General features: G+C 44.2%; 52 protein-coding genes (1 of these 52 running past the window's edge). 17 read left to right on the top strand and 35 right to left on the bottom strand.

Features of this window, described 5'->3' with window-relative positions:
* The 3 genes from dapF to lptM form a co-directional block, all read right to left on the bottom strand.
* A protein-coding gene (gene dapF, locus RTS09_RS09585) for a diaminopimelate epimerase (protein ID WP_282841307.1) crosses the window boundary here: on the bottom strand, positions 1–68 show its 5' end (the start). It extends 865 nt beyond the left edge of the window; 68 of the gene's 933 nt are visible here — the first part of the coding sequence; it begins with the start codon at positions 66–68; its stop codon lies beyond the left edge, outside the window.
* Positions 69–273: 205 nt separating this feature from the next.
* Positions 274–1,581 carry a diaminopimelate decarboxylase gene (gene lysA, locus RTS09_RS09580; RefSeq protein ID WP_312536497.1) on the bottom strand — a complete coding sequence of 436 codons (1,308 nt, stop codon included), beginning with the start codon at positions 1,579–1,581 and terminating at the stop codon, positions 274–276.
* On the bottom strand, positions 1,571–1,873 hold the full coding sequence (gene lptM / locus RTS09_RS09575) for an LPS translocon maturation chaperone LptM (protein WP_312536495.1): 303 nt from the start codon (positions 1,871–1,873) through the stop codon (positions 1,571–1,573). Before lptM ends, lysA begins: the two co-directional genes overlap by 11 nt.
* Positions 1,874–2,209: 336 nt before the next feature.
* On the opposite strand from lptM, the gene RTS09_RS09570 reads away from it, so the two are divergent.
* The 4 genes from RTS09_RS09570 (at position 2,210) to rsfS (ending at position 7,185) form a co-directional block, all read left to right on the top strand.
* On the top strand, positions 2,210–3,385 hold the full coding sequence (locus RTS09_RS09570; protein ID WP_312536492.1) for an acetate kinase: 1,176 nt from the start codon (positions 2,210–2,212) through the stop codon (positions 3,383–3,385).
* Between the two features lie 64 nt (positions 3,386–3,449).
* Positions 3,450–5,594, top strand: a complete 2,145-nt coding sequence (gene pta, locus RTS09_RS09565) for a phosphate acetyltransferase (RefSeq protein ID WP_312536490.1) — start codon at positions 3,450–3,452, stop codon at positions 5,592–5,594.
* 292 nt (positions 5,595–5,886) lie between these two features.
* Positions 5,887–6,639, top strand: coding sequence for a nicotinate (nicotinamide) nucleotide adenylyltransferase (nadD, locus tag RTS09_RS09560; protein WP_312536487.1), 753 nt, complete (start codon positions 5,887–5,889; stop codon positions 6,637–6,639).
* Positions 6,640–6,783: 144 nt separating this feature from the next.
* Positions 6,784–7,185 (top strand): ribosome silencing factor, encoded by a 402-nt coding sequence (rsfS, locus tag RTS09_RS09555; protein ID WP_050324756.1) that lies wholly within the window; start codon positions 6,784–6,786, stop codon positions 7,183–7,185.
* A 141-nt stretch (positions 7,186–7,326) separates the two neighbouring features.
* Here the strand turns inward: rsfS and RTS09_RS09550 are convergent, their stop codons facing one another.
* The 16 genes from RTS09_RS09550 to RTS09_RS09475 all read right to left on the bottom strand — a co-directional run bounded on the left by RTS09_RS09550 (position 7,327) and on the right by RTS09_RS09475 (position 23,568).
* Complete coding sequence (locus tag RTS09_RS09550) at positions 7,327–9,123, bottom strand: FTR1 family iron permease (protein ID WP_312536483.1); 1,797 nt, start codon at positions 9,121–9,123, stop codon at positions 7,327–7,329.
* 62 nt (positions 9,124–9,185) lie between these two features.
* The gene (efeB, locus tag RTS09_RS09545; RefSeq protein ID WP_312536482.1) at positions 9,186–10,526 is read right to left on the bottom strand and encodes an iron uptake transporter deferrochelatase/peroxidase subunit; all 1,341 of its coding nucleotides are present in this window, start codon (positions 10,524–10,526) and stop codon (positions 9,186–9,188) included.
* Positions 10,527–10,605: 79 nt separating this feature from the next.
* The gene (gene efeO, locus RTS09_RS09540; protein WP_312536480.1) at positions 10,606–11,490 is read right to left on the bottom strand and encodes an iron uptake system protein EfeO; all 885 of its coding nucleotides are present in this window, start codon (positions 11,488–11,490) and stop codon (positions 10,606–10,608) included.
* Positions 11,491–11,688: 198 nt separating this feature from the next.
* Entirely contained in the window at positions 11,689–12,444 is a 756-nt protein-coding gene (pstB, locus tag RTS09_RS09535) for a phosphate ABC transporter ATP-binding protein PstB (protein WP_219299031.1), read from the bottom strand.
* Positions 12,445–12,505: 61 nt separating this feature from the next.
* The gene (gene pstA, locus RTS09_RS09530; RefSeq protein WP_007117173.1) at positions 12,506–13,375 is read right to left on the bottom strand and encodes a phosphate ABC transporter permease PstA; all 870 of its coding nucleotides are present in this window, start codon (positions 13,373–13,375) and stop codon (positions 12,506–12,508) included.
* A gap of 17 nt (positions 13,376–13,392) precedes the next feature.
* The gene (pstC, locus tag RTS09_RS09525) at positions 13,393–14,343 is read right to left on the bottom strand and encodes a phosphate ABC transporter permease subunit PstC (protein WP_312276829.1); all 951 of its coding nucleotides are present in this window, start codon (positions 14,341–14,343) and stop codon (positions 13,393–13,395) included.
* A gap of 137 nt (positions 14,344–14,480) precedes the next feature.
* A complete protein-coding gene (gene pstS / locus RTS09_RS09520; protein WP_312536471.1) occupies positions 14,481–15,641 on the bottom strand; it encodes a phosphate ABC transporter substrate-binding protein PstS in 1,161 nt (386 codons plus the stop codon).
* Positions 15,642–16,013: 372 nt separating this feature from the next.
* A complete protein-coding gene (gene crcB, locus RTS09_RS09515) occupies positions 16,014–16,379 on the bottom strand; it encodes a fluoride efflux transporter CrcB (protein WP_312536466.1) in 366 nt (121 codons plus the stop codon).
* A gap of 20 nt (positions 16,380–16,399) precedes the next feature.
* Complete coding sequence (gene tsaD / locus RTS09_RS09510) at positions 16,400–17,461, bottom strand: tRNA (adenosine(37)-N6)-threonylcarbamoyltransferase complex transferase subunit TsaD (protein WP_312536464.1); 1,062 nt, start codon at positions 17,459–17,461, stop codon at positions 16,400–16,402.
* Positions 17,462–17,511: 50 nt separating this feature from the next.
* Positions 17,512–18,084 carry a hypothetical protein gene (locus tag RTS09_RS09505; RefSeq protein WP_312536461.1) on the bottom strand — a complete coding sequence of 191 codons (573 nt, stop codon included), beginning with the start codon at positions 18,082–18,084 and terminating at the stop codon, positions 17,512–17,514.
* Positions 18,085–18,141: 57 nt separating this feature from the next.
* Positions 18,142–18,867, bottom strand: a complete 726-nt coding sequence (locus RTS09_RS09500; RefSeq protein ID WP_159771482.1) for an ABC transporter permease — start codon at positions 18,865–18,867, stop codon at positions 18,142–18,144.
* Between the two features lie 11 nt (positions 18,868–18,878).
* A complete protein-coding gene (locus RTS09_RS09495; RefSeq protein ID WP_007117180.1) occupies positions 18,879–19,598 on the bottom strand; it encodes an ABC transporter permease in 720 nt (239 codons plus the stop codon).
* 230 nt (positions 19,599–19,828) lie between these two features.
* Positions 19,829–20,749, bottom strand: coding sequence for a transporter substrate-binding domain-containing protein (locus RTS09_RS09490; RefSeq protein ID WP_312536459.1), 921 nt, complete (start codon positions 20,747–20,749; stop codon positions 19,829–19,831).
* 90 nt (positions 20,750–20,839) lie between these two features.
* Complete coding sequence (locus RTS09_RS09485) at positions 20,840–21,646, bottom strand: ABC transporter substrate-binding protein (RefSeq protein WP_312536456.1); 807 nt, start codon at positions 21,644–21,646, stop codon at positions 20,840–20,842.
* Between the two features lie 77 nt (positions 21,647–21,723).
* A complete protein-coding gene (locus tag RTS09_RS09480) occupies positions 21,724–22,530 on the bottom strand; it encodes a transporter substrate-binding domain-containing protein (RefSeq protein ID WP_312536453.1) in 807 nt (268 codons plus the stop codon).
* A 255-nt stretch (positions 22,531–22,785) separates the two neighbouring features.
* On the bottom strand, positions 22,786–23,568 hold the full coding sequence (locus RTS09_RS09475; RefSeq protein ID WP_472796478.1) for an ABC transporter ATP-binding protein: 783 nt from the start codon (positions 23,566–23,568) through the stop codon (positions 22,786–22,788).
* 258 nt (positions 23,569–23,826) lie between these two features.
* Between RTS09_RS09475 and RTS09_RS09470 the strand changes: the two genes are divergently transcribed.
* Positions 23,827–25,122, top strand: coding sequence for a glutamate-5-semialdehyde dehydrogenase (locus tag RTS09_RS09470; protein WP_409418387.1), 1,296 nt, complete (start codon positions 23,827–23,829; stop codon positions 25,120–25,122).
* 204 nt (positions 25,123–25,326) lie between these two features.
* Here the strand turns inward: RTS09_RS09470 and RTS09_RS09465 are convergent, their stop codons facing one another.
* Complete coding sequence (locus RTS09_RS09465) at positions 25,327–26,034, bottom strand: GNAT family N-acetyltransferase (protein ID WP_312536447.1); 708 nt, start codon at positions 26,032–26,034, stop codon at positions 25,327–25,329.
* A gap of 209 nt (positions 26,035–26,243) precedes the next feature.
* On the opposite strand from RTS09_RS09465, the gene truD reads away from it, so the two are divergent.
* The gene (gene truD / locus RTS09_RS09460; protein WP_312536444.1) at positions 26,244–27,332 is read left to right on the top strand and encodes a tRNA pseudouridine(13) synthase TruD; all 1,089 of its coding nucleotides are present in this window, start codon (positions 26,244–26,246) and stop codon (positions 27,330–27,332) included.
* Positions 27,333–27,368: 36 nt separating this feature from the next.
* On the opposite strand, the gene RTS09_RS09455 is transcribed toward truD, so the two are convergent.
* The 3 genes from RTS09_RS09455 to RTS09_RS09445 form a co-directional block, all read right to left on the bottom strand.
* Positions 27,369–28,718 (bottom strand): GGDEF domain-containing protein, encoded by a 1,350-nt coding sequence (locus tag RTS09_RS09455; RefSeq protein ID WP_312536441.1) that lies wholly within the window; start codon positions 28,716–28,718, stop codon positions 27,369–27,371.
* Between the two features lie 345 nt (positions 28,719–29,063).
* Positions 29,064–29,588: a C40 family peptidase gene (locus RTS09_RS09450; protein WP_312536438.1), complete on the bottom strand. Its 525-nt coding sequence runs from the start codon at positions 29,586–29,588 to the stop codon at positions 29,064–29,066.
* 425 nt (positions 29,589–30,013) lie between these two features.
* A complete protein-coding gene (locus tag RTS09_RS09445) occupies positions 30,014–30,739 on the bottom strand; it encodes a YggS family pyridoxal phosphate-dependent enzyme (protein WP_312536435.1) in 726 nt (241 codons plus the stop codon).
* A 260-nt stretch (positions 30,740–30,999) separates the two neighbouring features.
* On the opposite strand from RTS09_RS09445, the gene RTS09_RS09440 reads away from it, so the two are divergent.
* Together RTS09_RS09440 and RTS09_RS09435 are read left to right on the top strand one after the other, a co-directional pair.
* On the top strand, positions 31,000–32,049 hold the full coding sequence (locus RTS09_RS09440) for a type IV pilus twitching motility protein PilT (RefSeq protein ID WP_219299044.1): 1,050 nt from the start codon (positions 31,000–31,002) through the stop codon (positions 32,047–32,049).
* Positions 32,050–32,098: 49 nt separating this feature from the next.
* A complete protein-coding gene (locus RTS09_RS09435; RefSeq protein ID WP_312536432.1) occupies positions 32,099–33,250 on the top strand; it encodes a PilT/PilU family type 4a pilus ATPase in 1,152 nt (383 codons plus the stop codon).
* A 70-nt stretch (positions 33,251–33,320) separates the two neighbouring features.
* Here RTS09_RS09435 and RTS09_RS09430 read toward each other — a convergent pair whose 3' ends face one another.
* Complete coding sequence (locus tag RTS09_RS09430; protein ID WP_312536429.1) at positions 33,321–33,845, bottom strand: GNAT family N-acetyltransferase; 525 nt, start codon at positions 33,843–33,845, stop codon at positions 33,321–33,323.
* A gap of 125 nt (positions 33,846–33,970) precedes the next feature.
* Between RTS09_RS09430 and ribF the strand changes: the two genes are divergently transcribed.
* The 4 genes from ribF (at position 33,971) to fkpB (ending at position 39,668) form a co-directional block, all read left to right on the top strand.
* Positions 33,971–34,984 carry a riboflavin biosynthesis protein RibF gene (ribF, locus tag RTS09_RS09425; RefSeq protein WP_312536427.1) on the top strand — a complete coding sequence of 338 codons (1,014 nt, stop codon included), beginning with the start codon at positions 33,971–33,973 and terminating at the stop codon, positions 34,982–34,984.
* Positions 34,985–35,204: 220 nt separating this feature from the next.
* Entirely contained in the window at positions 35,205–38,609 is a 3,405-nt protein-coding gene (ileS, locus tag RTS09_RS09420) for an isoleucine--tRNA ligase, N-acetyltransferase domain-containing (protein ID WP_312536424.1), read from the top strand.
* Entirely contained in the window at positions 38,602–39,150 is a 549-nt protein-coding gene (lspA, locus tag RTS09_RS09415) for a signal peptidase II (RefSeq protein ID WP_312536421.1), read from the top strand. Before ileS ends, lspA begins: the two co-directional genes overlap by 8 nt.
* 23 nt (positions 39,151–39,173) lie before the next feature.
* The gene (fkpB, locus tag RTS09_RS09410) at positions 39,174–39,668 is read left to right on the top strand and encodes an FKBP-type peptidyl-prolyl cis-trans isomerase (RefSeq protein ID WP_050324732.1); all 495 of its coding nucleotides are present in this window, start codon (positions 39,174–39,176) and stop codon (positions 39,666–39,668) included.
* Between the two features lie 105 nt (positions 39,669–39,773).
* On the opposite strand, the gene RTS09_RS09405 is transcribed toward fkpB, so the two are convergent.
* The 7 genes from RTS09_RS09405 to RTS09_RS09375 all read right to left on the bottom strand — a co-directional run bounded on the left by RTS09_RS09405 (position 39,774) and on the right by RTS09_RS09375 (position 45,593).
* Entirely contained in the window at positions 39,774–40,451 is a 678-nt protein-coding gene (locus RTS09_RS09405; protein ID WP_239743000.1) for a hypothetical protein, read from the bottom strand.
* A gap of 95 nt (positions 40,452–40,546) precedes the next feature.
* Positions 40,547–41,179: a hypothetical protein gene (locus RTS09_RS09400; RefSeq protein ID WP_188874772.1), complete on the bottom strand. Its 633-nt coding sequence runs from the start codon at positions 41,177–41,179 to the stop codon at positions 40,547–40,549.
* Between the two features lie 206 nt (positions 41,180–41,385).
* Entirely contained in the window at positions 41,386–42,132 is a 747-nt protein-coding gene (locus RTS09_RS09395; RefSeq protein ID WP_239743002.1) for a phosphate/phosphite/phosphonate ABC transporter substrate-binding protein, read from the bottom strand.
* Positions 42,132–42,626 (bottom strand): PAS domain-containing protein, encoded by a 495-nt coding sequence (locus RTS09_RS09390; RefSeq protein WP_076776317.1) that lies wholly within the window; start codon positions 42,624–42,626, stop codon positions 42,132–42,134. The genes RTS09_RS09395 and RTS09_RS09390 overlap by 1 nt, the downstream gene beginning before the upstream one ends.
* Before the next feature lie 96 nt (positions 42,627–42,722).
* Entirely contained in the window at positions 42,723–43,085 is a 363-nt protein-coding gene (locus tag RTS09_RS09385) for a roadblock/LC7 domain-containing protein (RefSeq protein WP_007117205.1), read from the bottom strand.
* Between the two features lie 428 nt (positions 43,086–43,513).
* A complete protein-coding gene (locus RTS09_RS09380; RefSeq protein WP_312536413.1) occupies positions 43,514–44,392 on the bottom strand; it encodes a lysophospholipid acyltransferase family protein in 879 nt (292 codons plus the stop codon).
* Positions 44,393–44,594: 202 nt separating this feature from the next.
* Positions 44,595–45,593 carry a GNAT family N-acetyltransferase gene (locus tag RTS09_RS09375; protein WP_312536411.1) on the bottom strand — a complete coding sequence of 333 codons (999 nt, stop codon included), beginning with the start codon at positions 45,591–45,593 and terminating at the stop codon, positions 44,595–44,597.
* Positions 45,594–46,006: 413 nt separating this feature from the next.
* Between RTS09_RS09375 and hflX the strand changes: the two genes are divergently transcribed.
* The 3 genes from hflX to htpX all read left to right on the top strand — a co-directional run bounded on the left by hflX (position 46,007) and on the right by htpX (position 49,958).
* Positions 46,007–47,377: a ribosome rescue GTPase HflX gene (gene hflX, locus RTS09_RS09370; RefSeq protein ID WP_312536408.1), complete on the top strand. Its 1,371-nt coding sequence runs from the start codon at positions 46,007–46,009 to the stop codon at positions 47,375–47,377.
* Positions 47,378–48,132: 755 nt separating this feature from the next.
* Positions 48,133–48,897, top strand: coding sequence for a lytic transglycosylase domain-containing protein (locus tag RTS09_RS09365; protein WP_282841338.1), 765 nt, complete (start codon positions 48,133–48,135; stop codon positions 48,895–48,897).
* Between the two features lie 170 nt (positions 48,898–49,067).
* Positions 49,068–49,958 (top strand): protease HtpX, encoded by an 891-nt coding sequence (htpX, locus tag RTS09_RS09360; protein ID WP_312536405.1) that lies wholly within the window; start codon positions 49,068–49,070, stop codon positions 49,956–49,958.
* A 107-nt stretch (positions 49,959–50,065) separates the two neighbouring features.
* Here the strand turns inward: htpX and RTS09_RS09355 are convergent, their stop codons facing one another.
* The 4 genes from RTS09_RS09355 to RTS09_RS09340 all read right to left on the bottom strand — a co-directional run bounded on the left by RTS09_RS09355 (position 50,066) and on the right by RTS09_RS09340 (position 54,920).
* Positions 50,066–50,329, bottom strand: coding sequence for a DUF2789 family protein (locus tag RTS09_RS09355; RefSeq protein WP_050324722.1), 264 nt, complete (start codon positions 50,327–50,329; stop codon positions 50,066–50,068).
* 309 nt (positions 50,330–50,638) lie between these two features.
* Positions 50,639–51,625, bottom strand: coding sequence for a malate dehydrogenase (locus RTS09_RS09350; RefSeq protein WP_007116966.1), 987 nt, complete (start codon positions 51,623–51,625; stop codon positions 50,639–50,641).
* Positions 51,626–51,852: 227 nt separating this feature from the next.
* Entirely contained in the window at positions 51,853–52,629 is a 777-nt protein-coding gene (locus tag RTS09_RS09345; RefSeq protein WP_312536402.1) for a T2 family ribonuclease, read from the bottom strand.
* A gap of 305 nt (positions 52,630–52,934) precedes the next feature.
* Positions 52,935–54,920, bottom strand: coding sequence for a lytic transglycosylase domain-containing protein (locus RTS09_RS09340; RefSeq protein WP_312536399.1), 1,986 nt, complete (start codon positions 54,918–54,920; stop codon positions 52,935–52,937).
* Between the two features lie 257 nt (positions 54,921–55,177).
* Here RTS09_RS09340 and RTS09_RS09335 point away from each other — a divergent pair, with 257 nt between their 5' ends.
* Positions 55,178–55,939, top strand: a complete 762-nt coding sequence (locus RTS09_RS09335) for a class I SAM-dependent methyltransferase (protein ID WP_095355888.1) — start codon at positions 55,178–55,180, stop codon at positions 55,937–55,939.
* Positions 55,940–56,012: 73 nt separating this feature from the next.
* A complete protein-coding gene (gene miaB / locus RTS09_RS09330; protein WP_312536396.1) occupies positions 56,013–57,479 on the top strand; it encodes a tRNA (N6-isopentenyl adenosine(37)-C2)-methylthiotransferase MiaB in 1,467 nt (488 codons plus the stop codon).
* The last annotated feature ends 192 nt before the right edge of the window (positions 57,480–57,671 follow it).

The following is a 57,671-nucleotide window of genomic DNA, read 5'->3' as shown; positions in this document are numbered from 1 at the left end:
TGTGTGACTAGGTCAATGACCATAAAGTCATTCCCCAGTCCATGCATTTTGGTAAATTCAATTAACATTGTTATTCCTTAAAATTATTTTGATTTATGCACGCTATCTTATCATGATAGCTGATTTTTTATAAGGTAATTGGGGAACAAAAAAACCTTAGCAAGTCAAGCAAATTTGGGCTCGGTTACTAAGGTTTTGGTTTCAGTTTCTAAGGTTTTGGGCTCAGCGGGACAAATAAGGCTTAGCGTTGCCAGCAAACCTTACAGGATAGATTTAATCTACCAATTTTTCTTTTTGCCAAAGGCTCTCAACCGTTTCACGCTCGCGAATGACATGGGCGTGACCCTCTTTGACTAAAATTTCACAAGCACGAGGGCGGCTATTGTAATTGCTCGACATGACAAACCCATACGCCCCTGCCCCTGTGATGGCTAGAACATCATTGTCAGCCAATGCTAACACACGGTTTTTTGCCAAAAAATCGCCCGTCTCACAAATCGCCCCGACCATATCCCATACTTTGGGTTCAACCGGTGAGTTCAACTGTGTGGGGATGACCGCCATCTCTGACTGATAAAGTGCCGGACGAATTAAATCATTCATCGCGGCATCGACAATGGCAAAATTTTTGTGTTCGGTAGGTTTTAAAATATCCACGCGGGTCAATAATACGCCTGCATTGGCAACGATACTACGGCCTGGCTCTAGATACAGTGTTAAGCCTAAAGTTTTCAGTTTTGGTAAGAGTAACTGCGCAAATTGTTGAATACTTGCAACGTCTTCGTCAATATACTGCACACCCAAGCCACCACCCAAATCAATATGCTCAAGCGCAATACCTTGCTTGGCAAGTGCGTGAATCATCTCAATGACTTTATCCAATGCATCCATAAAAGGCTGAACTTGGGTCAACTGCGAGCCAATATGGCAATCAATACCGACGACTTTTAGGTGCGGTAGGTCATGGGCAATTTGGTAGATACGGGGCGTATCTTCATGGGTGATGCCGAATTTATTTTCTTTGAGCCCTGTAGAGATATACGGATGGGTTTGCGCGTCGACATTGGGGTTGACGCGTAGCGAAATTGGCGCTTGCTGCTGTAGTTTGCCTGCCACTGCGTTAATGCGGTACAGCTCGGCTTCTGACTCGACATTAAAGCAAGCAATCCCTACTTCAAGGGCAGTGCGAATATCTTCGGCGGTTTTGCCAAGTCCTGAAAATACGATTTTTTTGGGGTCACCGCCTGCAGCCAAAACCCGCGCAAGCTCGCCCCCTGTGACAATATCAAACCCTGACCCTGCTTTGGCAAGTGCGTTTAATACAGCAAGGTTACTATTGGCTTTTACCGCATAACAAATCTGATGCTCAATCTCAGCAAAACTATCATCATAAGCTTTATAGGCTGCCAAAATCGCCTGCTGACTATACACATAGGTCGGTGTGCCGAAGGTCTTTGCGATATCTGCAAGACTGAAGCCATCCATCATCAGGGCATTGTCATCATAACTCAGACAGTTGCTTGACTTGACGTGTTCGGTCGGGTTGATCGCTAAACTTGCAGCTGCATCATCAGTAATCATTTTTACCTCCAACCGACGGCACCGATGGTGTGGTCGCTGAGTGAGGCGCTGATTGCGGCGCTTGGGTTGCGTTATTGTCGATCATGACGTTGGGATCTTGGGTGTTGACATCGACTTTGGTATCAGAGGCATTGGCAGTGATGCTAGTCGGTTTGGCGGCAGCATCGACTACTTGTTGGCTATTGTTGCTGGGTAGGTACAATGCCCCTTTTTGCCCACATCCTGTCAGCACATGGGTTGCCAACATCACCGTCAGCACGGCGATTGTTGGAGATAATTTTGAAATTTGCATGAATGCCCTTAATTTTAAGAATAAAATAAGTATAAAAATAAAATTTGCGATGGGGTTATTGTAGCTGTTTTTGCATTTTATAAGCAATTATCTCACCTTACTAAAGATGAGCATTAAATCGATGATTTTTGTTAATTTTCATTTTGTTGACACCCTCATTGTTGTGGTATGCTTTTTCGCTATAATGATGACAACAAAAATTTGGCAAAAAATTACCACAATATAATTTTTTTAATCTACAATAAATTACTGAAGGCAAGGATAGCTTAAAATTTAATCCAGTTAGGAAGGGGCTTGTTGCAAGGAATGCACAAGATCTTGTCTAAAGGAACAGCCATGCAAAATCCGATCTTAGTACTTAATTGTGGGTCTTCGTCAATCAAATACGCGTTATTAAGCAATGACAGCAGCGAGCGCGTTGCCGGTCTTGCGGAAAACTTGGGCTTAGATACGGCACGTATCAAACACACCGACCTCAATGGGGAAAAAGTCGAAATCTCTTTGGCAGGCGCTAATCACCAATGGGCGCTGCAAAAAATATTAGGTTTATTAGCCGCTTACAAACCCGTTGCCGTGGGTCACCGTGTGGTGCATGGCGGACGTGAGTTTTCTCATGCCGAAAAAGTCAACGACCATGTCTTGGCGGAAGTCAAACGGCTAAAAGTATTGGCGCCCCTGCACAACCCTGCCCATGCCTTAGGTATTGAGGCGGTGGAAAAAATCTACCCAGATTTGCCGCAAGTGGTCGTGTTTGATACCGCCTTTCACCAAACCATGCCCGCCAAAGCCTACCGCTATGCCATTCCAAAAGATTTGTACAATGAGCATTATATCCGTCGCTATGGTTTTCATGGTAGCTCGCACGCCTATGTTAGCCACCGCGCTGATAGCCTAGCCCCTCATCACCAAGCCAATGGTTGGATTACGGTGCATTTAGGTAATGGTTGCTCGTTAACCGCCGTGTATGATGGCAAAAGCTTGGACACCAGCATGGGTCTGACCCCGCTAGAAGGCGTGGTCATGGGTACGCGCAGTGGTGATGTTGACCCAAGTTTGCATATTCACTTACACCGTATTTTGGGCTATAGCCTTGACCAAATTGATACAATTTTAAATAAACAAAGCGGGTTGTTGGGCATTTCAGGTATCTCAAGCGACATGCGCACGGTGGAGCAAGCCGCCAATGAAGGCAACGAAGATGCCAAACTTGCCATCGAAATTTTCTGTTATAAAGCAGCCCGTTATATCGCTTCACTCAGCTGTGCATTACCGACTTTTACTGGCTTGGTCTTTACCGGTGGTATCGGTGAAAACAGCGCCTCAATTCGCCAAAAAATCTTACAAAACTTGCCGCATTTTGGCATCAAAGCGAATCTTGAAAAAAATGCTGAACTCTCTCGCGGCGTAGAAGGTAGCTTCCACCAAGCCGACAGCCTACTGCAATTGTGGGTGATTCCGACCGATGAAGAATACCAAATCGCCAAAGAAACCAAAGAAGTCTTAGGTTTATAAACCCTCTCACCCTGATGACCCATCAGGGTTTTTAGTTTGAATAAAATAACAAATAGGAACTATCATGCAAACTATTTTATTTGTGCCTACCAGTAGCGGCATTGGCTTGACCTCAGCTTGTTTGGGTTTTATCCGTGCACTTGATTATATCGGGCTAAAAGCCGGATTTTTAAAACCCTTTAGCCAAAATATCACTGCCAATCATGAGAGTGATGACAGCTCAAGTGTGCTTGCAAAACATGCCTTTAACTTAAACCCGCCAACATCCATTGACCGTAGCCGCTTAGAGCGCGTGATTGGGGATGGTCAGTTAGATGACTTGATGGAAGAAGTGGTTGCCAAACACCAAGCATTGGCTGAGCAATATGACGTTATCGTCTGTGAAGGTCTGGCTGCCGACAATGATTCAAGTTATGCAGAATTGGTGAATTTAGCCATCGTCAATGCGCTAGATGCCAAAGTTATCTTGGTCAGTAGTGGCGATATTGCCAATCCTGATAGTTTGGTAGACAAGCTAGATATTTTTGCCCGTGATTTTGGCGGCATGGCAAGCGAGCGCACGTTAGGCACGATTTTGATGCGCGTCAAAAACGTGGACAACCATTATGATGAAGCACCCGTCGCGCCGGGTAAAGCCAAAGTTGATTTGGCAGCTGAGCAGTTACAGGCGATTAAATCCCACTCCCCTTATTTTGACTCCGATAATTTTCGCTTGATTGGCGTGGTGCCTTTTAGCAATACCTTGAGTGTGCCCCGTACCTGGGATGTGGCTCGTGAACTTGATGCCAAATGGCTCAATGAAGGTGACGCCAAAAACCGCCGTGTGCTTAATACTTTACTGGTTGCGCGTACCGTTGCCAATATTGAAGATTCTTTCACCCGTGGCAACTTACTGGTAACGGCAGGCGACCGTGACGATTTGATTTTGGCAACTGCGCTTAGCACCATGAATGGTGTGCCGCTAGCAGGTCTTATTCTGACAGGCGGTATCATGCCGAACCAAAAAATTATCAATCTGTGTCGCCCCGCGCTAAAAACGGGGATTCCTGTGATGCTGGTTGACACTGACAGCTTTGATACCGTTACCAAACTTAACCACATCAGCCATGAAATCCCCGCCGATGACACCACTCGCGCCAGTGAAGTCACCGATTTTGTCGCCGCGCATTTGGATTTGGACTGGATCAAAACCACTTTTAGTCAAGGCAACAACAACCGCAAACTCTCCCCTTCGGCTTTTCGTCATACCTTGGTCAAAAAAGCCCAAGCTGCCAAAAAAACCATCGTACTGCCTGAAGGCGCTGAGCCCCGTACCGTTGAAGCGGCGGTCATCTGTCAAACTCGTGGTATTGCCCATTGTATCTTACTTGCCAAACGCAGTGAAGTCGAAGAGGTTGCCAAGAACTTGGGGCTCACCCTACCTGAAGGCCTGCAGATTCTTGACCCAGAGACCTTGATTGACAAGTACGTCAAACCTATGGTTGAGCGCCGTAAAGGCAAACTCGATGAACTGCAAGCCCATGAACAGCTCAAAGACACCGTCGTGCTGGGTACGATGATGCTGCACTTGGGTGAAGTCGATGGTCTGGTATCTGGCGCCGTACATACCACTGCCAATACCGTCCGCCCTGCGTTTCAGTTAATTAAAACAGCGCCGCAGTATTCACTGGTTTCGTCTATTTTCTTTATGCTACTGCCTGAGCAAGTGGTGGTGTATGGTGACTGTGCCATCAACCCAGACCCTACCGCAGAACAGTTGGCTGAAATCGCCCTACAATCCGCCCAATCTGCCAAAGCGTTTGGTATCGAACCCAAAGTTGCCATGATTAGTTACTCGACGGGTTCATCAGGTGAAGGCGCAGACGTGGATAAAGTGCGTCAAGCCACCGAAATCGCCAAAGCCAAAGCACCTGATTTACTCATTGATGGTCCGTTACAATATGACGCTGCCAGTGTGGCAAGCGTGGCAAAATCAAAAGCGCCAAATTCGCTGGTGGCAGGTCAAGCCAATGTGTTTATCTTCCCAGATTTGAACACTGGCAATACCACCTATAAAGCGGTGCAGCGCTCTGCCAACGTGGTGAGCGTCGGTCCTATGCTGCAAGGCTTAAATAAGCCTGTGAATGACTTGTCGCGTGGCGCCTTAGTTGAAGATATTGTCTATACCATTGCGCTCACAGCGGTTCAAGCCGATAGCGGTGAGTTTTAAGCGTTTATATTTAAAAAAAGGTGAGTTTGACACTCACCTTTTTGTTGTCTGTCACAATTGCCTGTCACACAGGATATCGGCTTAAATAGCAATGTAAGGCTACTGTTCCACCACTAGGCTAGTGCGCCACAATCTGTTATGCCCAAAAATTGCTTTATGGTAAAATTCTGCACAAAGTGATTTTTGTGCGCAATGTACCAACCGATGAACCGGCAAACCAACCGTAAGATGTGTCAGTGATGATGAAGGATTTTAGTTTTCTTTACCCCAACTTTAAATTAGGCATTTGATTATGACAATGCCTCGCTGTATTCGTGTCTGGTTGGGTGGCTCATTTGATCCGATACATTTGGCGCATTTACAGATGATTGCGCATGTGTACCATGAGCTCATGCGCGCCTTCCCCAACGTTGATATCATCGCCAAATTATTGCCTACGGCAGGTTCGCCCTTAAAAACCAAGCCAACTTCCAACCAGCAGCGCCTTGAAATGCTTAGGCTTGCGATTGGCGATGTGCCTTTTTTGTCGATTGATGAAACTGAGCTGCAGTGTCAGCCGCCTGTGTATAGCTTTCATACCTTGAGTGAATTTAAACAGCGTTACCCCAATGACCTACTGATTTTTGTCCTTGGGCAAGACAGTGTTGAACAACTTGATAAATGGTATCGCGGCTTTGAGCTGCTTTCGCTGACCAATCTATGGGTACTACCCCGTCCTGCCTTGGGCAGCCTTAGCCACAATTTAAGCCACACTTTACACCAAAACTTAAACCAAAATGCTTTGGCCAATACGGATAAACCCCCTAATATAAATATTGATAATCGGCTAGTGCCTTTTATCATTCATTCACCAAAAGACTTGATAAATCAAACCACTAACCATATTTATATTGATAAGTTTGTCGTGCCTGATATCGCCAGTCGTGATATCAGAGCTTGGCTATACAGCGTAGAAGCTCGACAACGACAGCAAGCGCGGCTAAGTTTACCGAGGGAGGTTTATCGGTATATTGTTGAGCATCAGTTATATGCCCCACACGTTTAGCCTGATATTGATTTACATTTTTTGATAACCTGTGCGTTAGATTTTTGTTAAAATAGCGCACTTTTTTTAGGATTGTCATGATCCTATTTTAAGCTACCCTTATAACCCAATCATTATGACCCAATCCATGGAATCCACGCATTTATGACCGATACCCAATTTGCTAGTTTAGTCAATCAACACCCTGCCCACCAACAGTTAACCACTTGCCTTGACATCGTTCAAGATGCCTTGGATGATTTAAAAGCCAAAAACATTACCGTACTCGATGTTGCTGATATGACTGAAGTCATGGAGCGTATCGTGATTGCCGAAGGGACATCTACCCGCCACCTTAAAGCGGTTGCCGACCATGTCGCGATGAAAGCGAAGCAAGCAGGATTTAATCCGATTGGTGTGGAAGGTCAAGGCACCAGTGATTGGACCTTGATTGATTTGGGCGCTGTGGTGGTGCATGTGATGATGCCACAAGCACGCACGTTTTATGACCTAGAAGGCTTATGGCAAGGTCAATCGCAGCGCGAGCGTATGGAAAAAACGGCGTAGTATAGTCTATAGCCTAGTTTAGACTACACTATTATATAAACTATGTTATGCAAACTATGCGTTATGAACTAGACGCTACAACCAAATGGGTAAATAAGTTTTACCCATTTTTTTATGGCGTTGATATTCTTTGGTTAAAAGTTATGCCAAGGCAGCCGTTTGCTGACGTTGATGGTTTTTCATCCAAAGATTGATACCAATAAGGATAATAATATAGCCGATTTGTGCCAAAAATGTCTGTAGCGTTGGGTAAAATCCTAGCCATTCAATGGCGGGCAAGCGGCTCATGGCGGTCATCGGCAGATACCCTGTCAATTGCAGGGCGTGCAAACTGACACCTAAAATCTTAAAGCCCAGTAAATAAATCACCCAAGTTAAGACTTTAAACAACTGTGGAATCGGTAATTTAACTGAGGTTTTTAGCATCGCCCAAGCCACTGCTGCCAGTGCTACAAGCGCCAAACCAATCCCAGTTAAAAAATTACTCATGCTGATATTGGGTAATATACCGACATAAAACAATATGGTCTCTGCGCCTTCTCGAAACACGGATAAAAAGCTCAATCCAAATAACGACACAAAGCTACCTGCCGTCATGGCCTGTCCCATATGACGCTTGATATAAGCGTTCCATGATTGGACGGATGATTTGCTATGTAGCCACGCGCCAATGCCGATCATCATAATGACCGCAACGATGCCGATGACCCCTTCAAACATCTCACGATTGGCGGCAGAAGTCACCGCAGGGAATAATAGCTGTAATGCCATCGCACCTGCGATACTGGCAAGTAAGCCAAAAGCGACACCAGCATACACCCATTTTTTGGCTTTGACTTGTTTGGCAGCGGTTAAAGCCGATAACAGCGAGATGACAATCAATAAGGCTTCTAACCCTTCTCGAAGCAGAATCAGCATCGAGTCAACCGCGGTATATTGGGCTGTTGGATTGATTGCCGCCAATTCATTGATAATCGATTGCAGTGTCTGCTGCTGTTTAGGGTCTTGCCCCTTCGCCATGACTAACGGAATTTGACTTTCCACCCGATTATATAGGCTAGGGTTACGCGTTCTGACATCGCCTTCGACCGTTGGCCATATACTAATAAACTCGCCTAACTTGGCTTGACCAGTTGCTGCGTCGTTTGTTTTAAACGCCTGTAAACCATCGCGCAGTAGCTGGATACTATCTGCTAGAGTGACGGTTTGTGTGGTTTGTACAGCAGCTACGTCACCCTTGTTATAACTGTCGATGGCATCTTTTAGCGCAGCAGATTGGGTTTTGATTTGCGCCATATTGATGGGTTGGGTTTCAATCGCCACTCGCATCAGCGCCATGGGTGTTTCGATTTTGCCGTAGTGCCCCATACTGGTATTGCGTACGACCCGCTCATTACCTAGCCAAACGGCATTAAACTGGTTGTAAGCCGCCCGTAACGCTTCGACATCTGTCGGCGCTGCACGTTGTATGACTTGATTAAGATTATCATACGCCGGTACCATTTTTTTGGCAAACTCTTTTCGCTTCGTGCTGTAATCTACAGGATTTTGTTCTTTTTCAAAGGCATATAACGCATTTGACACGGCTGATAAATTGGCTTCTGTGGGATTACTGATGGCTTGCCCAATCGCTTGGCTTGTCTGTTGCCCAAGCGTGGAATTTTTTGCCGTTGCATCTATGGCATCAAAGGCTGTTTGAATTTGTAGAAGGGTGCCCTTGGCTTTTGAGGCATCATTGGCTTTAATCGCCGCCATCGCGTCGGATAGGTTGATAAAAATAGGGCTTAAATTCAGCTTTTTGCTGGCTGGTTGACTGGCTTGCGTCGCTATCTGGGCACTTGCAGGCGTTGGTTGCTGGGCTTGTAAGCCTTGGCTACTGATGAGCAGCGAACTTGCTAGAGCAAAACTTAGCAAGGTTTTTTGGGTGATGTTTATCATGAGTAACTTTTTAACCGTCTATTTAACCGTCTATTTTAAGTGATGGATGTTGCATTTTAACTTTAAGCTTCAAATAATGCTTGTCCAATGTAGCCACCTTGCAGGATACCACCGAAGCAAGCAAATAGCCCACTGCCAATGTGGGTGGTGTATTCATTCATTTTATCAAGACGACCTAGGGCATTTTGGATAATAATAAATTGTTCGGGCGATTTTTGAAATGAAATAAACAGCAGCCCTGAATCAAACTGCCCGGTGGCTGGGTTAATGCCGCTACTGTAAGAATACGAACGGCGTAGCATCTCCACGCCTGTGCGTTTTGCCAGTCCCATGTGGGAAATTTCAGGTATCACTGCTTTACCCTGCGCGTCTTTGGCGTGCACATCAAAGGTGTCAAATTCGCCTTTTTGTCCAATCGCCGCGCCGCTATCACGATGTCGACCAAAGGTGTCTTCTTGACCTTTAAGCGAGGTGCGATCCCAAGTTTCAAGATGCATTTGGATGATGCGAGTGACCAAATAAGTGCCGCCTTTCATCCAATCAGGCGCGTCCGCCCATAGGTTTTTGTCCGCAGCTTTGATGGTGCTTTGGTTGGCAGTGCCGTCTTTAAAGCCGAATAAATTACGGGGCGTATGATTGCCGGTATCAAACCCAACAAAACCTGACTGACTCCAACGCATGGTAATATTAGAACGCGCTTGCCGAACCAGTTGCCGTACCGCATGGAACGCCACTTGGGCATCTTCGGCGCAGGCTTGAATACAGATATCACCCCCCGTCAAATTTTCTCGTAATTGATCGCGCGGGAACTTGGGCAAGTCTTGGAATTCTTTGGGCTGCTTATGAGTCAGTCCCATTTTTTTTAGAAAACTTGGGCTAATACCAAAGGTCAACGTCAATCCGTACGCGCCCATGCTGTCTGCTTCGCCTGTGTCGGTTGGGGGCACAAACGGGTTCTTTTCATACGCTTTGATGTTTTTACCTTGCGTCAAATTGGCCGCATAGGTTGTCCAGTCTTTGAACATCTGTTTGACATCATCAAGCTTATCGGTATGTAAATCCATCACCAAAAAATAAATATTACGCTGTGACGGCGTGGTAATGCCTGCTTGGTGTTCGCCATAAAAATCATATTTGACATCCGCAAAACTATTTTTGGTAGTATTGGCATCACTACCGGCATGTTTAGGATTTTCGTTTTTATCGCTATCTTTGGACTGATTGCCATCTAAAGCTTGCAAGTTAGGTAAGTTTTCGCTTGGTTTTTGCTGACAGGCCGACACGGCTAAACCTGCGCCTGCGACACTGAGCGCACCAAATTGGCGTAAAAAACTGCGACGATTTGACGTTTTTAATCCCACCCCTGTTTCTTGCGCTTGCTTATCTAATTTACTATGTTTCATACTGCCTCTAACACCGTACTGACCTTTTTATTCCACCCTAAAACCGTCAAGTGAAGCAATTTTTTGCTTCACCTTTGACTTATTGCAATACAATGCCCATCTGCGCTAAGGGTTCGCCGAGTTTATTCACCGCTTCGGCTAGCGCCTTGGTATCTGCAGGGGTTAGCTCTTTATAGGATTTATAGTCTTGTTGCCCGACTTGGTGTTTGGCAAGTAGTTGGTTGACTGCACCAAATTTTTGCTCAAGCTCCGTGACTAACGCTGGGTTTTTGGCTTGGATTTTTGGTTTTAAAATGGCAAATATTTTCTCAGCACCTTCAATATTGGCTTTAAAATCATACAAGTCTGTATGCGAGAAAATTTCTTCTTCGCCGGTGATTTTGCTCGTTGATACTTCATTGAGCAAATCTACTGCACCTTGTACCATCAAGTCGCCTGTGACCTCTGCTGTTGGAATTTTGGCGTGCAATTCTTTAACATCTGCAATCAGTTGTTTACCCAGTTTTTCGGTGCCTTTGGTGGTATTTTGCGTCCACAAGATTTTTTCAATCGCATGGAAGCCTGTCCATGCTTCATTGGGCTCAAGGTCGGCTTCACGGTTATCGATACGCGGGTCAAGGTCGCCAAAACTTTCAGCAATCGGCTCTGAGCGCTCATAATACATGCGCGCTTTTGGGTATAACGCCTTCGCCTCTTCTAATTTACCCGCTTCGAGCAGTGCGACAAATTTTTGGGTATCGGCGAGCAAGCTATCAATTTGGGTTTGTACCCAAGCTTTGTATTCCGCCGTTTCTTTACTCAAATCAACTGAGCTCTGCGCCGACGCTGTGACTGCAGAAGCGTTAGTCGTTGCACTTGCAGCAGGTGCTACGTCGGTTTTTTGTTCGGTTTTTTGGCAAGCCGTCAATAGTAATGCAGATATCGCTAGAGGTAATATTGATAAGGTAAAAGTACGGCTCAACATAAAACATCCTTAAAAGTAAAAAGTGATAAAAAATAAAAAAATAATGACAATTGGCGAATTATAGGGTAAATGAGAATCGTTATCAATATTTATTTTGCTCTGATTGAGCTTAGAAGTTTAAGCAAAAAAATACCCCGCACCAGCGAGGTATTGTGATGGGCTAAATGATGAGCAGATAGCCAATAACGAAAAAATAGCTTAGCCGAATTTACCCGTAATGTATTCTTCAGTTTCTTTACGGTCTGGGTTGGTGAACATTTTATCGGTATCCCCCATTTCCATCATTTCGCCTAAGTACATAAACGCGGTATAGTCAGACACCCGTGCCGCTTGCTGCATGTTGTGGGTGACGATGGCGATGGTGTAATCATTTTTTAGGTCTGAAATCAAATCTTCAATTGAGCCTGTTGAGATAGGGTCAAGTGCCGAGGTGGGTTCGTCTAGTAGCAATACTTCAGGACGGGTTGCCACACCGCGGGCGATACATAGACGCTGCTGCTGACCACCCGACAATGACAGACCCGATGCTTTAAGTTTATCTTTGACTTCAGTCCATAGTGCCGATTTTTTGAGCGCCCATTCAACGCGCTCGTCTAGCTCAGCGCGGCTTAAGCTTTCGTACAGACGCACACCGAATGCCACGTTGTCATAGATTGACATTGGAAATGGCGTTGGTTTTTGGAATACCATACCCACGCGAGCACGCAGCAAGTTGACGTCCACCGATTTATCCAAGATGTTTTGTCCATCTAGGTTGATTTCGCCCGTGGCACTCATGCCTGGGTAGAGGTCATACATGCGGTTAAAGGTACGCAGTAACGTTGATTTACCACAGCCTGACGGTCCGATAAACGCGGTGACTTTTTTGTCAGCGATATCGATGTTGATATTTTTAAGGGCTAAAAATTTACCGTAATAAAAATCTAAATTACGAATTTGCATTTTTGCGGTCATGATGAATACCTTAATAAAATTTGTTTGATACTAGCAAATAGCTTTAATCTTCTATTGATCATCAATGTGATGATTGCTCTTTACCACTTAGCGCACGTGCCAAAATATTCAATGTTAATACCGCCAAGGTGATGAGTAACGCACCTGCCCAAGCCAATTGGTTTGAAATAGGGTATGGTTGGCTGGCGTATTGATAAATCACGTTTGGTAAGTTGGCAATGGGTTGACCCATATCGGTACTAAAGAATTGGTTATTAAGCGCGGTAAATAGTAACGGCGCGGTCTCACCCGAGATACGCGCAAATGCCAGTAAGATACCTGTTAATACCCCAGTTTTGGCAGCACGTAAAGTAACGGATGTTACCAGTTTCCATTTTGGCGTCCCTAACGCATAAGCTGCTTCACGTAATGTATTGGGAATTAGACGGAGCATATTTTCGGTGGTACGTACCACCACAGGAATAACCAAGAGCGCTAAAGCCATTGCACCTGCCCAACCTGAGAAGTTACGACCTTGTACCATCAAAGCAAAAATAAATAAACCAATCACAATCGATGGTGCTGATAGCAAAATGTCGTTCATAAAACGGGTGACTTTACCAAGCCAGCTGTTTTCGGCAAATTCAGCAAGATAAATACCTGCCATGATACCAATCGGTGTGCCGACCACAAGCCCCAATCCTGTCACCATGATTGAGCCGATAATCGCATTGCGAAGACCGCCAATTTCGTTTGGCGATGGCGTGTCTTGCGTAAAAATAGGCATGGTCAATAACGCATGCGAGCCTGATAAAAACAATTTGAATAAAATTAAACCTAAGAAGGTCAAGCCAAATACAATGGACAAACCGGCAAATACCAGTCCTAAAGCATTGCTTAGACGGCGGCGTTTGTAAATGGCGTTATTACGATTCATGTTGGTAGTAGTCATAGTATTCCCCAGCGTCCTTATTTCGTACCCGCATTTTTATCCATACGACTGAGCATCAATTTTGAAATCACCAGTACAATAAAGGTAATGATAAATAGTAAGAAACCTAAATGTAGTAGCGATGATTGGTGCAAGCCTTCAGACTCTGCAAATTCATTTGCCAATGCCGAAGTGATTGACACCCCTGACTGGAACAAACTTGGACTGACGTTATAAGCGTTACCAATAACAAAGGTGACTGCCATCGTTTCACCCAATGCGCGACCCAATCCCAAAATGATACCGCCCATCACCCCGGCTTTGGTATAAGGCAACACCACGTATCGCATCACTTCCCAAGTGGTTGAACCCAAACCATAAGCAGATTCTTTGAGCATCTTTGGCGTAATGGAGAAAACGTCACGCATGACCGATGCAATAAACGGGATAATCATGACAGCCAAAATCAAACTTGCAGTGAACAGACCAATACCCATCGGCGCACCTTGGAATAAACGACCCACATAAGGCACATCACCCAAATGGTCAATCAGCCAGGGCTGGATATGTTCTGAAAACCAAGGTGCAAATACGAAAAATCCCCACATACCATAAATAATTGAAGGGATACCCGCTAACAACTCAATGGCAATCCCTAAAGGACGTTTTAAAAAATTTGGGCAAAGCTCGGTCAAAAACATGGCAATACCAAAACTTACCGGCACCGCAATCAAAATAGCAATGATAGAAGTCACCAACGTACCATAGATTGGTGCGAGTGCGCCGTATACATCCATCCCTGTATCCCAGTCTTTACTGGTATAAAAGTTAATGCCAAACGCCTTCATACTTGGCAATGCGCCAAGAAATAGTGAGATTAAGATACCACCTAACAACAACAGCACGATAAACGCAAAAAGACGAGTCGCGTTGACAAACAACCAGTCTAATTGTTTTTGCTTTGCGAGTTTTGCGTGTAAATCCGACATAAGAACCCAGCCATCAAAAAATAGTTTTAGTTTACTAATTCTAGAAATTTGAAAAAAAAACGTAGAGCATTAACTTGTTTATTGCTCTACGTATAGTTTGACATGCATAACCCTGTTAACTGTTAATCATCATTAGATTATTTTGCAGCTGAAGCAGTTGCTGTGGCAGCATCTGAGGTAAACAGTGGTTTACCATCAGCCCCTACAACTTTTTTCCACTCTTCACGGAAGATAGCTTTGCTTTCTGCTGAGAATGGTACAAAGTCCAATGATTTTGCTAGCTCATCACCACTTGAATACGCCCAGTCAAAGAATTTAAGGGTATTTTTGACGTTTTCTGGGTTGGTGGGTTTAGTATGGACTAAGATGAAGGTTGCCGCAGAGATTGGCCAGGCATTTGGGTCTGCTTGGTTAGTCAATACAATGTTAAAGCCTGGTGTACCTTTCCAATCTGCATTACCCGCAGCGGCAAAGCTTTCAGCGGATGGTTGTACAAAGTTGCCCGCCGCATTTTTCAACTGAGTGTAAGCCATTTTGTTTTGTTTTGCGTAAGCGTACTCAACATAACCGATTGAGTTTTTGGCACGAGCGACGTTACTTGCCACGCCTTCGTTACCTTTACCACCTGCACCTGTCGCAGCGGTTGGCCATTTAATTGATTTGTCTACACCTGGACCTGCTTTCCATTCTGGTGATACAGCCGCTAAGTAGCTTGCAAAGTTAAAGGTTGTACCTGAACCGTCAGAACGGAAAATCGTCGTGATTGGCGCATCTGGTAGTGTCACGCCTGCGTTTAATGCGGTAATCGCTGGGTCATTCCATTTAGTGATTTTACCCAAGTAGATATTGGCAAGGGTGGCACCGTCTAGTTTTAATTGACCGGGTGCAACACCATCGATATTAACAACTGGTACAACCCCACCGATAACGGTTGGAAACTGGATTAAACCGCTTTTATCCAACTCTTCTTTGCTTAAAGGCGCATCCGACGCACCAAAGTCAACGGTATTGGCTTGGATTTGTTTGATACCACCTGATGAACCGATTGATTGGTAATTTACTTGACCGCCAGTGGCGTTTTTGAACTCACCTGCCCATTTAGCATAGATAGGTTGTGGAAAAGAGGCGCCTGCACCTGTGATAGTAAATACGGCGTTTTTATCGCTACCTGTAGCGCCTGTAGTAGAAGTGCTTGATGTTGCTGAGGCACCCGCTGCTTGATTGTCTGCTTGTTTGTTACCACAAGCGGTTAATGCTAAGGTCGATGCTACGATAACACTTAATAATGAATAACGCATGGATAGCTCCTAAAAACGTTTTGAGTTTACAATGAAACTGCCTGAATGAAAAAATGTCACCAACGGTACGATTTAACTTTTTGGTTATTTTCACTAGGATAGCTCAAAGCTGATATAGCTCAATGCTGACCGATTTAACTTTCATGACAATAACCATCATTCGGTTTGTATAAAAATTGTGTATATGATTACAAAGAAATGTGACAGTATCATGACAATTTGATGACTGACCGATTGCGCATGCTATAGATGAGACCGGATAAGTACATTTAATATTAAACTTGCTTATCGGTTCGCAAAGCCTTGAGAAGCTTTACAACCTTTAGCGGTGAATGAGAAGTGAAAAGGCGAAAAAATTAACAAGTTGAAAAGTTATCCATAATTTAACAATTTAAGACTATAAAAACCAATGGCAGTCGCAACCAAGGTTAAAAGCACATGGACGCCAATCAAGGCGACACCTTGCCATACCTTGCCGGTATGCAACAAAGTAAACACTTCGGCACTAAAGGTACTAAACGTTGTCAGTCCCCCCAAAAACCCGGTGGTGATAAACAGTCGTAAGTTTGGGTGCATCTTTTGGGTAAGTATCAAGGCAAATCCCATCAACAGCCCGCCTAGTACATTGGCAAATAGTGTGCCATAGGGCAACCAAGGATGTCCGCTATTGATTCTCGATAACCACCAGCGCAGCATTGCCCCCAATGCCGCCCCCAGTCCTATCCACAGCCATGGCATATTCAAGTCCTTGTAGATGATTATGGGTTAGCTGGATTGACAGCAGGCAGCGTTGTCATATCCCAACGCGGCAAGCAGCTAACCGCTAGCTCATCCTGTTGACCGGCATTCAAGCGCTGCCAACCAGCGAAAGCAATCATGGCGCCATTGTCAGTACACAAGGCAGGCGGTGCATAATGCACAGTGGCATTGATTTTGGCTAATGCCTCGGCTAGCGATTCTCGTAGTTGTTGATTGGCACTCACCCCACCTGCTATCACCAAACGTTTCATACCCGTTTGCTGCAAGGCTTTGACGCATTTTTTCACCAACGTATCGACCATCGCATATTGAAAACTTGCCGCAATATCGGCGCGCGTCTGGGCATGCTCAGGATTATGGCTATCGGTTGGATGGTCTTTAATCAAATTATGCACGGCGGTTTTCATACCACTAAAAGAAAAATCCAATCCTTTGCCGAGCATCGGGCGCGGTAATTCATAGGCTAATGGATTGCCTGTTTGCGCCAAGCGTGCGATATTAGGTCCACCAGGATAAGGTAACTCTAGCATTTTAGCGGCTTTATCAAAGCATTCGCCCGCGGCATCATCAATCGACTCACCTAATATTTCATATTGCCCGATGCCTTTGACGGCTACCAACATGGTATGTCCACCCGACACGAGCAACGCGACAAACGGAAAATCGGGCGGATTGGCGCCTAATAGCGGCGCGAGTAAGTGCCCTTCCATGTGATGTACTCCAATCGCAGGAATACCCAATGCCATCGCCAAACTGCGGCCAAATAATGCCCCTGTCATCAACGCGCCCACCAGTCCAGGACCTTTGGTAAAGGCAATTGCATCGATATCGGTTTTTTTGAGTTGGCAGTCATCAAGCAGTTGCTGCAACAAGGGCACTAATTTGCGGATGTGATCGCGGCTTGCAAGTTCAGGGACTACCCCACCATACGTCGCATGTAGCGCGATTTGACTATACAGCACTTGCCCGACCAAACCTTGATTGGGTTGGTGACGTTGGTCACTATCAAAAATGGCTAATCCCGTTTCATCGCAGGATGTTTCCAATCCTAGCACACGCATGGTATTTCCTTAAACGATAAATAAACGTCAACATACCGATGGCAAGTTAGTTATTTTTTGCCATCATTGATGATTTTGACAGGAATGGTTAACCCTTTGGCAAAGGGCTCGGCAAAGACATAAGTGTATTGGCTCGGAGCAATTTGCTGGGTGGTATGGATGACAAACGCGCTGTTTTTACCAGCTGTGAGTTCATGTGACACATACGCAGTACCCAGCTGGTCGAGCACTTTGGATAAGACTTCATTGACTGCCATACCCACCGTTAAATTGTAGCGGGAGGTTTCATTATCCACATGATACATTTCGGCATACGCTTTGACAGGCTCGCTATCGAGCTCAAAGGGATATTTAAAGCTAGCCTTATCGACTGGCTTAACGCCCGAATCCACCAATGCCCAGTTGATTTGTTTGGGCGCACCGTTTTGGGCGGCTTGGGGGGATACGGTACTGGCGACAGCTACACTGGCAACGTGATGCGGACTTTGAACGCTAGCCACTGTGGCGCTTACTGTGGCACTTGCTGTGCTGTTTTGCGCTGGCTTGTTATCACTGGCAGGTTGACAAGCCGAGAGTAACACCCCACCCATCAGCAAACTTGATATTATAACTGCTTGTCTCATTGGCACGCCTCCAATACATCCAAACTCTTTGTCTAGCTTAATCTAGCTTAGCCTAACTTAGGCAGTAACGCCCCCATTACTGATGGGCTGATAAGAAAGATGACGATTGATGCGTTTTTCTGCCAATCGAAACATCCCAATCAATAGCCAAGACAATAACAAATAAATGATACCTGAGGCAAAGAACAACTCAAAAACGGTATAAGTTTTTGACATAATCGTCGTTGCCACACCGGTGATATCCATCAAAGTGATGGTCGATGCCAGCGCACTGCCTTTGAGCATAAAAATCACTTCATTGCCATACGCAGGTAGCATGATGCCAAAGGCACGAGGAAAAATAATTCGGCGCAATTTTTGGCTATACGACATGCCAATGGCGTCGGCAGCTTCATTCTCGCCTTTGGGTATTGACTTGATAGCACCGCGGATGATTTCGGCAATATAAGCTGCGGTATTGAGGGTAAAAGCGATGATAGCGCACCAAAATGGGCTCGCTAACACACCCGATTTCCACAGCACAGACTCGGTCACCCATTTAAATTGTGACAAGCCATAATAAATCAAAAAGATTTGCACCAGTAGCGGCGTACCCCGAAAAAAGAAAATATACGCAAACGGCAATGCCTGCACCCAAGGTTTTTTCGACAGCCTAGCCAGTGCTAGCGGCACTGCCAACATAAACCCCAATAAACCCGACAACACCACAAGCTCAATGGTGATAATACTGCCTTGCAGCAGTTTTGGGATACTATCAATAATAATTTGCCAATTCCAGTTCATTGATGAATCCCCTATTTTGCCATGCCGATTTTTTGCAGGCGTTTTGCATAACGCTCTGCTGGGTTATTGACCCATTCTAGCCACATAATCACACCGGTGATGATGACGGTCAGACTCAAGTACAACAAGGCTGCTGCCATATAAAAAGTAAACGGGCTTTGCGTGGAAGTCGCTGCCGTTTTGGCGTGGCGCATGATATCTTCAAGCCCGACCACAGAAACCAACGCAGTATCTTTGAGCAGTACCAAAAACAAATTACCCAGTCCTGGCAGTGCAATACGCCACACTTGTGGCAACGTCACTCGCCAAAGGATTTGAAATTTTTTCATGCCAATCGCTTGCGCTGCTTCAGCTTGACCTTTTGGAATCTCTTGAAATGCCATACGAAAAGTTTCGGTCGCATACGCACCAAATGCCACAGACAGCGCTGTAACCCCCGCCCAGAACGGACTGACATCCACGTATCCCGTATTGCCAAATTGCGATAGAATAAGACCCATCAACATCGAGCCGCCAAAGTAAATAAACATGACTGACAGCAGTTCTGGAATACCACGGATAATCGTGGTGTAAGCGGTGGCGATGGCGTTGAGCACTTTAAATCGTGACATCTTAGCGGTCGCACCCAATAATCCCAAAATCAGCCCAATGACCAAACTAGTCAATGCCAGTTTGATGGTGACCCAAGCGCCGCTTAATAATAGCTGCCCAAAACCTTGTAGATCTAACACAATATCGATACCCTGTCTTTTTAACTCTGTTTGCTGACCTATTACCCAAAAAATGCTTAAAACGCAGTTTTACCGTCACATAGACAAAAGGTGATAACGGATATAACCTTTTGCTTTGTTTTTTGCAGGGTGCAATTTTACGTGATTGCCCTATCAAAAACCATCAAAAAAAACAAAAAACTGAGTGACTTTTCACCCAGTTTTTGACTGAACCCAAGCGCTTGGTTGAGTTACTTGCTCGTACTTGCCACAGTCGTCGTGGTCGTTGTACTGCTAGAGACCGTAACGGCCACGTTGCTTGCCGCCGCCGTTGTAGTGGTTGCATTACCAAAATATTGGTTATAGATTTTGTCATACGTGCCATTTGATTTTAACGTGGCAATCGCTTTGTTAAATTCTAAACGCAGTGGGTCACCTTTACGAACGATGATACCCATTTTGTCATTGACATCAATCTCTTTACCTTTGATTTCAAAGCCTTTACCTTCTGGCGTGGTCAGCCAATAAGCGGCCGGGGCTTTATCCGAAATCATCATATCTGAGCGCCCTGCTGCCAAGTCCATAAACGCATTGTCCAACCCTTCATACAGGTTTAGCTGGGCTTTTGGGTGATTTTTTTCCATCCACTGGGTAGATAGCGTTGAACGCTGCGCCGCAACTTTATGGCTGTCAATTTGGGCAGGGTCATCCGGATTGATGGGGCTACCTTGTTTGGTCAAAAACACCAACGTATTGGTAAAATAGGGGTCGGTAAAATCGACTTGCGCCTGACGTTCTGGGGTGATAGACATCGCATCAATTACCACGTCATATTTTTTTGCCATCAAGCCTGGCAATAAACCATCCCAATCTTGTGGCTTGATTTCACAGTTGGCTTTCATTTCTGCACACAAGGCCTGCATAAAATCCACGTCAAAACCTGTCAAACTGCCATCCGCTTTGGTGATACTAAAGGGTTTATAGGTGCCTTCGGTGGCGATGCGAATGGTTTTGCCAGCCATACTGCTCGATGTCTCTGTGCTGCTACTCACCGTTGTAGAAGCGGCTGTGCTACCCGTCGTTGCCGCCGTTTTTTCTGCAGGTTTTTGACAACCCACCAGCGCTAGACCTGCCAATGCCAAGCTACCCAATAATGAAATATTTGCTTTCACCTGATACTCCTAATTTTTAACGTCTAACACATGACAATTTTTGCTTGTAAGCTTTAACAACACTAACAGGCAAATAAGTTATTTAACGGCTTATTTCGGCAAATCTGCAAAATATTTTTGGCTGATTTTATCGTAAGTACCATTGGCTTTTAGCGCCGCCAGTGCGGTGTTGAATTTGCCAATCAATGGATCATTTTGACGAAGAGCAATGGCAATTTTGTCATCAATATTGATCGGTTGACCTTTGACTTCAAAGCCTTGACCTTTGGCAGTTTTTAACCATGATAAGGCTGGGGCACTATCAGAAATCATCAAATCTGTACGGCCCGATTCTAGGTCAAGATAGGCATTATCTTGGGTGTCATACAGTTTTGGGGTGGCTTTTGGGAAGTTTTTGGCTAAGTACTCAGCGGCAGTCGTTGAACGCTGCGCACCCACGGATTTGCCCGCCAAGTCATCAGCGCCTTTTTCTACCCCTTTTTTGCCAATGACAACGAGGTTGTTGGTAAAGTATGGGTCGCTAAATGCCACCACTTGGCGACGCTCTGCGGTGTCTGACATCCCCGCCATGATGGCATTGTATTTTTGTGCTTGTAGTCCTGGAATCAGTCCATCCCAATCTTGGGAAATCACTTCACATTTTAGTTTGGCTTCAGCACATAGCGCATCTGCCAAATCAATCTCAAAGCCGATTAATTTGCCATTGGCATCTTTATAACTAAAGGGGACAAAGCTTGATTCGGTAGCGATACGAATCTGTGGCATATCTGCGTTTGCTGCCATGGTTGTGCTACTTGCTGCTGCCGTGTCTGCTTCTTTTTGGGCAGGTTTTTGACAGGCGGTTACCCCCATCAAAATGGCTAACGACGATACACCCAAAACCGATAACTGTTTCATAACAACACCTTTTTGTCAAAATTTGAGGGTCACCCGCATCTATTGTGTAAATCTTAAATCGCTCAATACAACGTCAATTAATTACCAAAATGTTGCTTTTGTAATTTTGCCAACTCGCCATTGCTTTGTAGCGCATCTAAGGCTTTGTCAAATTCTGCTTTTAGTGGATCGCCTTTACGAATGGCCATTGCGATGTTGTCACCATTATCCATCTCACTGCCTACGATTTGGTAGTTGCTGTTTTGTTTTAGCCATTCGCTTGCGGTTACTTTTTCAGACAGCACTGAATCGATACGACCTGATTTTAGGTCAATATAGGCGTTGTCATAGTTGTCATACAATTTGATTTCGTTGGTTTTGCTCAGTTTATCTTGAAGGTACTGTGCCATGGTGGTTGAGCGTTGACCGCCGATTTTTAACCCTGAAATCGCTTGTGGGTTGAATTTGCCACCTTTAGCAGCGACCCAAACCATGGTGTTTTTAAAATAAGGTGTGGTGAAGTCCACTTGCGCTGAACGCTCTGGGGTAATTGACATACCCGCGGCAACCGCGTCGTATTTTCTCGCCATCAAGCCTGGTAAGATACCGTCCCAATCTTGCGCTACGATTTCGCAGTCGAGTTTCGCTTGGGCACACACGGCTTTGGCAACATCCACATCATAACCGCCTAATGTGCCATCGGCATTGGTGTAGTTAAATGGTTTGTAGGCGCCTTCAGTGGCAATACGAATTTTTTTGCCCGTGCTGGCACCGGCAGCGGGTTGGCTGGCGGCTGCACCTTCTGTTTTTTCAGCAGGTTTTTGACAGGCGGTTAATCCCATGCTAACTGCACATACCGTTGCCAAGGCGAGTTTTGAGTAGGTTGAATTCAAGGTTGATTGCATGGATGTTCCTTACAAATGAAATTTTTGAATAAAAAGCGATTTAATATCAGGTTTCGCTTTCAGCGATTTCAATATTTAAAATCAATGCGACTAAAATCAATGCGAGTTTACAATTTAGTTAAAATTAACATAAATTAACATTTTTGCAAGTGAAAAACGTATTCAGCAACAATTAAATCAAATAAATTTTTTCTGATGCCTAAAACTACAAAACCGCCAATCGCATGGCAATTGACGGCTGATAGGCTGATTGGATTATTTTTGATGGCTTGCCATAAAGTCTTTCACCCGCGCTGATTGCGGATTGTCAAATACTTGCTCTGGTGTGCCTATTTCTTCGATACGTCCCTCATGCAAGAACACCACTTGGCTTGATACATCGCGCGCAAAACGCATTTCATGGGTGACAATCAGCATGGTGCGACCTTCTTCAGCAAGCGATTTCATCACCGCTAATACTTCATTGACCAATTCTGGGTCGAGGGCAGAGGTTGGCTCATCAAATAGCAATACTTGGGGCTTCATCGCTAACGCACGAGCGATGGCGATACGCTGGCGTTGCCCACCCGATAAGTTTTCTGGATAAGCATCTTTTTTGTCCAGTAATTCTACGCGTTTTAGTAGCACTTCAGCTTCACTGATGGCTTGGTCTTTGGCGATTTTTAGGACTTGGGTCGGCCCTTCAATGATGTTTTGTAAAATAGTCCGGTGTGGCCATAAATTAAAGTTTTGGAACACAAAACCCATTTTTGAGCGAAACTGCTCAAGTTGGCGTTGATTGGCGGCAACCAAATCCCCGGATTTATTCGGTTTTAATACCAATGCTTCATTGCCCAAAAAAACCTCCCCTTGCGAGGGGTTTTCAAGCAAATTTATACAGCGTAGCAAGGTGGATTTGCCCGAACCGCTCGAGCCAAGAATTGAGATGACATCGCCATCATAAGCGGTCAACGATACACCTTTTAGTACTTCAAGCGATCCAAAGTTCTTGTGGATATTGTTAAGTTGCAAGGCTACAGGACGCTGTAAGTTTGGCATAGCATCTGACATGATATTTAATCCAAAATTAGACGATAGGTGGAAAAAAACTGTCTATTTTCGCTTAAAACGCTACTAAAACGCAAATTTTTCTCTCATTTAACTTTATTTTATGGCGTTCGATTTTAGGGCACTGGTCTTTAGCACTGGTTTTTAGATTAAGTCATAACCATTAATTTTTGTCTGTCAAAACTTTCTAAATTCCATTTTTGGATTGAAGTTGTTATGATGAAGCGATGATTATATTAGGGACTGACTATGCAAACCATGACTGATACCAAACATTATATGCAAACCGTGGGACAGCAAGCGCGCGCTGCTTCAGCAATTTTGGCAAAAGCAGACACCGCGCTCAAAAATAGCGCCCTACTCGCTATCTATGACGCCCTGCAACAAGCCAAATCACAGGTGCTAGCTGCCAATGCCACCGATATGCAAAACGGTCAACAAAAAGGACTGGATGACGCACTACTTGACCGATTAGCGCTCACCGATGCGCGTTTTGAAGGCATGTTACAAGGGCTAAAAGATGTCGCCATGTTACCTGACCCGATTGGCGAGGTCACGGATATGACCTTTCGTCCATCGGGTATTCAGCTAGGTAAAATGCGCGTGCCGCTGGGCGTGGTCGGGATGATTTATGAATCTCGCCCCAATGTGACGATTGAAGCTGCGTCTTTGGCATTAAAATCTGGCAATGCGATTATCCTACGAGGCGGGTCAGAAGCGTTTTATTCCAACCAAGCATTGGCTGCGTGTGTCAAACAAGGTTTACAAGCGGTTGGTTTGCCAGAGGCCGCCGTGCAAGTGGTCGAAACCACTGACCGCGCGGCAGTGGGGGAACTTATCACCATGAATCGCTATGTCGATGTGATTGTGCCGCGGGGTGGTAAAAGCCTGATTGAGCGTATCAGTAATGAAGCGCGCGTCCCTGTCATCAAGCATCTAGATGGTAACTGCCATACCTTTGTCGATCGCGATGCAAACTTGACTATGGCAACCGATATTTGCGTCAATGCCAAAACTCACCGCTACGGGACTTGTAATACCATGGAAACGCTGCTGATTGATAGCCAAATCGCTGCGCAAGCGCTGCCGCCAATCGCCAGCGCCATTGTCGCTGCAGACAGTGCCATGCAATTACGCGGCTGTCCAAAAACCTTAGCCATCTTGAGCGATACCGCTGAATTAACCGCTCATCTGTCAGCGGCGAGTGAGGCAGATTGGGATACCGAATATTTGGCGCCAATTTTGGCGATTAAAGTAGTCGCCGATATCGACGAAGCCATTGCCCATATCAATACCCATGGCTCACACCATACCGATGCGATTATCACCGAAAACTACTCAAAATCGTTAACATTCATGCGTGAAGTTGATTCTAGTAGCGTGATGGTCAATGCATCAACCCGCTTTGCCGATGGATTTGAATATGGTTTGGGTGCAGAGATTGGTATCTCTACCGATAAAATCCATGCGCGCGGCCCTGTGGGTCTTGAAGGTTTAACATCGCAAAAATGGATTGTGTTTGGGCATGGGGAAGTCAGAAAATAATAGTTAGTTACCACTACAAAGCCCACTGATTGATGTGGGCTTTTTTTAATTATTAAACTGCCAAATTACGCAGCTACAGGTTTAAAGATACTAGTTTTAAAGATACTGATTTGATTTACACTGGTAACCGTCAACATCGGTGTGCCTTTGCTATCTTGGGTCAGTTTAAATTGTCCATTGAGTGTTGACGGACGCTTTATTTGCTTAAATGGGTTTTTGCAAAAACTCTAAAAATACCTCATCGCGTTTGGGGTCGCCATTGTTGCCGTCTCTTGGAAATGCCATCCTCTCCCCTGTCAGTAGATAACCGCGGCGCTGATAATAACTTAACAGCTCTGGTCGATGACTTAAAATCGACATAGATAAATGGGTTAAAGGTAAATGGGTTAAAGGTAAATGGGTTACGTTTTTGGCGTGGGCATGTCTGATAGCAAACGTTTCTACCGCAGACAACATCGTATCGCCAATGCCTTTACCTTGCACAGCAGGATGAACCGCAAAAGTACCAATATACGCCGCTGGCTGATGGTTAATGGGTGAGAAATCCACAGAAATACACCCGAGCAAATCATCGCTATCGTGCGGATTTTCAAACACGAACAGATAAACGTTCGGGTTGTCTATCAGGGCTGTCATTTCCTCGGGCGTGGTACGAATCCCACCAATTAAAGCCGCTTCATTGGTCCAGCCTTCATCTGAGCGGTAACAGCGATTGAGCAAAGTTACCAAAGTTTCGACGTCTTGTTGCGTGGCAACGCGTAATTGCACGGCGTTTTTATCGATATTGCTATCAGGGTCTTTCATGTTTTTTCTCTTTTTATGCTCACATTGGCTAAACATAGGATGCGTTAAAAATTTTGCCAAGTTAGGATGACCGATTTTGCCACCCAATGCACCTAAATTAACCAACATACCTAACTTAGCAAGCACTACTTTATTGTCTATTACTTTGGCATTCAAGCCGTATTTGACGTCATTGTTGTTGCCGTCATATTTTTAACCTATTAGCATAAGACAATAAAGCATGGTTATAATAAAGCGCTGCTGTAATCGAATCTGTAATCGAGATGGTTTATCAATCATCCATTTGTTAAAATAAACCTTTTGCAAGTAACCCTAGCATGCCAAAACTGCCTTCACCCTATACCCCTGCGATTGAGTCCGCTATTTATAAACAACAACCCACTGATTTTATTGTCCATGAAAAACTTGGCATTGAATGCAGCCATACAGGCGAACATCTTTGGCTTCATATTCAAAAAACCCGTATGAATACCAATTTTGTGGCAAAGTTGCTGTCACAATGGGCAGGCATCCCACTCAAGGATGTAGGATATTCGGGGCTCAAAGATCGTCATGCGCTGACGACGCAGTGGTTTAGTCTTCGCTTGCCAAAAAAAATTGCCCCTGAACAAAACTTTGAGCAATTTGTCCAGACCAAATTAGCTAGCGATGAAACGCTAGAAATACTGGCACAGCATTGGCATCACAAAAAACTGGGGCGCGGTACTCATCAGGCCAATCAGTTTATCATCACCTTACGCAATGTGGTGGGTGAGAAAGCCGCCATCGAGCAACAACTTGCGACTATCAAAACACAAGGTGTTCCCAATTATTTTGGCGAGCAGCGCTTTGGGCAAGATGCCAATAATACTGATGCCGCTATCGAACTATTCACCCATCATACAATTAGGGGCAAAAAAATTCATCGCAAATTTGACCAAGATAAAATCAGTCTGTATCTGTCGGCAGCGCGTAGTGAATTATTCAATGCCATCTTGGCAAAACGTATCGCATTGGGCATTTGGAACCAACCGCTTGATGGTGATGTGATGAATTTGGCGGGTTCAAACAGTATTTTTGTGGCACAGCATATAGATGAAACCATGCTATCAAGGCTACAAAGTGGTGATATCCATTTGACTGCACCGATGTGGGGCGCAGGTGAGTTAAAAAGCAGTGGTAAGGTTAACGCATTAGAACTATCCGTCATCACTGACAATCCCATTTATCAGCAGCTAAGTCAAGGTCTGATTGAGTTTGGTTTAAAGCAGCAGCGCCGCTCCCTGCGTATGTTGCCCCGTAACTTGCAATGGGTTTGGCAAGACGGTGAGACATTGGTGTTAGATTTTGAATTACCGGCAGGCAGTTTTGCGACGACGATGATTGATACGCTTGTTGCAAGCTCGGTACTCACCACTGAATTATGAAGGCTGGGTTATAGAAGCTAAATTATAAAGGCTAAGTTATGACGGCTGATTGCTTTGCGTCATCAATAAATAACATTGACCTTTGACCACACAGTTGCGACCATTGGCTTTGGCTTGCTGCATTGCCAAATCGGAGAATTTGATAATGCGCTCAAGGGCAGGTGGCAGTGCAGGCATGGTTGGTAAACTATGCATATACTCGCGCATATATTCGATAAAACTGCGATTATTAATCGCACGCTCGCTATCTCTCCCATGATTTTGATAAAGGCTGGCTATACCTAAGCTTGCGGTAAATTGAATTTCTGTATCAAAGATGCCATATCTCACCACTTGCTTTTCAAAAGCCTGGCGCAGCTGCTCTGCCATATCGTAGGCTTGCTCAATCCCCATATTAGGCAAGATGATGCAAAATTCTTCCCCACCCACGCGTCCAAACATCGTCCCTGTCGGTAAGAAGTTTTTTAAGGTATTCGCGGTACAAATCAACGTCGCATCACCCGCATCATGACCATATTTATCATTGATATGTTTAAATTTGTCCAAATCAATATAAATCACACTAAGCGTATTCCAATCGCTTTTACGTTGCCATAAATAACTCAAAAAACTATAAATGGTACGCCGATTGGCAATATTGGTGAGCGCATCAGCTTCTAGCAAATCATAAATCTTGCGGCGCTGAAAGTTCATGACTTTCATGCCCTGTAAAATACAATACAGCGTGACTGTTGCCTTGGCGGTTACCAAAAAGCTAAAAGACAATCCCCAAAGCCAATGACTACGCGCTGCTAAACTTGGATACAACCTAGGCAACAATTGCCACCAGTTCATGCTATTACTCATATTAAAAATAAATAATGCAACAATACAACTGACAAACGACACCCAGACCAGTCGCCATCTTAATAGCACCATCCCAAGACCGGTGGAACTAATCAGCATTACACCTTCAAGCGCACTGTTGTTGCCAATCCAGACAATAAAAAGATTTTCATAAATCAAATAGATGATTACAAAAAAGATTTGGTACTCTCGCCAAAGTCTTGACTGTTCAGGAATGCGAGTGATGACCCATAGTGAATACCCGCAAAACAACACCATCGCCAGTCCCAAATAGGTAACATTGATCATCAAGCTGCGATTAAAGATTTGGTTGAACTTGTGCGCAAAAGGAAAGATATCTATAGGCAATGTGATGACAAGAACTGTCGCATACCAAATTAAATGAAAAAATGTCTCAACCAACGCCAATATAATAAACAGCATGAATTTATTGGTATCGTTGACTCTTGGCGAATTGATATATAGCGAAGGTTTAAAGCTAAAAAATTTTAGCGTTTGCTGCAATTGTTCTTTAAAGCTTGGCAAGGCGGTTTGGGTCATAGGATTATTGCAAAATCAATAAATCTATTAAAAAAGGGCGTCACGCATTAAACAAATCAACAGCGATGTCAGTCATTGTCGTTCATTGATTAGTTTTAGTCGTTTGCATTTAACTTACCCTAAAGATTATATAAGGTATTATTGCTTCATTCTAATACTTTATTAATAACCAATGGGTAAATGTTTAATTTTTTTTAATTATTCTTGACTTATCTATTTGTATCAAAATTTCCTCGACAAAATAAAAAAGGTAAGCATAAACTTACCTTGATCAACATTTCACAGCATTTTAACTTTATGGGTTTTTTCAACAATATTCTTTAATAGTAACGTTCTCGATTACACTCAAGCGTCCAAGACACGGCGCGCTGTCACGAATTTATTTGCCCAATAGCCAGAATCTAAACTTGTAATAGAAATACTTTTGCCGGTTGATGGTGAATGAATAAAACGACCTTCACCGATGTACATGCCCACATGAGAGATACGACCACCACCTTGAGAGAAAAACACCATATCGCCTGGCTTTAACTCATTACGGCTAATACGTTCACCCACTTGCGCCATGCTGCTTGAGGTACGTGGCAGATTGATGTTAGCGGTTTGTTTATAAACATATTGCATAAAGCCGCTACAGTCAAAACCACTCGTTGGGCTGGTACCACCCCAGCGGTAAGGTAAACCGATAAAGTTTTTGGCTTTTGCAATGAGGCTATCTGCTTTTGAGCCACCCTCTGGATTTTGAGAAACACTTGAGTTAAAGCTACCGAAATATTCTGTGATACCATTGTCGGCATTGGCAGCGGTTGGGGCTAGGCTGAACAAGACACAAGGTAGAGCGGTTAATAAAGTTTTTTGAAGAAAGTTCATAGGGCTTTAATCCGTTCAGAACTTTTATCCGTATATGGGCTATATCAAAATTGATTACTAGAAGCTAAAAAGTTGATATACGGATAAAAATTACATAACTATTGTATTGGTTACATTCTGTAAAACAACGCCATCATACCAATAAAGTTTTTTAGATGTGGATATCTTTTTTCCATAAAATGTTAAAAAATATTACAATGTAAGCTAATTTGCTTACAGAAATCTTATAGAAAGCTTACAGCAATAATTGGGTAAGAAAATCATTAATTTAACACCACATTGGGTTAAACAATCCCTACAATCTCGCCTTTATTTTGGCTTACTGTAAAAAAAAGCAGGGTCAATAAGTAACTGATCCTGCTTAATAGTTGAGTGAAAACTGATAAAAGTCGTTAAATTGATGTCCTTTTACCCCGTTATTCTCACTAATTTCTCGCCCCAAAAATGGCGGTGCCAATACGAACGATGGTGGCACCCGCGGCAATGGCTTGCTCAATGTCGCCGCTCATGCCCATTGACAAAGTATCCCACTGCTCAGGATGTGCATGATAGCGCTTGTTTTGCTCAAAAAGCTGTTGGGTTTTGATAAAGGCAGACGCGGAATTTTTGGCAGGGATAATCATCAGTCCGCGTAATTGCAAATTGGGTAATTGGCTAATCTCTGTCACCAATTCAGGTAACTGGTCCGGCTGGCAGCCTGATTTACTGGCTTCATCGTCAATATTGACTTCGATACAGATATTGAGTGGCGGAAGGTGTTCACCCCTTTGCCCATTGAGACGCTGGGCAATAATTAAGCGATCGACCCCATGCACCCAATCAAAATGCGCCGCCAACTCTTTGGTCTTGTTACGCTGAATATGACCGATATAATGCCACACCAATGGCTGCTCGTTGGCAGTAACGTCTTTGAGTGCGGCGATTTTTGCCACCGCTTCTTGCACATAGTTTTCACCAAAATCTTGCTGACCTTGCTGCGCTAAGGTGCGAATCATCCAGCTGGGTTTGGTTTTGGATACCGCAAGCAGTTTGACAGTTGGATTGAGTCTAGCAACGTCAGTTTTCATCTGTTGCCAACGCGCTATCAAGGCTTGGTTTTCAGCGTCTGTTGCGCTTGTCGCCAATGGCTGTTGTTCATCGAATGTTTGCATGGTTAACTTTTCCTGTTGATAGGGGGTTGGCTGACTGTTTGCGAGTTAAGATGATGTTTTTGGTTTTTTTCGCACTGGTGCCGCTGATTTTTAAATTTAAGTTTAGCATAAGCTAAAATCAACAAAAAACTATGATGCCTAGTCAGTTTTTTCTGTTTTTTTTGTGGACGGATGATTATAGTATAACTATCTCTTTTTCCCGCGGCTTTTTTCTATTGCTGCTTTTGTATTTTCATTACCCACCTGTAGGATTCGACATCATGGCAAAGGAATTATCGATTGACGATTTGTTGCGTTTTGCATTCAAAAATAAAGCCTCTGACTTACATATTTCAGCAGGCTTACCGCCGATGATTCGGGTAGATGGTGAAATCACCAAAATCAACATGCCACCGCTTGATCACCAAAAAGTGCATAGTTTGATTTATGACATCATGAACGACAAACAACGTGCCGATTATGAAGAGTTTTTTGAAACCGATTTTTCGTTTGAAATTCCCAATGTGGCGCGCTTTCGTGTCAATGCCTTTAACCAAAACCGGGGCGCAGGTGCGGTATTTCGTACCATTCCATCTGAGGTATTAACGATGGAGCAGCTTGGTATGGGACCGATTTTTGAGAAAATCTCTAACTACAAACGCGGCGTGGTACTGGTCACAGGTCCAACGGGTTCGGGTAAGTCAACAACCCTTGCGGCGATGATTAACTATATCAATGAAACCCGTAAAGAACATATCTTAACCATCGAAGACCCGATTGAATTTGTGCATCAATCAAAAAAATCCCTCATCAACCAACGGGAAGTCCACCGTGATACCTTAAGCTTTGATGCTGCACTGCGCTCTGCCCTACGTGAAGACCCTGATGTTATTCTTGTCGGTGAGATGCGTGACCTTGAGACCATCCGCTTGGCATTGACGGCTGCTGAAACAGGGCACTTGGTATTTGGGACATTGCATACCTCATCTGCTGCCAAAACCATTGACCGTGTGGTCGACGTGTTCCCCGCCGCCGAAAAAGACATGATTCGTGCGATGTTATCTGAGTCGCTGCAAGCGGTTATCTCGCAGTCGCTACTCAAACGCCAAACGGGAGGTCGTGTCGCCGCGCATGAAATTATGATTGGTACGCCTGCGATTCGTAACTTGATTCGTGAAAACAAAGTCGCCCAAATGTACTCTGCTATCCAAACCAGTGCAGGCGATGGTATGACCACACTCGATCAAAGCCTTCGCGAGTTGGTCAATAAAGGCGTGATTAGCAAAGAATCGGCGCGCCAATATGCCAAACAACCTGAAAATTTTATGTGATAACTGTTTGATAGAAACAATCTTATAAAAACAATGCGAGAGACGCGTTATGGATCTTGATAAATTACTGCAGCTAATGATACAAAAAAACGGCTCCGACCTTTTTATCACCGCCGATGCGCCCATATCAATGAAAGTCAATGGTACTATCGCGCCAGTCACCAAGTCAGCGCTGACCCCAGAGCAATCAATGACGCTGGTCAAAAGCGTGATGACGCCTGCTCAAAGCAAAGAGTTTGACGACACCCTAGAATGCCAGTTTGCCATTAGTGACAAACACCAAACCGCACGCTTTCGTGTTTCTGCCTTTGTCCAAAAAGACTGTGCGGGCATGGTGCTACGTAAAATTGAAACCAAAATCCCAACGGTAGAGCAACTCAATCTACCACCGATTTTGAATGAAATTGCCATGAAAAAACGCGGCATCGTGCTACTAGTCGGTGCGACAGGTACAGGTAAATCTACCACACTGGCAGCTATGATGGGGTATCGCAACGAAAATTCGCGCGGCCATATTATCACCATCGAAGACCCGATTGAATACCTGCATGAACATAAAGGCTGTATCATCACCCAACGCGAAGTAGGCATTGATACCAAGTCATTTGAAGCAGGATTAAAAAACGCCCTACGTCAAGCACCTGATGTGATTTTGATTGGCGAGATTCGTACCCGCGAAACCATGGATTATGCCATTCAATATGCTGAAACAGGACACTTGGTGTTTGCCACCCTACACGCCACCAATGCCAACCAAGCGCTTGAGCGTATTATTCACTTCTTTGAAGCAAACCATCACGAGCAGATTTTGATGGATTTGTCCTTAAACCTTCGAGCCATTGTGGCGCAGCAATTGATTGCTACCCCTGATGGCAAAGGTCGCCGCGCTGCGATTGAAATTTTGCTCAATTCGCAACTGATTGGTGATTACATCCGTAAAGGGGAAATCCACGAAATTAAGCCTGTCATGAAACGTTCCCGTGAAATTGGGATGCAAACCTTTGACCAAGCGTTGTTTGATTTGTATGAAAATGGCGACATCACTTACCGCGATGCCATCCAACACGCTGATTCACCCAACGATTTACGCCTACTTATTAAGCTGGAAAGTAAATCAGCCAATAAAATTGATGAAAATGAACTAAATTTCTCCCTGCAATCTGATGATAATAGCCCCGCAAATGAGAACACAATGTTCTAACAACAGGCTATTGTCCAATAATCATAGTAACTATGTAACACAAAAAAGGCTCATATTGAGCCTTTTTTATCTAATCTACACTTTTTCCCAAAATCACCACATCAGCAATAAATCCGTTCATATCGCAAACTTGCTTAAACTTGCCCCATGGCTCAAATCCTAGCTTCTCAAACATCACAAGGCTCGGTGTATTATGGGCAAAAATTAGCGCAACCACTTGCTGCACGCCACAACTTGGCGCAACTTCGATTAAATAATTGACCAACGCCTTGCCCACACCTTGCCCTTTGGCTTCCTGTGCCACATAGATACTGATTTCAGTACTGATATGATAGGCAGGACGCGCATATAAATCAGATAAACTGCCCCAACCGATGATTTCACCTAAGCTATTTTCGGAGCTAGTTTGGGCAACCACCAACGGACGGTTGCCCGTATGAGCGTCAAACCACGCTTGCCTATCTGCCACGCTCACAGGCTGTAAATCTGCCGTGGCTTGCTTACCTGCGATACTTTGGTTATAAATTTCAACGATGCGCGGTAAATCATCAATCGCAGCTAGGCGAATACAAAGGTTGTGATGCGCTGCAGACATAGCGACTCCAAAATTAAACCAAAAAATGCGGCTAAAATTTGCCGAAAAATCTTATTAGCGCGTATGTTAGCAACATTTTTACTTTATAATAAGCGATTTCATAAAATTGATAGTTTGCGATGCCTATGAACGTGATTGATTTATCTGACTGGCTAAAAAGTCCAACCCTATTACCTGATTCGGTACTGACGATTGGTAATTTTGATGGGGTACATTTGGGTCACCAAGCGATGCTGGATAAAGCCAAATCTTTGGCAAAATCTCAGCAACTTGCCAGTATGGTGATGATATTTGAACCACAGCCGCGTGAGTTTTTTAGCCCCCAAACCGCCCCTGCAAGACTCACCAATTTGGCAGAAAAAACCCAATTGATTGCTGAACATCGTATCGATAGCTTGATTGTGGCAAATTTTGATAATGACTTTCGGAATTTATCGGCACACGATTTTGCCAAAATGTTGGTCAAATTAAACGTAAAGCATTTGGTATTGGGCGATGATTTTCGCTTTGGGCATGACCGCACTGGCGATAGTGAGTTTTTGCGTGCGTTTGGCTTGCCTGTAGAAATTTTGCATACCGTGACCGACCATGCGCATCAAGATGAGCGTGTCAGCTCAACCCGCATTCGAGACTGTTTGCAACAAGGGGACTTGGCAACGGCAAAGCATCTGCTAGGGCGAGATTATGCGATTACTGGCATGGTGGAACATGGCGATAAAATCGGTCGCACACTTGATTTTCCCACCGCCAATATTGCCCTAAACCGCATCAAGCCTGCCCTGCATGGGATTTTTGCGGTATCGGTTACCGCTACCGATGGCACAGATTTATCAACACTGGGGAAAAACAGTCAAACAGGCGTGCAAGGACTTACTAAAGGCAGTTTATTTGGCGCTTGCAATGTGGGTACTCGTCCTGCGCTAAAAAATAAGTATGGGGTAGAATGGCGACTGGAAGTCAATTTTCCAAAGTTTGATGGGGATTTGTACGGCAGAGAACTCACAGTGACGTTTTTGCATTTTTTACATGGAGAAATTAATTATCCAAGCCTTGACGCGTTAAAACAAGGCATTGCCCAAGACGTGGTGGATTTACTTGACTGGCGTGAGCAGCAAGCCTTTGCAAAATCAGTCCCTTAGGCTGATGAGCATTGCTATCCTTCAGCAACTATCTTTAGCGTTTTCAACTATTTTTAGCATTTATAGCTATTTGGGTAAGTGAGATTTTTTTATGACAAACTTACCAAAATCAAGTATGAGATAAGCCAAACCACGCTTTGTCAATCCGCCAATTTTAACATATAATACCCTGTTATCAATTTTTTACCTTTTGCACTTTTTATAGAATACCGAGAGTTACATGACCGACAACACTGACAATCAGTCAATCGACTATAAAGATACCCTAAACCTTGCCGATACCGTATTTCCCATGCGTGGCGACCTTGCCAAACGCGAACCTAAATGGCTAGAACAATGGTTTGCCGACGATGTGTATGCCCAAATTCGTCGCGCTCGTCAAGGTCGTGAAAAGTATGTATTGCATGATGGCCCACCCTATGCCAACGGTCAGATTCACTTGGGTCACGTGGTGAATAAAGTGCTTAAAGACATGATTGTCAAATACAAGACGCTTGACGGTTATGACGCGCCGTATGTACCGGGTTGGGATTGTCATGGATTGCCGATTGAGCAAAAGGTAGAAGGCATTGTCGGTAAAGTGGGGCAACCCCATAAAGATAAAAGCAAAAACGGTGCCATCGTGACGTCAACCGAGTTTCGCGGCGCTTGCCGTGACTATGCCAAAAGCCAAATTGACCTGCAAATGGTTGACTTTAAACGCTTGGGCGTACTGGGTGACTGGGAAAATCCTTATCTGACCATGAACTTCAAGCAAGAAGCTGATACTGTCCGTGCATTGGCAGAAATCTACAAAAACGGTCATATCACTCGCGGTATGAAGCCGGTGAATTGGTGCTTGGATTGTGGTTCGGCACTCGCAGAAGCGGAAGTGGAATATGAAGATAAAAAATCCGATGCGATTTATGTCGGTTTTGATGTCGTCAACCGTGAGGCATTAGCGGCGACTAAAGCGGTTGATGGCGCTTTGCAGGCGGTGATTTGGACCACCACGCCTTGGACGTTGCCTGCCAATCAGGCGATTACCGCAAGCTCTGAGCTAGAGTACTCAGTGGTAAAAGTCACGTTTAATAAACAAGCCTTTGCTATTCCTACTACCCTTGATACGCCCAATTATTTACTTCGCCGTTTAACCAAAGACGATAAAACCGCTTTACAGGCAAGTGCATCTGACCCTTTGATTTGGGAAATGTTGCCGGAAAAACGCCACGAACCTACCGTATTTGAGCCGTATTTCAAAAAAGCCCTTGAGCAAAAAGCCTTTGCGATTGTCGATAAAAAAACCAATGACATTATCGGCACAACGCGTTTTTATGATGATAATGTTGAAGAAAATTCGATTGCAATTGGCTATACCTTTTTGATCCGTGAGTATTGGGGGTCAGGGGCAAATGCCGAAATTAAATCGGTTATGCTAAGTCATGCCCAATCGCAGCGAGAAACGATTTGGTTTCATGTTGCCCCCGATAATCAGCGTTCTGCCAAAGCGTTAGAAAAAATTGGCGCAACTTATCAAAAAACCGCTGACAACGGTTTGGGTGAGCGCTTGTTTTATCAAATGGCAGGCGAAAAACAACAGTCGAAAATCAGCCATTTAATTGTCGCTTACAATTTAGTTCCGCATTTAATGAGTGTGTTTAACGCCAAAGAATACAGTGTGTTGGCGACCGTGAAAGGCGATGCGTTAACTGTACTTAAAGCACAGCATCCACTGATTGCCGAGCGCCAAGTGCCGATTATCACAGGCGACCACGTGACGGCAGATAGCGGTACGGGTTTGGTACACACTGCGCCCGCGCACGGCGTCGATGACTATATGGTCGGGCAAAAATTTCACTTGCCCACCGAAAACCCAGTCGCAGGTAATGGCGTGTATTTGCCTGAAGCCAAAGTTTTTGTCGGCGAGCATATTTATAAAGCGCAACCAAAAATTATCGAAACGCTCAAAGCCAGTGGGCATTTGCTCAAGCATGACGTGATTACTCACAGCTATCCGCATTGCTGGCGACACAAAACGCCGATTATTTTCCGTTCAACGCCACAATGGTTTATCAACATGGAAAGCCAAGGTCTGCGTGAACAGGCGTTGACCGATATTCCAAAAGTGGTATGGACACCCAGTTGGGGACAAAATCGTATCGAATCGATGATGCATGGTCGCCCAGATTGGTGTATCAGCCGCCAACGTACTTGGGGCGTGCCGATTGCCTTTTTTATCCATAAAGACACGGGCAATTTGCACCCAAATACGGCTGAGCTGATGGAAAAAGTCGCGCAAGTGATTGAGCAAGGTGGTGTGGAAGCGTGGTTTGATGCCGCGGCTGAAGACTTTATTGGGGATGATGCTAGAGAATATCAAAAATCGACCGATACGCTAGATGTGTGGTTTGACTCAGGGTCGACCAATTTTGCCGTGCTTGCCAATCGTCCTGACTTAGCCAATCCTGCGGATTTATATCTTGAAGGCTCTGACCAACATCGGGGTTGGTTTCAGTCGTCACTTTTGGTGAGTGAAGCGATTTATGGTCGTCCACCGTATAAGCAAGTGTTGACGCACGGATTTACCGTAGATGCCAAAGGCTATAAATTATCAAAATCCAAAGGCAATACCAAAGGCTTTGAGCCGCAAGAACTTGCTAATAAATATGGTATTGATATCGTGCGTCTATGGGTCGGCTCAAGTGACTACCGTTACGAGATGGCAGTATCGACTGAAGGCTTTGCGCGCACCACGGATATGTATCGCCGTATTCGTAACACCATTCGTTTTTTACTGGCGAATACAGACGACTTTGACCCAGCCACCGACATGGTGGATGCTAGCAATTTGGTCAGCCTTGACAAGTACATTTTAAAACGCGCTGAAGCGGTACAAGCTGACATTCGCCAATCTTATACCAACATGGATTTTCACCAAGTGTGTCAAGCGGTGGTGGGTTTTTGTTCACAAGATTTGGGCGGTTTTTATTTAGACATCATCAAAGACCGTCAATACACCACCAAAGCCAATGGTGAAGCGCGCCGCTCAGCACAAACTGCGATTTATCATATTGCCCATGCGTTACTGCGCTGGATTGCACCGATTTTGTCATTCACCGCACAAGAAGCCTGGGAAATCTTAAAAGGTCCCCATACAAGCAATGGCAATGGCTACATCTTTACCGAGGAATGGTATGAATTCCCAGAAGTGGTATTGGATGACGTGAGCGAATCGGATTGGCAAGCGATTTTGAATGTCAAAGAAACTGTTAACAAAGCCTATGAAATTGCGCGCACTGATAAAGTGATTAATGCCAATTTATCGGCTAATGTCACTGTATATGCACCAGATACTACCATGGCATCACTCAATCGATTAGGCGATGAACTCAAATTTGTGTTGATTTCAAGCCAAGCCAATGTAGCGGCATTAACCAACCAACCAAGCGCCAACCAATCAAGCGATGTGACCTATACCGATGAAGACAGCCAAGTTGCGGTGGTGGTCAAGCCTGCCACGGGCGAAAAATGTATCCGCTGTTGGCACATTCGTGAGGATATCGGCATCAATCCTGCCCATCCAGAAATCTGTGGTCGCTGCGTAGAGAATGTCGAAGGTCAAGGCGAGGTGCGTCATTATGCCTAATACACAGGCAACGACTACTGCCACTCATTCATCCACTACCCTACCCATCAACGGCAGTAAAGCTATGATGTGGTATGCTATTGCGGTTTTGGCAATGATTATTGATCAACTGACCAAGTTGTACTTTGAGCACAACTACCAGCTATATCAAACCACGCCGATTATTGAGCCGATTTTTAACTTTACCCTTGCTCACAACTATGGCGCGGCGTTTAGTTTTTTGGCAGATAAAGGCGGCTGGCAAAAATGGCTATTTAGCGGACTGGCACTGGCTGTTTCCCTTGGCATCATGGCGTATCTACGCAAAATACCCCAACAAGCCAAATTATTGGCTTTGGGCTTGTCATTGGTGATGGCGGGCGCTTTGGGCAATTTGATTGATCGGGTACGTTTGGGCTATGTGATTGACTTCTTGCATGTGCACTATGGCAATGCGTGGCATTTCCCGATTTTTAATATAGCTGATGTGGCGATTAATATTGGCGTTGTGTTGATTTTAATCGATGCGTTTTTATTAGAATCCAAACGTAAAACCCTTTAATTTTTAGATGGATGAACAACCGCATGAATCATGACATTATTACGCCAAATGAACAAACCCGCATCACTCAAGACTCAACTGTTGATTTGCATTTTGAGGTCAGCTTAGAAAATGGCACCGTCATCGACTCAACCTTTGAGCGTGGCGAACCTGTTCGCTTGGTGGTGGGTGATGGCAGTCTGCTTGAAGGGTTTGAGAAGGTACTCATCAACTTGACAGCGGGTGACACGCGCACCGCATCGCTGTCGCCTGACGAAGCGTTTGGTCAATGGAACCCTGACAACGTACAGACTTTTAGTCATGCGCAGTTTGCCGTGACGGGCAATTTGCCTGAAGTCGGTACCATGATGGAATTTGAAGATAAAGGCAAAACCACGCTCGTGGGTGTGGTCAGTGACGTCAATGAAGATGCCATCAAAGTGGATTTTAACCATCCATTGGCAGGTCAAAATATACTGTTTAAAGTGCAGATTTTTAGAGTGACACCAAAAGACAGCAAAGGTATCACACTAAGCTGATATTTAGCTGGCATTAAACTGACCTTAAGCTGAATGGAAGCTTTCAATAAACAATCACTGACAATAAAAATCGCTGATTAACTCTCAGCGGTTTTTTATTGTCTATCAATTAACCGTTTGGGTATCATCGTCTGCCGCATCACCTTCTTTTGCGTCTGATTGTTCTGCCAGTCTTGCACGCTGCTCAAAACGTTCGCCCGTCGCTTTAATACCCCACACCAATTCCACAAAAGCGCGGTTATTGATGAGCGGCTCATCTTCAATAATCAAGAAATAGCCCGTTTTGTTGATCCATAAAAACACAATACTGGTATTGGGCATCAACATATCAATACTGGTAAAAAATGACACCCCATAGCCATGTACCGCCCAACCGCGCTGCTGTTGGCGTTCTAAAAAGCCATAAAAATCGGCAGCGGCTACCGACAGCGTCTCTGCTTCTTGCTGAGTAAAGCCCATTTTTGCTAGACAAAAACCTTCATCGGATGCAATTACGACTCGGCGACTACCTGACAGACTTGCTGCTACATATTTTAAGAAATTATCCAGCTGCACGTGCGGAGCGATCACCCGTTTTTCAAGGGTCTCAATCCAACCTTCTTCGATAAACATATCTAGCCAAGTGTCACTATAACGCTCACCCCATTCCCGTGCCGTCATACTTTCTTCAGGTGCGAGCACCGCTTGTAAGGCTAGTTGCTGCTCTGAGGGATTGGCGCTTGAAAAACTATGCAATACCCCGGCAGGCGTTAAAATCACATAGGTGTCGTTTTGTTCTGGCATGGTGTTTTCCTTAAATTTTGATAGACGGCAAAGGTCATGTTGTCAATCACTGTGATAGGCTTGGTAAATTCAAAAGCTAATTCATTCGGCTATAATTAAGCGGCTTGCTTGGCAAAATATTCTTTGGTTTCAAGCCATTTGTCATTAAAATCCCATTTGTTTTTTGACATTTCCCACCAAACCATACTAAATGCCAATCGGTCATGACAAACAAGGCAATGGTTAAAGAATTCTTCTTCGATTTCGGCAATTTGCTCAGCTTGGTCTTCTGGATCGTCTTCTTCTTCCATGATATCTAATAGCGAAGCAATCGTCATTTGTGCCACTACTTTTGAGTCATCAGTGGACACACGTAGTTGGTGTTGATAAGTGTTCATTGAAGGCGATACCAATACGCTCCAGCGTGTGGCAAGATGGCTTACTTTAAACACATACTCACCATGATTGATGCATTGATCAAACCCTTGTAGCAGTGTTGGCGTTAGTTTTTCTCTGACTTGGTTGAGGATACGGTCACCAAAATAGGGCACGTCAAACCAACAACCATAAAACATATCGGCTAACGCACCTTGCAACGGCTCTTTTTCATCAAGCTCCATCGCTGCCATGATGCGGCTGGTATGGATATCCATATTCATCGGTTGGTCAATCACTTGGCGACTATAGAGACGAAAATTAAGCCAATGTTTTTGAAATTTTCTACGATTACGATTCGACAATGAATACATGCTGATTCCTCAAAAAATTAGCCTAATTATATAAAAAGTTATGTGACAAGGGTGAGGTATTAGTGACTGACGCTGTGAAAAATCCACGCATTTATCCCCTACTATACTATTAAACCCGATTGCAATCAAAACGCTTCAGCATAAAAAAAGCGCAACTCCATCTAAACATGAATTGCGCTATTGGGCAAGATGACAAGCTTGACCGATTAATCCAATAAGGTATCCATCAAATCAATCATAAACTCGCCGTCTTCTTGGGTCATCGGCTCAAAACCGTCGCTCATCCCCAGTTCTTGTAATACTTGTTCGCCCTCTGCGGTGTCTTTTAAGCTTAATAAGGCATCGATAAATGGCTCACTGTCGGCAAAACTCTCTTTAACCAGCAACACATGGCTGATATCGCTCAAATCACTTTCAACCAATACCTGCATTTGCGATAAGGTCAAGCGTGACAAGCTATGATAGACATCTGATAAAAAGAATGCCGCATCGGCTTCGCCTTTAATCAAATTACGCGCAGCGGCTTGGTAAGTTTCGGTAACTTTCCAAGTAATGTCAGCTTCTAACAAATCCACGGCTTCTAGCAAACGAAGCCCAATCAATTTGACATCACGGTTGTCTGCCATGACAATGGTGCAGCCTGCTTTTAAATCCTCAAGTGCTGCAATGCCACTGCCGGCTTTTGCAGCAATCACCATTTCATCAGATTTGCCCAGCGGACGAGCCACGGCGCGATAACCCTGCTCCCGAATCATGGTCGCTGCGTCAAAGGGATTGGCATAGATAATATCCACGTTTTGCGCTTGGATTAAGTCGTTTTGTTCATGCGCAGACGCGGGTGTCAGTAAGTGAATGTGAATGCCGGATTTTTTTTGTAGCAGTGTATTGAGCATATGCCACCCTGCAAAACGCTCAGGTGCGAAGTCAGGCGCAATGAGTAAATTAATTGTCATTAGGCTTGCTCCTCTAGCATTTTGCGATACAGTGCTTCAGCTTGCGCGATTTTGCTGCGTGATGGTTTGCGTCGTACCGAGGTATAGCCAACCGTTTCGCCATGGCGGATATTGGGCACAGCTGTCGCATACACCCAGTAGTAGCTACCATCTTTGCACAAGTTTTTGACATAGCCATGCCATTTTTTGCCCGCCTCGACTGTTTGCCACAGGTCTTTGAAGGCGGCTTTTGGCATTTGTGGATGTCGCAAAATATGATGCGGCGCACCAATTAATTCATCACGGCTATAGCCACTGATATCTACAAAGGCGTCATTGGCGTGGGTGATAATGCCATCTAAATCCACGCGTGACACGATAAGTTTGCCATCGGGATAAGGTAGCTCGTTTTCGGTGGTATAAACGATACGACTTGAGCCATCTGAGTAAGTCAGACGATGCGCTGTAGCATCGCTAGCAGGTTGGTCCATATCGGGTAATTGTACAGATTTCATTACCTCTCCTTATAAATTTTTGATGGATAAATTTTTGATTGAGTCACGGTTGCGAATATTAGTGAAAGGCTGACAAAGTTAAACTATTTGTAAGTTTTAGATAAGTTTTGATAAGGCTTCAGCCGCACGCTTCATATCCAAGAACACCAGACCCAATTTGGCATTTGGTTTGGTCAAAATGGTCAATACCGCTTCTGTACCCGATGCCGACATAATCACATAGCCTTTTTCGCCTTGTACCATGACGCGCTCGATACTGCCACGCGCTAGTTCTCGACCTGCACGGTCACCGAGTGATAGTAGCGCCGCTGACATCGCACCGACACGGTCTTCATCAATGCCCGCTGGCAATGCTGACGCAATCATCAAACCATCGGTCGAAATCAACGCCGAGGCTTCTACATCCGCTGAAGAGCTGTTTAGGTCGTTTAAGATTTGTTGAAACATATCGGTACGCATATCAAGAACCTTTTTAGTAAACAAAATTAGGGGTTAGTGGGCAAATTTAGTGGGCAAAATAAAAATAAACTTGCACCCATGCAATCCGTATTAAAATCATTCTTAATTATGGCTGGCATCGTGCAAAAATAATAGGGCAAAAATAGAAGGGAAATGTTGTTAAGTGAGGGGCTGATTAAGCGGCGCTCATCGGTGGTTTATGGAGGTTAACGGTTCAACCCCCGTATCCAATCTATAATCGCAACTGAGTGTCACATAACGTTTTGCTGGGTAGTATGATAACATAATTTAATAAAATTTTTACATTTTATTACAATACAAAGAGACTGAAAAAATTTTAGTGAGCGTCTGTGATATTCACATAATAAAAAAAAGCCAAGACAATAAGCGCTTGGCTTTAATAATTAACTAAAAGAAAACCGTAACTATTAAGGCTGTTTAGTGTGAAGCACTTGTTGGTGCAAACGCGCCAATCCATCCACCATGCGCTGCTGCAAGATAGCGGTAATTTCATTTCGGGTTTTACCCGCAGGGTCAATGGCTGCTAACGGCAACACATACGCTTTGGTAGGACGATTATCAAGGACACGTTTGACGCTATCTATCAAGCCAATATCGCCATAATACGGAATGTTTTGGTCAAGCTCGCCATCTTGGTTGACATAGCAAATCACAATCGGTTGAATGAGCACTTGGCTGTCCATCGCAGACTGCAATAAGTTACCATATATACGTTTAATCGCTGTGCCGTCTGTGGTCGTCGCTTCTGGGAAGAAAACCACGGGTGAGCCTTGCGATAAAAACTCACTCATTTGCTCACTGATTTTACTGGTATCGCCCGAACCGCGCTTGATAAATAAGGTATTGGCGGTAGACGCCATCCATCCAATCACTGGCCAATGCGCAATTTCTGCTTTGGACAAAAAGAAAGTCGGTACAATACTACCCACCACAGGGATATCGAGCCAAGAGATATGGTTGCTCGCCCATAGCGCGTGATGTGTCGGTATTGGCTCAAGTGCAGTCACCTCAATGCCTAACGATTTGAGCGATTTTTTACAGAATTTTTGAATCAATTGGATGATTTGCTGATTATCGGGATTTGGTGTGCGGCTAATTTGCCAAGCATAGCCGATACCTGTTTGAATCGCAGCCATTAAGCTCACAACGCGCTTGCTGCGTTGCCACTGGGTCGCCAAATTCTTTTTACTGTAGGTAGCAGGTTGTCGCAGTTGTTTTGCCGTTTCGCTTAGTAGGTTGTTAATCGTCAGCACAGATGGGGCGAGGTTAGAGTCAGATTTTTGCATAAGGTAAGTATGTGAGTGAAAAATTGTGGATGTAGTATAGCAAATTATTGGGCACACAGCTTACTAGGTCTGTTTGAGTTTTAGCAATAACCCAATAGCAATCCCTAAGTAACAATTATTAAGTATCAATCACTCAATAACAGTAACCAAACCCGGTTTATATTGGTCAAGATTAGCATCTTTGCCTCTATCAATAAACAAGTTAGTGCAAATAGTGCTGATAACGCGGTTTGACCTGTTCAAACGGCAACCAAACAAACACATCGGCACAATCAAACTCAGGATCATAACAAGCCGTTGCGCCAAGACTACAGCCCATTTTGACATACATTTTCAATAGCGCTGGCAAAGCGAAATTTTGCGGATTTGCCAAGTCCACATCAGCCACTTGCGCCAAATCGATAGCGGATAGTTTGTGCTCTGGCAATTTACGGGTCACTTTGACATCTAGCTTGGTACTATCAAGCTGATAATCTAACCAGTTTTGCACATTGCCCTCTTCCATCGGAACTGAGGCACAGCCCATAAACGCATTGACATTGTAAGCTTTGGCGACTGCCGCGATGGATTCCCACAAATGATTAATCGTGGTAATACCGCGATAATCCGGGTGCACACAGGTGCGACCGATTTCTAGCACATTATAGGGGTAATCATCGAGCAAGCGACCCAGTCTAAACTCATGCTCGCTATAAAATTGCCCAGCTTTTATCGCGCCATTTTTATCGAGTAAGCGGGTGGTTGCCACCGCGAGTGGCTGCCCAAAGCTATCTTGTTTGGTTTCGTCATACACCACCACATGGGTGCAATAATTATCAAAATCATCCCGATCTAGCGGCTGCTCCGAGCTTGGATGAAACCCCCCAAAACTTACAGAAAACGCTTGGGTAAAGGTCAAAGTGCGTAGGCGCTGGGCATTGAGTAAATGCTGCTCGGTTTGTAGCGAAAACTTATCCTCACTCACGTTAATAATCACTGACTTAAATAACGGGCGATGACGCGCACTTGGGCGGCTAAGCGTTGGCTTCACCAGCGGCGCTAGGGTCTCTACCACAGCCATATCAGCAAAATTATGTGCCAGCAACTGCGCAACAAACTGGGTATTAAAAAGACTATCAACAGGATAAGTGGCGATATCTTCGTATAATTTGGCGCCGTTATTTTGTTCTACAAAATTAGTTTGTTCTACAAAATCAGTCATCTTACTGTTACCTATGGTGGTTTTTGCTATGGCATTAGCCAGCTGCTGAGCGAAAAATGCCTTTGCTTGTCATTGATGCATTCTCAAAGCTACAAAGCCGCCATCATCCGATTGTGGGTGGTCAGTCAGTCTGGATGAATTCAGTATGCGTGACACCAGTGTCGTTTCAATGACGTTTTCATGGCAAAACCATGACCAAACCTGCGCCTTTACCCCCGTTTTAAGTTACTAATTGTAAATTTGACTAAAAGTTCTGCAAAAAAACCTTATATTTATATATATAACCCATCTATCGTGGCTAGCGCTTTTCTAACGCGGCTATCGACTATTTAAGCAAATGTTTAACTTAATAGACTTAGATAATACATTTAGATATAGACACATTTTTACACTCACAACGAAAGGATAAATCATTGGAGTATTTTGAGCGTTATGAAGGTGGTGAAAAAGCCATCTTAGTCCATTTAAACATTACCCATCTCAATGACCCAGACGATTTGGAAGAATTTGAATTGCTGGTGGATTCGGCAGGGGCGCAAAAACAAGCCTTGGTCACAGGTACGCGGTCTAAGCCTGACGCTAAATACTTTGTGGGTACGGGTAAAGCTGAAGAAATCGGGGAACTTGTCAAACAATATGAGGCAGATATTGTCATTTTTAACCATAGTTTGACCCCATCGCAGGAACGTAATATTGAGCGCTTGGTGCAGTGCCGTGTGCTTGATAGAACGGGGCTTATCTTGGATATTTTTGCCCAGCGGGCGCGAACCTACGAAGGTAAACTGCAAGTTGAGCTTGCCCAGCTTAATCACTTAGCGACTCGCTTGGTACGCGGCTGGACGCACTTGGAGCGCCAAAAAGGTGGTATTGGTCTACGCGGTCCAGGCGAAACCCAGCTTGAAACCGATAGACGCTTGTTACAGGTGCGTGTCGGGCAGCTCAAAGCCAAGCTTGATAAGGTCAAACAAACCCGCGCACAAGGTCGTGCCAAACGCCAAAAATCATCGGTGCCGACAATTTCACTGGTCGGTTATACCAATGCGGGTAAATCCACCTTATTTAATACCCTGACCAATGAAAACATCTATGCCGCCAATCAGCTATTTGCGACGCTTGACCCGACGCTACGGAGTGTGTCATGGTCGGGCGTGGGTAAGGTGGTACTTGTCGACACGGTCGGTTTTGTCCGCCATTTGCCCCATGAGCTAGTGGAAGCCTTCCATGCCACGCTAGAAGAAACCTTAGAGGCAGATTTGTTGCTGCATGTCATTGATAGTCACCGTGAAGACATGCATGAGCAAATCGCCGCGGTACAATCTGTGTTAGCGGAAATTGATAATCAAGTGCCTGTGCTAAATGTGTTTAATAAAATTGATCTCACAGGTGAGCCGCCGCACATCGGTTATAGTGATAAAGCCAAGCCCAATCGGGTGTATATCTCTGCCTATGAGGGGTTAGGTATCGAGCAACTCACCCTTGCCGTGCAGCAACTATTGGTGGGCCAATTACAGCGGTTTGAATTAACCTTACCCGCTAATTTTGGACAATTGCAACACGAACTACATAAGTTAGAAGTGATTGAAGACCTCAGCTACGATGAAACAGGTCAAACTAAACTGACTGCCACGATGTCGGTGGACAAGCTTAAGCAGTTGTTGGGTGAATTTGGTATCGCACCTGAGGAAGTGTTGTCGCAAGCACAAGCCAAACTGCTTGCGCCAGTGCTTGAGCCATTTGAACAACTATTACAGCAGCAACCATTGGATACTGCCGACGAGACATAATTTTATAGCCATTGGCACCATTAGACCTGCATCAATCTTGAGTCGGTGCAGGTTTTTTTGAATGAATAAATGACTGTAAAGTCCGATAAACTGCGCTTATTGACCATAAGTTGGTTAAATCTTAAAAATATATTCGTCAATTTGTCATTCTTTTGTCATGTCGCCCATTATGCTATCAGATTTTTTTCAGTTATTTTTAAGGTTATTTGAGTTTATTTTTAATAAATATCAAATATTTAGGTTATTTTCCCCAATTTATGTGGATAACCATGTGGATAACTTCTGACTTGACAACAATAAACCGCATATCACTATAGGTTATCTCTAAATTGGTTATTTTTTAACCAATTATTTTAGTTATATAAATCATAGAGTTATAGTTTTTTGCAAAGTGCAAGCAAAAAATTTTACTTTTTTTTTTAAGATTTAAGGCTTGAAAATTTGATAGTTTTTATGACTAAAAATTTTGAGCCCTTGTTTTTCTAATCCTTCGTATCCAAGCCAAAAGTTATACAAGTTTTTTAGCAATTTATTCCCTTATTTCCCCTTATCTGATTTTTTGTAAACTTTAACCAGTTTTTGACAGATTTATGGTATATTTCATGCCAATTCTTTTATAATATTGTTATCAAATGTCATTGAAACATAACGAATTTTATCTTTTTATGTCAGTTTAAACCATTACGCTAACCTCAAATTTTATAGTCATGTGCTTTACTGTGACGTATTGTCAAAAATTTTACATAGGTATATTTATGGTATTGTTTGCAAAAAAACCTCGCCTAGCCTATTTGCTATCGGCTTCCCTATTGTCATTGGGTGGTTTGGCAAGTATGGATGCAGCGAACGCTGGCAATATGTATGTGTTTAAAGATAGCAACGGTCAGGTACTGTTGACCAATGTAGTCAGCAACAACCGCCCTGCAGGAAATAATTTCCAAAACTTTACTAAAAAAGTCAAAGTGACTTATTACGCGGATACCAATGTGCATAGTTATAGCAATTGGGGCGCCAATGAAGCTGCAGTAGCTGCCAGTGCACGTGGCAACAAAAATAGCTACGATAGTATGATTGTGGCTTCTGCGCTGCGTCATGGTGTCGACCCTGCATTGATGAAAGCCATGATGCATACTGAATCAGGTTTTAATCCCAATGCGCGCTCACCTGTTGGGGCACAGGGGTTAATGCAATTAATGCCTGCGACGGCTAGGCGGTTTGGTGTGTATAACGCTTGGAACCCTGCCGAGAACATCGAAGGCGCGGCAAAGTATTTGAAATTTTTACAAAACCGTTTTGGTAATGTTCAGCATGTGATAGCGAGCTATAATGCCGGTGAAGGCAATGTCAGTAAATACGGCGGTATTCCCCCATTTCGTGAAACCCGTGACTACGTACAACGTGTATTAAGCCGCTACAACAACTTATATCGCAATGACCCCAATCTGCGCTCTAGTACTAGCAGCAATGGCTTTCAAAATGTTAGCTACAATTCCGCTAACTCTTATACTATCGTCCGCTAGCAAGCGTGTCTATCACCGCAAAGCCAGTTTAATACTGGCTTTTTTTATGTTACAAATTTATGCCACTTTTCCCTTTAATTTGTTGCATTAAACGCTATTATATTAAATATCATAGTCAACTTATTGTTGATAAGTATATTTAATCGTTTGATTGTCTTTAGGAAACCGTCATGTTACGAATTGGCTTATTTCTTTTAACTAACCTAGCGGTGATGGTGGTGTTTGGTATCGTCATGAACGTCATCGCGCCAATGCTAGGGTTCAATTTGGGCGGCACAGGCACGACTAGCCTGCTGGTGATGTGTTTCATCTACGGTATGATAGGGTCTTTTGTATCGCTGTTGATGTCAAAATGGTTGGCAAAACGCTCTACAGGTACGCAAGTTATTGAACAGCCTGCTACCCAGTTGGAAGTTTGGCTGGTCGAAACGGTTCGCCGTTTAGCGCAAAACGTCAATATTGATATGCCAGAAGTGGGTATCTTTGATAATCCATCGCCCAATGCCTTTGCCACAGGTTGGAATAAAAACAAGGCTTTGGTTGCGGTATCGACCGGGCTACTACAATCGATGAACCAAGAAGAAGTCGAAGCGGTACTTGCCCATGAAATTGGTCACGTTGCCAATGGTGATATGGTGACCTTAGCGCTTGTGCAAGGAGTGGTTAACAGCTTTGTGATGTTCTTTGCGCGCATTGTGGGTTTATTTGTAGATCAGGCGGTATTTAAAAATGACAGCAATTCACCTGGCATGGGCTATTACATTACCAGTATGGTGTTAGATATTGTGTTTGGTATTGCTGCACAAGCAGTGGTTATGTGGTTCTCTCGTTATCGTGAATACCGTGCGGATGAAGCAGGCGCGCGTTTGGCGGGTAAATACAACATGATTGCTGCCTTAGAAGCGTTAAAACCTGCCAGCCAGCATCCCGACTATATGCCACAAGGCATGAAAGCCTTTGCCATTAATGAAGGTAAAGGGGGATTTAGTTTTGCCCAGTTATTTGCCAGCCATCCCTCCCTTGATGACCGTATTGCCCATTTACAAAAATTGGCTCCCTAATTATTTTGACCACTTGTTTTAACAAGGTAAAAAACCCAATCAGTGATTGGGTTTTTTAGTTAGTTTGTAATACATTTAGAAAATACCTTTGACAGTATTAAAATGACTTATTTAGCCAGTTTTTGTGCATCCATGGCATCTTTGTGTAGACGGGTGTTGAGCTCATCGATGATTTCAATCCAACCTGCATCTGCACGGTATTCGTCTTTTAAAAATTTACGTTGGTTGTCGCTCCAAAAAGGTGCATCGCTCAGCTGGACTGATTGCGCCAATTGATTTTCTTGAATAAATTGTTCAACCGCAGCATCATCGCCATCCATACCCATTTGTTCAAATAACATATTAATGTTTCTTTCGCCATCTGTCATCATTGTGGTTCTCCTAGTACTGTTAAAAGTATCAACGTTTAGTATCAACGTTTAAAAGTATCAATATTTATTTTAATGTCATTATTTTGTAGCACTTATTTTATTCAAAAATTATCAAAAAGTGCCACAGGTTATTTATATCGTCAGACCATTCTAATAATATATTAGTCTAATACTATCTAAATAGTCACTTCAGTGTAGCCAAAATTGGGTAAAAAAAATGTGATTTGATTGTATAGTGTGGTTATTTCATGTAAAAAAACCAGCCTAATGAGACTGGTTTTTTTATCAAGTTAAAAGATTGTAACCTAATTAGTTAGGAAGTAAGTGGCTTACTGCATCACGCTCTTCAGCCAATTCAGTTTCGGTGGCTTTCATTTTTTCTTGTGAGAAAGCCGATGAAACATCTAGCCCTTCAACAATTTTCCAATCGCCATTTTGGCAAGTACATGGGAATGAATAGATAAGACCTTTTTGGATACCGTATTCACCATTTGAGTAAACACCCATAGATACCCAATCATTCTCGTCAGTGCCTAGTGCCCATGAACGAATGTGCGCAATCGCAGCATTTGCAGCAGATGCCGCTGATGAGGCACCACGTGCTTTAATGATGGCAGCACCACGCTGTTGTACGTTAGGGATATAAGTACCTTCGTACCAGTCACGTTGTACTTGCTCTAGGGCAGGTTGACCTTTTACCGTAGTGAAAGTCAAATCTGGGTACTGGGTTGAAGAGTGGTTACCCCAAATGATCATTTTTTTGATGTCATTCACGGTGGTTTCAGTTTCTTCAGCCAGTTGCGCCATACCACGGTTGTGGTCAAGACGTGTCATCGCTGTAAAGTTACGTGGGTCTAGGTCTGGGGCATTGCGCTGTGCGATTAAGGCATTGGTGTTAGCTGGATTGCCCACAACCAATACTTTGACATTACGGCTAGCGTTGTCATTTAACGCTTTACCTTGTGCAGAGAAGATGGCGGCGTTAGCTTCGAGCAAATCTTTACGCTCCATGCCAGGACCACGAGGACGGGCACCCACAAGTAGTGCATAGTCCGCATCTTTGAACGCAACATTAGCGTCGTCAGTTTGTACGACGCCCGCTAGCAATGGGAATGCACAATCTTCAAGTTCCATTACCACACCTTTTAAGGCTTCTAAGGCTGGCGTGATTTCTAATAATTGTAAAATGACAGGTTGGTCTTTACCTAACATATCACCCGATGCGATACGAAATAATAATGAATAACTGATTTGACCAGCAGCACCAGTCACCGCAACACGAACAGGCTGTTTCATTGAAAGCTCCTATTATGATAAGTACAAGATCCTTTGCAAAAGCAAGGCAGTGAAAAAAGCAGAAAAAGTTGTCTAAAAAAGCTTGCCTAGTTTATCACTTGTCACCATCAAAGACCATAAATTTATGGGGTCAATTGTCGGGTGAGCTTGACAATTATGGGTTGAAGTGAGGCAAAGAACAAAATAAAAAACGCTTAAAACTAGGCAAAAATTGATACCGCCATCCCTCAATAATTACCATCAATCAAAAATTGACTAGGACAGGCGTAAGAGCGGGTGGCACATTGGGCAAACCGTCCGTTATTGTCATAGCACACGTTAATATAGGTCAATACAGATTGACCTGCACTATTTTTTTGACAGAAAAAATTAAACGAGTTTGGTTTCATGCCAGGGTTTAAAGATAATAATTGGTGGCTCAAGCCACTGGACGTGAATCGATAACTGCGACCGCTACTGAGTTCTTTTGGGAGTTTTAATTGACTGGCAAGCGAGTTAATGGTACGAAAATAATTAGGGGTACTTAGGCCACTACAGCGGCCATACTGCTGCCAGATATTTTTGCGAATATTACCGTCTGGAATGACTTTTGAGGTGATCTTTTCTTGCAGTGGCGACATGCTATAGCGGCTATTACTACAAGACTGGTTCGCCACCCGATAAAAATTCACCGTCATCGGGTTGCCTTCGATACATTGGCGAAGATTACCCATGTATGGGTTAAGCTTGCAGACAGCAGGGGATAATTCCACTCCCAAAACACTGTCGGCGTGGGCAGCTGGGGTTGCTAAAGCACCCATCACCGCCAAGCAGCCAACTGACAAATAGCCACTAAACTTTGCGCTTTTTTGATCACTTGAGTTGATAATTAAACTGGCTAAATTTGCCGCTGCCTCATCATCTTGAATCTTTGCCCTAAACTTTAACGACGCCAATGTGGCGGTGTGTGAGACCTTGTGCCAGTTGGTAAAATCGAGCAATGTTTTTAGACAAGATGACAGCATAGCAATTAAACCAAATAGTCGATGATTAAAAACAAGCAGGTTGCTTTAACGTTTACAGTGAGCTTTTAAAATAGAAGTGATAAAAATGGTGGTTGACTTATCAATTTTCTGCTTGAAATAACTAAATTTTTTGCCAAACGAAACTAATGTTTATGAGTCATGCCAATTCTTTGAAATCATACTAACTGGGTCAGATTTTGTAAACCCTGTATATACTAAAAAACAACAGTAATTTATTGACCATTATCAATTAATTAGCTGTTATTTTTGCGAAGATTTAGCAGGTTTATGTAATACAGATTGAATTAATACTTAGCAGCAATAATACCCATACGCTGAGTAATCGGTTGGTTGCTGCCGCCAAGGAGCACATCATAATGGGTGGTATTTTCCATCACGGCTTTGACATAATTGCGCGTTTCTGCATAAGGAATGGTCTCAACATACTGATCAGCCGCTAGGCTACCATTCTCAGGTTGCCAAGTTTTGGCCTTACCTGGCCCTGCATTGTAGCCCGCGGTGGCTAGTACAGGCTGACCCCCCAATTTATTTAAGATATCGCCCATATAATACGTACCGTAGCGAATATTGGTATCGCCCCCTGCGACGCGAGATGGTTCATACGGTTCGCCCAATTTACGTGCGATATAGCGCGCGGTGTCTGGCATGATTTGCATCAACCCCCCTGCCCCGACACCCGAGCGAGCGCCGATATTAAAACGGCTTTCTTGACGCATGATGCCATACGCCCACGCAGGATCGATTCCTGCTTGGCGGCTGTATTGCACGACACTAGACTGATAAGGCATTGGGAATGCCAGTGCCGAATTTGGAATCGTTTTGGTAGACTCCAGCGCATAGATAGCACGGTCGTACCATCCCATGTCCGAGGCGGTTTGCGCGGCTGCCAGAATCATCCTCTCATCACCACGGTCACGTGCTTTTTTTACCGCCCAGTTCCATTCACGGTTGGTATAGCTGGGATTGGCGGCAAGTTTATAGAGGGTAAATGCGCGATTAAAGAAACTATCGCTTGCGAGGCGTGAGTAATCACTATTGCTCACCGGTGGATTGGTCGGTAATCGGTCAAAACGCTGCCCCAGTTGGTCTTTGGCAAGCAGTCCATAATAGTCATTGGTTTGCGCCAATTGACTAAATAGCTGATTGGCTTGTTGACGCTGCTGGCTGGTGCCGCCCAATTTGTAGGCTTTGGCAAGCCAATATTGCCATACCGGTTGCTGCTGATTTTTATAGTCCATTGCGCCAATGGCTTGTGCCAAATCTGACCATCGGCTATAGCGTATCGCTGCTTGGGCATAGTTTTCGGCTTCTTCATTATTAAATGGTACGCCCAGACTTTTTTGCATCCAATCAACCGCATCACTACTAAACCCTTGATCGGTATTGACGCCCATCCTTGCCACGCCCAAGGTACGGTAGGCATATTGACGGGTTTTGGCATCAAAAAACTGCGGGTTTCGCCCCACATCATAGTTAAGCTGCATCGCCGCTTCACTGACAGATTTTTTGGCAAGTTGCCCTAAGCCATATAAATATAAATACCGATTGCTGGCGGTTGCTGGCATACTTCCGAGTTGTGAAAAAAACGCATTGGGACTGCTACTGATGCTCATGAGCTGATTGTAGCTCAGCTGCACGCCCAATCGGCTGGCAAGCTGCACGATATCACCATTGTTGCCCGTGCGTAGCATACGGTACAGTCGCTGCTCACGGTCATCATTGCTAACCATGTGATTGCCATTGAGCTCTGTCGCCAACTGTTGGCAAAGCTGCGGCAGTTTTTTATCCGTGCTGAGCCAAACATTACCTTTTTCGGTATAAGCACGCATGCTATCGCCACCGTGATTGAAGCCTAACGCAATGGCACAAGCTTCACTGGCATCAGGATTGGTTACATAGCTCGCCACTTGTCTAACTGCATCATAATCACCCATCCGCGCTTTGGTTTCCGCATAATCCGCCGCCAATTTTTCTGCCATCGCAGTTTGTGGATAACGGTTGGCAAAACTTACAATCGCTGATGCAGGCTGAGCGTCTAAGTCTTTATTGAGCTGCCAATACTCTGGATACATGGCTAGACTGCCACCCGCCATCATTTGCTGATAGTTGCCCATTTGCGATAAGTTGCCAAGGCTAGCTTCACGTTCGGCTTGGTTAAAATAACTATCCGCCGTGCTAGGCGTCCCTACAGAATAGCTACTTGCACAAGCAGATTCTGCAAAAACAGCAATCACACCGCATGAAATCATCGAAAGCTTGAGATTTTTCATAATAATTGGTAATACCTTTTATAAGATAAATAGGCAAAAAATGACAAAAGTAATGTAAAAATTAGTTAACCTTGCTGAAGCGATTATAACGATTGTCGACTAAAAAAAATTTACCCAAATCTCAACTAATTGTATAAAAATGTTGCAGCTTATTTTATATAACAAATAGTTTTTTAATTTTAAATTTAATTAACTATAAATTATATATTATTTGGCTTATGATAAGTCTATTATTAACCAACTAAATGCGATAAGCCATGACCCATACCCAGCACGCCCTAAATATTCAACAATACCAAGACAAATCCCACAACTATCTCAATAGCCCTGTTCATGCACAAGGTGCTGAGTTCGACAAAATAAAGCAGTTGATTGAGGCGCACAAGCTTGCGCATATATTGGATTTGGGCTGTGGCGGTGGGCACGTCAGTTATCAGGTGGCTCCTGTTGCCACATCAGTGATTGCTTATGACATTACCCCTACGATGACCGAAGTTGTCGCCAGCCAAGCCAAAGCACGCGGCTTAACCAATATCACCACACAAATCGGTACAGCAGAAAAATTACCCTTTGCCGACCAGCAATTTGATGCCATTATCACGCGCTATTCTGCGCACCATTGGCAAAATGTACCACAAGCGCTATTTGAGATGCATCGCGCCCTAGCTGACGGTGGCAAAGTGGTGATTGTCGATGTGTTGGGCAATAGCAACCCCGTGCTCAATAATTTTTTACAGACCATTGAAACCATCCGCGATCCCAGTCATGTCAAAGATTATAGTCTTGCCGAGTGGTTGTATTTTGCAGAAATCACCGGCTTTTTCGTGGCGACTGTCGAGATGCAAAAACTGGCGTTAAATTTTGACAGTTGGGTCGCCCGTATGCATACCCCTGATACCAGCATACAAGTGATTCGAGCCTTACAAAAAAATTGTGCCGCGCCCGTTAGACAATATTTTGAGATAGATGAGGTTGGCAATTTTAACACCGATGTCATTTATTTAGTGCTGTCAAAATAATCACTACCGCATCTTGGCAAAAAAATCTGTTATAATTGAGGGTTTATTTTAGGCGAAACATTTAGGTGTAGTCATGACAGTTGCTACTTTTGACCCAAAAGCACAGATTCCCAAAACTCAAAATTTGGTAACGCCAACGCTAGCGGTGAGTGTTGAACCCACCATGCCACCAGCGGATACTCGTGTCAAACGCGTGTTTATCGAGACCCAAGGCTGTCAGATGAATGTGTACGACTCTGAAAAAATGGCAGATGTGCTAGGCGACTCCCATGGCATGGTGCTGACGGACAATCCTGAAGAAGCCGATGTACTGCTCATGAATACCTGTTCGATTCGTGAAAAAGCGCAAGAAAAAGTATTTTCTGAACTCGGGCGCTGGAAAAAGCTTAAAGAGAAAAACCCGAATTTGGTCATCGGTGTGGGCGGCTGCGTGGCATCACAAGAAGGCGATAAAATCCAAAGCCGTGCCCCGCATGTCGATATGGTGTTTGGACCGCAAACCCTGCATCGCCTGCCAGAACTGTATGACCAATCCACCAAACAGCTGGATGTCAAACCCAAAAACCGTATCGGCGTCGTCGATGTGTCTTTCCCTAGCATTGAAAAATTTGACTTTTTACCCGAGTCCAAAGTGGAAGGGTTTAAGGCGTTTGTATCCATCATGGAAGGCTGCTCAAAATACTGCTCATTTTGCGTGGTGCCTTACACCCGAGGCGAAGAAATCTCGCGCCCACTCGATGATGTACTTGCCGAGATTGACAGCCTTGCTAGCCAAGGGGTACGTGAAGTAACGCTATTGGGGCAAAACGTCAATGGCTACCGCGGTGAAAAACACGATGGCACAATTTGCCGTTTTAGTGAGTTATTGCATTATGTGGCGCACGTTGACGGCATTGAGCGTATTCGCTATACCACCAGCCATCCACTGGAATTTAGCGATGATATCATTGAAGCGTATGCCAAAATACCAAAACTGGTATCCCACCTGCACCTACCCGTGCAAAGTGGCTCCAACGCTATCCTAGCTGCCATGAAGCGTAACCACACCATTGATATCTACATTGAGCAAATCCGCAAACTGCGCGCGGTGCGCCCTGATATGTATTTATCAAGCGATTTTATTATCGGGTTTCCCAATGAAACCGACCAAGATTTCCAAGATACGCTCAATCTTGCCAAAGATTTGGATTTTGACCATTCGTATAGCTTTATTTACTCCAAGCGTCCAGGTACGCCTGCGTCAGACTTGCCCGACAATATCGATATAGCAACCAAAAAAGCCCGTTTGGCGGCGTTTCAGCAAGTGATTATTGATTCGACTTGGGCAAAAACCCAAGGCATGGTGGGTCAAACCGTGCGTGTGTTGGTGGAGCAACATGGCGACCGCAATCCTGAATTTTTGATGGGAACGGCGGATAATACGCGAACGGTATTGTTTAAAGGCGATGACGCGTTGATTGGTAAACTGGTGATGGTAAAAGTCACGCGAGCCATGAGTCCGCATTTGGTGGAAGGTGAGTTGGTTGAAGTGTTAGGTTAATATAATGGCATTTGACATGTGGTTTGATTGTGACAATGAGAAAATCAATTGTCAAATTTCGCATGAGAACGAACGTATTTTACGTTTAGCCGAAGGTAACACTAACTTTCAACGCTTACTTGGCTATTGGATAACTTTTAGAAGCTGTATTCACAAGCACATATTTCTCAACAATTGAGTGATATGAGCAAT

Source organism: Moraxella sp. CTOTU47618, from assembly GCF_032017425.1.
GTDB classification, from domain to species: domain Bacteria; phylum Pseudomonadota; class Gammaproteobacteria; order Pseudomonadales; family Moraxellaceae; genus Faucicola; species Faucicola tetraodonis.
Note: the sequence above shows the minus strand (reverse complement) of the source record. Positions and strands in the feature narration are given on the sequence as shown.

Coding starts and splice junctions, on each gene's coding strand:
- RTS09_RS09430 (WP_312536429.1), bottom strand. CDS start 33,845: ATGTCTGCAGCGCATCACAACCTTTGTATTCGCCTAGCTGCGATTGAT.
- RTS09_RS09445 (WP_312536435.1), bottom strand. CDS start 30,739: ATGCAAACATTCGATGAACAACAGCCATTGGCGACAAGCGCAACAGAC.
- RTS09_RS09405 (WP_239743000.1), bottom strand. CDS start 40,451: ATGCCAGAACAAAACGACACCTATGTGATTTTAACGCCTGCCGGGGTA.
- RTS09_RS09435 (WP_312536432.1), top strand. CDS start 32,099: ATGGATCTTGATAAATTACTGCAGCTAATGATACAAAAAAACGGCTCC.
- RTS09_RS09450 (WP_312536438.1), bottom strand. CDS start 29,588: ATGAACTTTCTTCAAAAAACTTTATTAACCGCTCTACCTTGTGTCTTG.
- pstA (WP_007117173.1), bottom strand. CDS start 13,375: ATGACTACTACCAACATGAATCGTAATAACGCCATTTACAAACGCCGC.
- RTS09_RS09480 (WP_312536453.1), bottom strand. CDS start 22,530: ATGCAATCAACCTTGAATTCAACCTACTCAAAACTCGCCTTGGCAACG.
- RTS09_RS09380 (WP_312536413.1), bottom strand. CDS start 44,392: ATGCAAAAATCTGACTCTAACCTCGCCCCATCTGTGCTGACGATTAAC.
- RTS09_RS09470 (WP_409418387.1), top strand. CDS start 23,827: ATGCAAACCATGACTGATACCAAACATTATATGCAAACCGTGGGACAG.
- RTS09_RS09335 (WP_095355888.1), top strand. CDS start 55,178: ATGACCCATACCCAGCACGCCCTAAATATTCAACAATACCAAGACAAA.
- RTS09_RS09570 (WP_312536492.1), top strand. CDS start 2,210: ATGCAAAATCCGATCTTAGTACTTAATTGTGGGTCTTCGTCAATCAAA.
- RTS09_RS09550 (WP_312536483.1), bottom strand. CDS start 9,123: ATGATAAACATCACCCAAAAAACCTTGCTAAGTTTTGCTCTAGCAAGT.
- RTS09_RS09355 (WP_050324722.1), bottom strand. CDS start 50,329: ATGATGACAGATGGCGAAAGAAACATTAATATGTTATTTGAACAAATG.
- efeO (WP_312536480.1), bottom strand. CDS start 11,490: ATGTTGAGCCGTACTTTTACCTTATCAATATTACCTCTAGCGATATCT.
- RTS09_RS09440 (WP_219299044.1), top strand. CDS start 31,000: ATGGCAAAGGAATTATCGATTGACGATTTGTTGCGTTTTGCATTCAAA.
- RTS09_RS09475 (WP_472796478.1), bottom strand. CDS start 23,568: ATGCCAAACTTACAGCGTCCTGTAGCCTTGCAACTTAACAATATCCAC.
- rsfS (WP_050324756.1), top strand. CDS start 6,784: ATGACCGATACCCAATTTGCTAGTTTAGTCAATCAACACCCTGCCCAC.
- pta (WP_312536490.1), top strand. CDS start 3,450: ATGCAAACTATTTTATTTGTGCCTACCAGTAGCGGCATTGGCTTGACC.
- RTS09_RS09395 (WP_239743002.1), bottom strand. CDS start 42,132: ATGACAATTAATTTACTCATTGCGCCTGACTTCGCACCTGAGCGTTTT.
- RTS09_RS09455 (WP_312536441.1), bottom strand. CDS start 28,718: ATGACCCAAACCGCCTTGCCAAGCTTTAAAGAACAATTGCAGCAAACG.
- RTS09_RS09345 (WP_312536402.1), bottom strand. CDS start 52,629: ATGCTGTCATCTTGTCTAAAAACATTGCTCGATTTTACCAACTGGCAC.
- RTS09_RS09365 (WP_282841338.1), top strand. CDS start 48,133: ATGGTATTGTTTGCAAAAAAACCTCGCCTAGCCTATTTGCTATCGGCT.
- ribF (WP_312536427.1), top strand. CDS start 33,971: ATGAACGTGATTGATTTATCTGACTGGCTAAAAAGTCCAACCCTATTA.
- htpX (WP_312536405.1), top strand. CDS start 49,068: ATGTTACGAATTGGCTTATTTCTTTTAACTAACCTAGCGGTGATGGTG.
- lysA (WP_312536497.1), bottom strand. CDS start 1,581: ATGATTACTGATGATGCAGCTGCAAGTTTAGCGATCAACCCGACCGAA.
- fkpB (WP_050324732.1), top strand. CDS start 39,174: ATGAATCATGACATTATTACGCCAAATGAACAAACCCGCATCACTCAA.
- ileS (WP_312536424.1), top strand. CDS start 35,205: ATGACCGACAACACTGACAATCAGTCAATCGACTATAAAGATACCCTA.
- miaB (WP_312536396.1), top strand. CDS start 56,013: ATGACAGTTGCTACTTTTGACCCAAAAGCACAGATTCCCAAAACTCAA.
- RTS09_RS09385 (WP_007117205.1), bottom strand. CDS start 43,085: ATGCGTACCGATATGTTTCAACAAATCTTAAACGACCTAAACAGCTCT.
- tsaD (WP_312536464.1), bottom strand. CDS start 17,461: ATGCGTGTGCTAGGATTGGAAACATCCTGCGATGAAACGGGATTAGCC.
- RTS09_RS09400 (WP_188874772.1), bottom strand. CDS start 41,179: ATGTATTCATTGTCGAATCGTAATCGTAGAAAATTTCAAAAACATTGG.
- pstC (WP_312276829.1), bottom strand. CDS start 14,343: ATGTCGGATTTACACGCAAAACTCGCAAAGCAAAAACAATTAGACTGG.
- truD (WP_312536444.1), top strand. CDS start 26,244: ATGCCAAAACTGCCTTCACCCTATACCCCTGCGATTGAGTCCGCTATT.
- efeB (WP_312536482.1), bottom strand. CDS start 10,526: ATGAAACATAGTAAATTAGATAAGCAAGCGCAAGAAACAGGGGTGGGA.
- pstB (WP_219299031.1), bottom strand. CDS start 12,444: ATGACCGCAAAAATGCAAATTCGTAATTTAGATTTTTATTACGGTAAA.
- RTS09_RS09340 (WP_312536399.1), bottom strand. CDS start 54,920: ATGAAAAATCTCAAGCTTTCGATGATTTCATGCGGTGTGATTGCTGTT.
- RTS09_RS09500 (WP_159771482.1), bottom strand. CDS start 18,867: ATGAACTGGAATTGGCAAATTATTATTGATAGTATCCCAAAACTGCTG.
- lspA (WP_312536421.1), top strand. CDS start 38,602: ATGCCTAATACACAGGCAACGACTACTGCCACTCATTCATCCACTACC.
- lptM (WP_312536495.1), bottom strand. CDS start 1,873: ATGCAAATTTCAAAATTATCTCCAACAATCGCCGTGCTGACGGTGATG.
- nadD (WP_312536487.1), top strand. CDS start 5,887: ATGACAATGCCTCGCTGTATTCGTGTCTGGTTGGGTGGCTCATTTGAT.
- RTS09_RS09505 (WP_312536461.1), bottom strand. CDS start 18,084: ATGAGACAAGCAGTTATAATATCAAGTTTGCTGATGGGTGGGGTGTTA.
- RTS09_RS09465 (WP_312536447.1), bottom strand. CDS start 26,034: ATGTTGGTTAATTTAGGTGCATTGGGTGGCAAAATCGGTCATCCTAAC.
- RTS09_RS09350 (WP_007116966.1), bottom strand. CDS start 51,625: ATGAAACAGCCTGTTCGTGTTGCGGTGACTGGTGCTGCTGGTCAAATC.
- RTS09_RS09390 (WP_076776317.1), bottom strand. CDS start 42,626: ATGAAATCTGTACAATTACCCGATATGGACCAACCTGCTAGCGATGCT.
- RTS09_RS09375 (WP_312536411.1), bottom strand. CDS start 45,593: ATGACTGATTTTGTAGAACAAACTAATTTTGTAGAACAAAATAACGGC.
- pstS (WP_312536471.1), bottom strand. CDS start 15,641: ATGCGTTATTCATTATTAAGTGTTATCGTAGCATCGACCTTAGCATTA.
- RTS09_RS09485 (WP_312536456.1), bottom strand. CDS start 21,646: ATGAAACAGTTATCGGTTTTGGGTGTATCGTCGTTAGCCATTTTGATG.
- crcB (WP_312536466.1), bottom strand. CDS start 16,379: ATGCCATGGCTGTGGATAGGACTGGGGGCGGCATTGGGGGCAATGCTG.